The sequence below is a fragment of the Photobacterium leiognathi genome, assembly GCF_030685535.1.
Classification (GTDB): domain Bacteria; phylum Pseudomonadota; class Gammaproteobacteria; order Enterobacterales; family Vibrionaceae; genus Photobacterium; species Photobacterium leiognathi.
The window spans coordinates 922,744-980,414 of the sequence record NZ_CP131599.1; the positions used below are offsets into that span (position 1 = coordinate 922,744).

General features: G+C 39.1%; 55 protein-coding genes and 1 pseudogene (1 of these 56 running past the window's edge). 26 read left to right on the forward strand and 30 right to left on the reverse strand.

Going from position 1 to position 57,671, the window contains the following annotated elements:
• Nucleotides 1-375: 375 nt before the first annotated feature.
• Nucleotides 376-2,673, forward strand: coding sequence for a formate C-acetyltransferase (gene pflB, locus Q7674_RS04310; RefSeq protein ID WP_305421822.1), 2,298 nt, complete (start codon nucleotides 376-378; stop codon nucleotides 2,671-2,673).
• 123 nt (nucleotides 2,674-2,796) lie between these two features.
• Here pflB and Q7674_RS04315 read toward each other — a convergent pair whose 3' ends face one another.
• From Q7674_RS04315 to murQ, 4 genes are all read right to left on the reverse strand, one after another.
• Nucleotides 2,797-3,834, reverse strand: a complete 1,038-nt coding sequence (locus tag Q7674_RS04315) for a Kiwa anti-phage protein KwaB-like domain-containing protein (RefSeq protein ID WP_305421824.1) — start codon at nucleotides 3,832-3,834, stop codon at nucleotides 2,797-2,799.
• Nucleotides 3,835-3,838: 4 nt separating this feature from the next.
• Entirely contained in the window at nucleotides 3,839-4,456 is a 618-nt protein-coding gene (locus tag Q7674_RS04320; protein WP_045062350.1) for a KwaA family protein, read from the reverse strand.
• Between the two features lie 428 nt (nucleotides 4,457-4,884).
• Nucleotides 4,885-6,339 carry a PTS N-acetylmuramic acid transporter subunit IIBC gene (murP, locus tag Q7674_RS04325; RefSeq protein ID WP_305421826.1) on the reverse strand — a complete coding sequence of 485 codons (1,455 nt, stop codon included), beginning with the start codon at nucleotides 6,337-6,339 and terminating at the stop codon, nucleotides 4,885-4,887.
• A 30-nt stretch (nucleotides 6,340-6,369) separates the two neighbouring features.
• The gene (gene murQ / locus Q7674_RS04330; protein WP_305422612.1) at nucleotides 6,370-7,275 is read right to left on the reverse strand and encodes an N-acetylmuramic acid 6-phosphate etherase; all 906 of its coding nucleotides are present in this window, start codon (nucleotides 7,273-7,275) and stop codon (nucleotides 6,370-6,372) included.
• Between the two features lie 252 nt (nucleotides 7,276-7,527).
• Between murQ and Q7674_RS04335 the strand changes: the two genes are divergently transcribed.
• Nucleotides 7,528-8,379: an SIS domain-containing protein gene (locus Q7674_RS04335; RefSeq protein ID WP_045062343.1), complete on the forward strand. Its 852-nt coding sequence runs from the start codon at nucleotides 7,528-7,530 to the stop codon at nucleotides 8,377-8,379.
• Nucleotides 8,380-8,431: 52 nt separating this feature from the next.
• On the opposite strand, the gene Q7674_RS04340 is transcribed toward Q7674_RS04335, so the two are convergent.
• Entirely contained in the window at nucleotides 8,432-9,694 is a 1,263-nt protein-coding gene (locus tag Q7674_RS04340; protein ID WP_305421828.1) for a dicarboxylate/amino acid:cation symporter, read from the reverse strand.
• Nucleotides 9,695-10,107: 413 nt separating this feature from the next.
• The gene (locus tag Q7674_RS04345; RefSeq protein ID WP_305421830.1) at nucleotides 10,108-10,938 is read right to left on the reverse strand and encodes a hypothetical protein; all 831 of its coding nucleotides are present in this window, start codon (nucleotides 10,936-10,938) and stop codon (nucleotides 10,108-10,110) included.
• A 322-nt stretch (nucleotides 10,939-11,260) separates the two neighbouring features.
• On the opposite strand from Q7674_RS04345, the gene Q7674_RS04350 reads away from it, so the two are divergent.
• Nucleotides 11,261-11,554: a hypothetical protein gene (locus tag Q7674_RS04350; protein ID WP_045062338.1), complete on the forward strand. Its 294-nt coding sequence runs from the start codon at nucleotides 11,261-11,263 to the stop codon at nucleotides 11,552-11,554.
• A gap of 3 nt (nucleotides 11,555-11,557) precedes the next feature.
• Here Q7674_RS04350 and Q7674_RS04355 read toward each other — a convergent pair whose 3' ends face one another.
• Nucleotides 11,558-11,710 carry a hypothetical protein gene (locus tag Q7674_RS04355; protein ID WP_155395141.1) on the reverse strand — a complete coding sequence of 51 codons (153 nt, stop codon included), beginning with the start codon at nucleotides 11,708-11,710 and terminating at the stop codon, nucleotides 11,558-11,560.
• Between the two features lie 183 nt (nucleotides 11,711-11,893).
• Here Q7674_RS04355 and hemB point away from each other — a divergent pair, with 183 nt between their 5' ends.
• Entirely contained in the window at nucleotides 11,894-12,886 is a 993-nt protein-coding gene (gene hemB / locus Q7674_RS04360) for a porphobilinogen synthase (protein ID WP_305421832.1), read from the forward strand.
• Nucleotides 12,887-12,998: 112 nt separating this feature from the next.
• Here hemB and Q7674_RS04365 read toward each other — a convergent pair whose 3' ends face one another.
• Nucleotides 12,999-13,616 (reverse strand): HAD family hydrolase, encoded by a 618-nt coding sequence (locus Q7674_RS04365; protein WP_045062334.1) that lies wholly within the window; start codon nucleotides 13,614-13,616, stop codon nucleotides 12,999-13,001.
• 368 nt (nucleotides 13,617-13,984) lie between these two features.
• Between Q7674_RS04365 and Q7674_RS04370 the strand changes: the two genes are divergently transcribed.
• Nucleotides 13,985-14,341, forward strand: a complete 357-nt coding sequence (locus Q7674_RS04370; protein WP_008989219.1) for a YibL family ribosome-associated protein — start codon at nucleotides 13,985-13,987, stop codon at nucleotides 14,339-14,341.
• Nucleotides 14,342-14,416: 75 nt separating this feature from the next.
• On the opposite strand, the gene Q7674_RS04375 is transcribed toward Q7674_RS04370, so the two are convergent.
• The 5 genes and pseudogenes from Q7674_RS04375 to Q7674_RS04395 all read right to left on the reverse strand — a co-directional run bounded on the left by Q7674_RS04375 (nucleotide 14,417) and on the right by Q7674_RS04395 (nucleotide 18,485).
• On the reverse strand, nucleotides 14,417-15,082 hold the full coding sequence (locus Q7674_RS04375) for a YdcF family protein (RefSeq protein ID WP_107229547.1): 666 nt from the start codon (nucleotides 15,080-15,082) through the stop codon (nucleotides 14,417-14,419).
• A 421-nt stretch (nucleotides 15,083-15,503) separates the two neighbouring features.
• On the reverse strand, nucleotides 15,504-16,043 hold the full coding sequence (locus Q7674_RS04380; protein WP_045062333.1) for a YaeQ family protein: 540 nt from the start codon (nucleotides 16,041-16,043) through the stop codon (nucleotides 15,504-15,506).
• A 189-nt stretch (nucleotides 16,044-16,232) separates the two neighbouring features.
• Nucleotides 16,233-16,547, reverse strand: coding sequence for a GIY-YIG nuclease family protein (locus Q7674_RS04385; RefSeq protein ID WP_045062331.1), 315 nt, complete (start codon nucleotides 16,545-16,547; stop codon nucleotides 16,233-16,235).
• 126 nt (nucleotides 16,548-16,673) lie between these two features.
• Nucleotides 16,674-17,333 carry a YceH family protein gene (locus tag Q7674_RS04390; protein WP_045062329.1) on the reverse strand — a complete coding sequence of 220 codons (660 nt, stop codon included), beginning with the start codon at nucleotides 17,331-17,333 and terminating at the stop codon, nucleotides 16,674-16,676.
• Nucleotides 17,334-17,510: 177 nt separating this feature from the next.
• Nucleotides 17,511-18,485, reverse strand: a pseudogene (locus Q7674_RS04395) (GGDEF domain-containing response regulator).
• A 236-nt stretch (nucleotides 18,486-18,721) separates the two neighbouring features.
• On the opposite strand from Q7674_RS04395, the gene Q7674_RS04400 reads away from it, so the two are divergent.
• Both Q7674_RS04400 and Q7674_RS04405 read left to right on the forward strand, forming a co-directional pair.
• Complete coding sequence (locus Q7674_RS04400; RefSeq protein ID WP_008989213.1) at nucleotides 18,722-19,174, forward strand: DUF3069 domain-containing protein; 453 nt, start codon at nucleotides 18,722-18,724, stop codon at nucleotides 19,172-19,174.
• Nucleotides 19,175-19,511: 337 nt separating this feature from the next.
• Nucleotides 19,512-20,816 (forward strand): winged helix-turn-helix domain-containing protein, encoded by a 1,305-nt coding sequence (locus tag Q7674_RS04405; RefSeq protein ID WP_052679847.1) that lies wholly within the window; start codon nucleotides 19,512-19,514, stop codon nucleotides 20,814-20,816.
• A gap of 34 nt (nucleotides 20,817-20,850) precedes the next feature.
• Here the strand turns inward: Q7674_RS04405 and Q7674_RS04410 are convergent, their stop codons facing one another.
• The 6 genes from Q7674_RS04410 to Q7674_RS04435 all read right to left on the reverse strand — a co-directional run bounded on the left by Q7674_RS04410 (nucleotide 20,851) and on the right by Q7674_RS04435 (nucleotide 26,853).
• A complete protein-coding gene (locus tag Q7674_RS04410) occupies nucleotides 20,851-21,300 on the reverse strand; it encodes an NfeD family protein (RefSeq protein WP_045062324.1) in 450 nt (149 codons plus the stop codon).
• Complete coding sequence (locus Q7674_RS04415) at nucleotides 21,297-22,226, reverse strand: SPFH domain-containing protein (protein WP_023935138.1); 930 nt, start codon at nucleotides 22,224-22,226, stop codon at nucleotides 21,297-21,299. The genes Q7674_RS04410 and Q7674_RS04415 overlap by 4 nt, the downstream gene beginning before the upstream one ends.
• A 199-nt stretch (nucleotides 22,227-22,425) precedes the next feature.
• Nucleotides 22,426-22,701, reverse strand: coding sequence for a hypothetical protein (locus Q7674_RS04420; protein ID WP_008989209.1), 276 nt, complete (start codon nucleotides 22,699-22,701; stop codon nucleotides 22,426-22,428).
• 503 nt (nucleotides 22,702-23,204) lie between these two features.
• Nucleotides 23,205-23,813 (reverse strand): histidine phosphatase family protein, encoded by a 609-nt coding sequence (locus Q7674_RS04425; protein ID WP_045062322.1) that lies wholly within the window; start codon nucleotides 23,811-23,813, stop codon nucleotides 23,205-23,207.
• Nucleotides 23,814-24,045: 232 nt separating this feature from the next.
• Nucleotides 24,046-24,525 (reverse strand): hypothetical protein, encoded by a 480-nt coding sequence (locus Q7674_RS04430; RefSeq protein ID WP_023935140.1) that lies wholly within the window; start codon nucleotides 24,523-24,525, stop codon nucleotides 24,046-24,048.
• Nucleotides 24,526-25,359: 834 nt separating this feature from the next.
• The gene (locus Q7674_RS04435) at nucleotides 25,360-26,853 is read right to left on the reverse strand and encodes a cobyric acid synthase (protein WP_045062320.1); all 1,494 of its coding nucleotides are present in this window, start codon (nucleotides 26,851-26,853) and stop codon (nucleotides 25,360-25,362) included.
• A gap of 426 nt (nucleotides 26,854-27,279) precedes the next feature.
• Between Q7674_RS04435 and Q7674_RS04440 the strand changes: the two genes are divergently transcribed.
• Entirely contained in the window at nucleotides 27,280-28,578 is a 1,299-nt protein-coding gene (locus Q7674_RS04440) for a DEAD/DEAH box helicase (protein ID WP_023935143.1), read from the forward strand.
• 79 nt (nucleotides 28,579-28,657) lie between these two features.
• Here Q7674_RS04440 and Q7674_RS04445 read toward each other — a convergent pair whose 3' ends face one another.
• Complete coding sequence (locus tag Q7674_RS04445) at nucleotides 28,658-29,680, reverse strand: HAD family hydrolase (protein WP_237156703.1); 1,023 nt, start codon at nucleotides 29,678-29,680, stop codon at nucleotides 28,658-28,660.
• A gap of 75 nt (nucleotides 29,681-29,755) precedes the next feature.
• A complete protein-coding gene (locus tag Q7674_RS04450; protein WP_305421846.1) occupies nucleotides 29,756-31,606 on the reverse strand; it encodes a beta-ketoacyl synthase in 1,851 nt (616 codons plus the stop codon).
• A gap of 156 nt (nucleotides 31,607-31,762) precedes the next feature.
• Between Q7674_RS04450 and Q7674_RS04455 the strand changes: the two genes are divergently transcribed.
• Entirely contained in the window at nucleotides 31,763-32,740 is a 978-nt protein-coding gene (locus Q7674_RS04455) for a GlxA family transcriptional regulator (RefSeq protein WP_045062316.1), read from the forward strand.
• 86 nt (nucleotides 32,741-32,826) lie between these two features.
• Here the strand turns inward: Q7674_RS04455 and Q7674_RS04460 are convergent, their stop codons facing one another.
• Complete coding sequence (locus tag Q7674_RS04460) at nucleotides 32,827-34,536, reverse strand: L,D-transpeptidase family protein (RefSeq protein ID WP_045062314.1); 1,710 nt, start codon at nucleotides 34,534-34,536, stop codon at nucleotides 32,827-32,829.
• Between the two features lie 521 nt (nucleotides 34,537-35,057).
• Between Q7674_RS04460 and Q7674_RS04465 the strand changes: the two genes are divergently transcribed.
• Together Q7674_RS04465 and Q7674_RS04470 are read left to right on the forward strand one after the other, a co-directional pair.
• The gene (locus Q7674_RS04465) at nucleotides 35,058-36,263 is read left to right on the forward strand and encodes a serine/threonine-protein kinase (protein ID WP_237156702.1); all 1,206 of its coding nucleotides are present in this window, start codon (nucleotides 35,058-35,060) and stop codon (nucleotides 36,261-36,263) included.
• 54 nt (nucleotides 36,264-36,317) lie between these two features.
• The gene (locus tag Q7674_RS04470) at nucleotides 36,318-36,863 is read left to right on the forward strand and encodes a hypothetical protein (RefSeq protein WP_045062311.1); all 546 of its coding nucleotides are present in this window, start codon (nucleotides 36,318-36,320) and stop codon (nucleotides 36,861-36,863) included.
• Nucleotides 36,864-37,007: 144 nt separating this feature from the next.
• On the opposite strand, the gene Q7674_RS04475 is transcribed toward Q7674_RS04470, so the two are convergent.
• Both Q7674_RS04475 and Q7674_RS04480 read right to left on the reverse strand, forming a co-directional pair.
• On the reverse strand, nucleotides 37,008-38,036 hold the full coding sequence (locus tag Q7674_RS04475; RefSeq protein ID WP_045062309.1) for a methionine synthase: 1,029 nt from the start codon (nucleotides 38,034-38,036) through the stop codon (nucleotides 37,008-37,010).
• A 48-nt stretch (nucleotides 38,037-38,084) separates the two neighbouring features.
• On the reverse strand, nucleotides 38,085-39,065 hold the full coding sequence (locus Q7674_RS04480; protein WP_305421851.1) for a DUF1852 domain-containing protein: 981 nt from the start codon (nucleotides 39,063-39,065) through the stop codon (nucleotides 38,085-38,087).
• 235 nt (nucleotides 39,066-39,300) lie between these two features.
• Between Q7674_RS04480 and Q7674_RS04485 the strand changes: the two genes are divergently transcribed.
• Nucleotides 39,301-40,110 carry a sulfite exporter TauE/SafE family protein gene (locus tag Q7674_RS04485; RefSeq protein ID WP_045062306.1) on the forward strand — a complete coding sequence of 270 codons (810 nt, stop codon included), beginning with the start codon at nucleotides 39,301-39,303 and terminating at the stop codon, nucleotides 40,108-40,110.
• 82 nt (nucleotides 40,111-40,192) lie between these two features.
• Here the strand turns inward: Q7674_RS04485 and Q7674_RS04490 are convergent, their stop codons facing one another.
• Nucleotides 40,193-40,519 (reverse strand): peptidylprolyl isomerase, encoded by a 327-nt coding sequence (locus Q7674_RS04490; protein ID WP_305421854.1) that lies wholly within the window; start codon nucleotides 40,517-40,519, stop codon nucleotides 40,193-40,195.
• 248 nt (nucleotides 40,520-40,767) lie between these two features.
• Between Q7674_RS04490 and Q7674_RS04495 the strand changes: the two genes are divergently transcribed.
• Genes Q7674_RS04495 through Q7674_RS04505 form a run of 3 tightly spaced genes read left to right on the forward strand, consistent with a single transcriptional unit; the run spans nucleotide 40,768 to nucleotide 43,104 of the window.
• Nucleotides 40,768-41,118, forward strand: a complete 351-nt coding sequence (locus tag Q7674_RS04495) for a PepSY domain-containing protein (RefSeq protein ID WP_023935159.1) — start codon at nucleotides 40,768-40,770, stop codon at nucleotides 41,116-41,118.
• Nucleotides 41,115-41,774 carry a response regulator transcription factor gene (locus Q7674_RS04500; protein ID WP_045062304.1) on the forward strand — a complete coding sequence of 220 codons (660 nt, stop codon included), beginning with the start codon at nucleotides 41,115-41,117 and terminating at the stop codon, nucleotides 41,772-41,774. The genes Q7674_RS04495 and Q7674_RS04500 overlap by 4 nt, the downstream gene beginning before the upstream one ends.
• Nucleotides 41,764-43,104 (forward strand): sensor histidine kinase, encoded by a 1,341-nt coding sequence (locus Q7674_RS04505; protein WP_045062302.1) that lies wholly within the window; start codon nucleotides 41,764-41,766, stop codon nucleotides 43,102-43,104. The genes Q7674_RS04500 and Q7674_RS04505 overlap by 11 nt, the downstream gene beginning before the upstream one ends.
• Nucleotides 43,105-43,193: 89 nt before the next feature.
• Here Q7674_RS04505 and Q7674_RS04510 read toward each other — a convergent pair whose 3' ends face one another.
• On the reverse strand, nucleotides 43,194-43,487 hold the full coding sequence (locus Q7674_RS04510) for a hypothetical protein (protein WP_045062300.1): 294 nt from the start codon (nucleotides 43,485-43,487) through the stop codon (nucleotides 43,194-43,196).
• 247 nt (nucleotides 43,488-43,734) lie between these two features.
• Between Q7674_RS04510 and ltaE the strand changes: the two genes are divergently transcribed.
• The 6 genes from ltaE to Q7674_RS04540 all read left to right on the forward strand — a co-directional run bounded on the left by ltaE (nucleotide 43,735) and on the right by Q7674_RS04540 (nucleotide 48,290).
• Nucleotides 43,735-44,739 carry a low-specificity L-threonine aldolase gene (gene ltaE, locus Q7674_RS04515; RefSeq protein ID WP_201798082.1) on the forward strand — a complete coding sequence of 335 codons (1,005 nt, stop codon included), beginning with the start codon at nucleotides 43,735-43,737 and terminating at the stop codon, nucleotides 44,737-44,739.
• Between the two features lie 304 nt (nucleotides 44,740-45,043).
• A complete protein-coding gene (locus Q7674_RS04520) occupies nucleotides 45,044-45,886 on the forward strand; it encodes an ABC transporter ATP-binding protein (protein ID WP_045062297.1) in 843 nt (280 codons plus the stop codon).
• Nucleotides 45,886-46,848, forward strand: a complete 963-nt coding sequence (locus Q7674_RS04525; protein WP_045062296.1) for an ABC transporter ATP-binding protein — start codon at nucleotides 45,886-45,888, stop codon at nucleotides 46,846-46,848. The genes Q7674_RS04520 and Q7674_RS04525 overlap by 1 nt, the downstream gene beginning before the upstream one ends.
• A complete protein-coding gene (locus Q7674_RS04530) occupies nucleotides 46,845-47,306 on the forward strand; it encodes a DUF2753 family protein (protein ID WP_023935166.1) in 462 nt (153 codons plus the stop codon). The genes Q7674_RS04525 and Q7674_RS04530 overlap by 4 nt, the downstream gene beginning before the upstream one ends.
• A 207-nt stretch (nucleotides 47,307-47,513) precedes the next feature.
• Complete coding sequence (locus tag Q7674_RS04535; protein ID WP_023935167.1) at nucleotides 47,514-48,062, forward strand: DUF2975 domain-containing protein; 549 nt, start codon at nucleotides 47,514-47,516, stop codon at nucleotides 48,060-48,062.
• 9 nt (nucleotides 48,063-48,071) lie between these two features.
• Entirely contained in the window at nucleotides 48,072-48,290 is a 219-nt protein-coding gene (locus tag Q7674_RS04540; RefSeq protein ID WP_008989466.1) for a helix-turn-helix domain-containing protein, read from the forward strand.
• A 47-nt stretch (nucleotides 48,291-48,337) separates the two neighbouring features.
• Here Q7674_RS04540 and Q7674_RS04545 read toward each other — a convergent pair whose 3' ends face one another.
• Nucleotides 48,338-50,038, reverse strand: coding sequence for an SgrR family transcriptional regulator (locus tag Q7674_RS04545; protein WP_008989467.1), 1,701 nt, complete (start codon nucleotides 50,036-50,038; stop codon nucleotides 48,338-48,340).
• A gap of 370 nt (nucleotides 50,039-50,408) precedes the next feature.
• Here Q7674_RS04545 and Q7674_RS04550 point away from each other — a divergent pair, with 370 nt between their 5' ends.
• Nucleotides 50,409-51,275: a lipase family protein gene (locus Q7674_RS04550; protein WP_045062295.1), complete on the forward strand. Its 867-nt coding sequence runs from the start codon at nucleotides 50,409-50,411 to the stop codon at nucleotides 51,273-51,275.
• 11 nt (nucleotides 51,276-51,286) lie between these two features.
• On the opposite strand, the gene Q7674_RS04555 is transcribed toward Q7674_RS04550, so the two are convergent.
• Nucleotides 51,287-51,835 carry a flavodoxin family protein gene (locus tag Q7674_RS04555; RefSeq protein WP_008989469.1) on the reverse strand — a complete coding sequence of 183 codons (549 nt, stop codon included), beginning with the start codon at nucleotides 51,833-51,835 and terminating at the stop codon, nucleotides 51,287-51,289.
• A 169-nt stretch (nucleotides 51,836-52,004) separates the two neighbouring features.
• Between Q7674_RS04555 and Q7674_RS04560 the strand changes: the two genes are divergently transcribed.
• The 3 genes from Q7674_RS04560 to Q7674_RS04570 all read left to right on the forward strand — a co-directional run bounded on the left by Q7674_RS04560 (nucleotide 52,005) and on the right by Q7674_RS04570 (nucleotide 54,661).
• Nucleotides 52,005-52,502, forward strand: coding sequence for a cyclin-dependent kinase inhibitor 3 family protein (locus Q7674_RS04560; RefSeq protein ID WP_023935171.1), 498 nt, complete (start codon nucleotides 52,005-52,007; stop codon nucleotides 52,500-52,502).
• Nucleotides 52,503-52,736: 234 nt separating this feature from the next.
• Nucleotides 52,737-54,209, forward strand: coding sequence for a DASS family sodium-coupled anion symporter (locus Q7674_RS04565; protein WP_045062294.1), 1,473 nt, complete (start codon nucleotides 52,737-52,739; stop codon nucleotides 54,207-54,209).
• Between the two features lie 152 nt (nucleotides 54,210-54,361).
• The gene (locus tag Q7674_RS04570; RefSeq protein WP_305421861.1) at nucleotides 54,362-54,661 is read left to right on the forward strand and encodes a hypothetical protein; all 300 of its coding nucleotides are present in this window, start codon (nucleotides 54,362-54,364) and stop codon (nucleotides 54,659-54,661) included.
• Nucleotides 54,662-54,766: 105 nt separating this feature from the next.
• Here the strand turns inward: Q7674_RS04570 and Q7674_RS04575 are convergent, their stop codons facing one another.
• Together Q7674_RS04575 and cutA are read right to left on the reverse strand one after the other, a co-directional pair.
• Nucleotides 54,767-55,789 (reverse strand): methylenetetrahydrofolate reductase, encoded by a 1,023-nt coding sequence (locus Q7674_RS04575; protein WP_008989478.1) that lies wholly within the window; start codon nucleotides 55,787-55,789, stop codon nucleotides 54,767-54,769.
• 264 nt (nucleotides 55,790-56,053) lie between these two features.
• Complete coding sequence (gene cutA / locus Q7674_RS04580; RefSeq protein WP_060989142.1) at nucleotides 56,054-56,371, reverse strand: divalent-cation tolerance protein CutA; 318 nt, start codon at nucleotides 56,369-56,371, stop codon at nucleotides 56,054-56,056.
• A gap of 196 nt (nucleotides 56,372-56,567) precedes the next feature.
• On the opposite strand from cutA, the gene Q7674_RS04585 reads away from it, so the two are divergent.
• Nucleotides 56,568-57,671, forward strand: the 5' portion of a protein-coding gene (locus Q7674_RS04585) for a bifunctional metallophosphatase/5'-nucleotidase (RefSeq protein WP_045062290.1). It continues 1,020 nt past the right edge of the window; the window shows 1,104 of its 2,124 coding nt (coding positions 1-1,104); its start codon is at nucleotides 56,568-56,570; its stop codon lies beyond the right edge, outside the window.

The window sequence follows — 57,671 nt, forward strand, 5'->3', positions numbered from 1 at the left end:
AAACTTTTTTTGAATGTAAAATCCCTCAGACAACAAAATGCTTCTAATGCCACACTGACAAGTAAAAACAAATAACATACTGTTTTTAAAAAATAAAGTAATTATCCTTTCAGCTTAACCATAATCGACATGCACAAAATGCATTTAAAAAATGAAAAGCATTCATTTTACTCATACACTTATAAATCATAGTATTTGCCTCAAGCCAAGAAGCAGCAAAGACAGCGAAATAACGCCTGTTAATAATCAAAAAAAGCTTCAAAAGCAGTGAATTAAAATCAGCCGATCGTGCTCAACACACATCAGATTTTAAGTTTATGGTGAGTCCATCTCATCATGACGCATTCGCATATATCACCTATTGAGGTAAACATTATGACAATCCCTACTACTGAAATGCTAGAAGCATGGAAAGGTTTTAGTGCTGGTAACTGGCAGCAAGAAGTTAATACGCGTGACTTTATCCAAACTAACTACACGCCATATGAAGGGGATGAGTCTTTCCTAGCTGATGTAACGGAAACAACAACATCACTATGGAATACCGTTCTAGAAGGTATTAAAGAAGAAAGCCGCACTCACGCACAAGTTGATTTCGATACTGATTTACCATCAACAATCACATCTCACGATGCTGGCTACATCAACAAAGATCTAGAAAAAATCGTAGGTCTTCAAACTGACCAACCACTTAAGCGTGCAATCATCGCTAACGGTGGTATTCGCATGGTTAAGAACTCATGTGAAGTATACGGTCGTCAACTAGACGAAAACGTAGAGAAAATCTTTACTGACTACCGTAAAACACACAACAAAGCATGTTTCGATCTATACACTAAAGAAATCCTAGCATGTCGTAAATCAGGTATCATCACAGGTCTACCAGATGCTTACGGTCGTGGTCGTATTATTGGTGATTACCGTCGTCTTGCACTATACGGTATTGATTTCCTTAAAGCTGACAAGCAAGAACAATACAAATCAACCCAAGCATTCCTAGAGCAAGGTCAAGATCTAGAAAAAACACTTCGCCTACGTGAAGAGCTAGCAGATCAAGTACAAGCACTAGAAGACATCCGTCAAATGGGCTTGAAATACGGCATCGACATGTCAGCACCTGCTCGCACAGCACAAGAAGCGATTCAGTTCACTTACTTCGGCTACCTAGCAGCAGTTAAGTCTCAAAACGGCGCAGCAATGTCACTAGGTCGTACATCAACATTCCTTGATGTCTTCATCGAGCGTGATATTCAAAATGGCTTGATCAACGAGCAAGAAGCGCAAGAGATGATCGACCACTTCATCATGAAGCTACGTATGGTGCGTTTCCTACGTACACCTGAGTACGATTCACTGTTCTCTGGTGACCCTATCTGGGCAACAGAAGCAATGGCGGGTATGGGTGTTGATGGTCGTACACTAGTAACGAAAACAACATTCCGTTACCTACATACGCTACATACAATGGGCCCAGCTCCAGAGCCAAACATGACGATTCTTTGGTCTGAGCAGCTACCGATTGCATTCAAGCAATACGCAGCGAAAGTATCGATTGAAACATCATCTGTTCAATACGAAAACGACGACCTAATGCGTCCTGATTTCAACAACGATGACTACGCAATCGCATGTTGTGTAAGCCCACAGGTTGTTGGTAAGCATATGCAGTTCTTTGGCGCTCGCGCTAACCTTGCAAAAGCTTTACTTTACACAATCAACGGCGGTGTTGACGAAAAATCAAAAGCACAAGTTGGTCCACAACTAGCGAAAATTGACGACGAAGTATTAGACTTTGATTCACTAATGCCACGCTTCGATTCAATGCTAGATTGGTTAGCAACACAATACGTGACAGCACTGAACATCATCCACTACTCTCACGACCGTTACAGCTACGAAGCATCACTAATGGCATTAATGGATCGCGATGTACGCCGTACAATGGCATGTGGTATTGCAGGTCTATCTGTAGTTGCTGACTCACTAGCAGCGATTAAGTTTGCCAAAGTAACACCAGTACGTGACGAAGATGGCGTAGCAATCGACTTCAACATCGAAGGCGACTACCCTAAATTCGGTAACAACGACCCACGTGTAGATGACATTGCTTGCGATCTTGTTGAGCGCTTCATGAAGAAGATTCAGAAGATGAGCATGTACCGTGAAGCAATTCCAACACAATCAATCTTAACCATCACATCAAACGTTGTGTACGGTAAGAAGACAGGTAACACACCTTGTGGTCGTCGTGCTGGTATGCCATTTGGCCCAGGTGCAAACCCAATGCACGGTCGTGATGAAAACGGTGCAGTAGCATCACTAACATCAGTATCTAAACTACCATTTGCTTACGCGAAAGACGGTATCTCATACACCTTCTCTATCGTGCCAAATGCATTAGGTAAAGATGAAAATACACAGAAACAAAACCTTGCAGCTCTAATGGATGGTTACTTCCACCACGAAGCAGCAGGCGCAACAGATGGCATCGAAGGTGGTAAACACCTAAACGTGAACGTATTAAACCGTGACATGTTATTAGATGCTGTTGAGCACCCAGAGAAATACCCACAGCTAACAATTCGTGTTTCTGGTTACGCAGTGCGTTTCAACTCACTAACTCGTGAACAGCAACAAGATGTAATTAGCCGTACCTTTACTAATAAGATTTAATAATTTGCTACTACGTTGGTAATACCTGACTGCCTACCCTAAGGTATTACCAATTTGCCGCCATAGTTCCCTACCTAGCTATGGCGGCTTTTTTGGCTTTTCGTTATTAGTAACAAAAGAAATTTAGGGTTGTATCGGTTGAATAGTTACTAACTCACCTTCTACATCGAACATTAGACCGTCAACTACCGTTTTAACACGCTTATTCTGAAGAAGAACTAATAACTCTTTTACATATTCCTTCTTTTCTATAACTTTAATCTTACCATCATCATCAAACTTAATTTGCCAATTACCTGCTTCATCAGCCGCATCACGTAATTTACGTAACCAGAGCTCATTATTGAAATGTTGCTTTTCATAGACAGATGCTAATTGACGCATTAAACGCTTATCATCGCCAATAATAGATATAAGTTTGTTAGATTCATCAGCATTCATCGCAAAACTTTTACCCAATGCAGAAATTGTTTCTGCTTTTTTCTCTTTCAATCGCTCATGATAATTCATAGCAGTTTCAAACTGAGTTAAATCAGCAATAAAAACGCTAGATTCATATTGAATAAAATCAACATAAGGTGTTATTTGAAACTTATTACTTTGATCAATTTCAACTACAAGGCGATTATTTTGATAACTTGTACGCAATGTTTTATTTGCAGTATTATTCAAAGACCAAGCACCTTTGATATAACGAAAAGCATATATGTTTTTTTCTGGCTCATCAAAAGTAAGTTGAATCACATAAGCATTGTAATTATTTAGCTCTGTTTCTTGCGTAATAGTGGTCAACTCACCATTTTCAACTTGCTCGATAAGTTGTGTTAAATCTGTCGAACTTGATTCAACATAAAAGAACCTATTATCTTGAATAGTCGTTATCGGACGTAATTCTTCAATATGCTCGGTTCCTTTAATACAATGAATTACATACTGACGAAAGTGTTCTTGATATTCAGAATGTACTTTTAGATTTTTAATATCACCAAAACGTTTGGATTTATTACTAACTTTAACATTAGTAACCCATAAATTTACTGTAGCTTTAGAAAGATCAATAGCTCTTAAATCAGCTAGTTTTTTATCCAAACTAGCTTGATCAGGTTCATGCTGAACTTCTTCTTGTAATGCCTCGACGATATTCGACTTATTATTTGCCATGTTGCTACCTATCAACTAATGCTGAAATAAAATTTATTCCTGAATTTTCAAGAAACCTTACTTTTTGTTCTGATTTACTAGCTGTTCCCATACATAGTGCACTTGCTGAATGTTCTATATTAGGCTGACCAACTTTTTTATATTCAATATCATACAAACGTATTCCTAAGAGTAAGAACATTGGGTTAAGTAAAATGATTTTCTCATTTCGTGTAAATGCGAACATAAACACTAAAAAAACTATTAATGATAAAATTGACTGCCAAGATTTATAATCAAATGCAAATAAACCAATAAGAAAAGGAAGTGTATAATTAATCATATCACCACGAATGGCTCTAACTTTTGTAAGTCTAATTTCATCTACGCCTTCAGAACGTATAAATAAGGTTCTCATAATAAAACCTGTACATAAAGTGGCAACTGAAGATATTAACAAACCAATTAAAGACCAAATACTAATATTCAGTCCCCATTGAATAAGTCCGAAAGGAATACCATCTGTATTATTATTTATATCTTTTATAAATAATATTAGAAAAAGAGGATAATACGAGCATAGAAAAATAAGTATCTCGACCCACAATTTTACATTTGTCTCTTGAGATCTAGTCGTTATCATTGACACTACCTATTAAAAATAGCTTTTAACATAATAGTTATTATAAAATCGATGATGATTAACAATTAATAATAACTTTTTATTAAAATCATTATAAAAACTTAATGACATATATTTTTATTATCTATTTGCTATTTTCATATAATGTTTACCTCACAAATACCTACACGGTTTATTTGGCAATGAGAATGTTAAAAAAGAAGGCACTAAATACAGCTCAATAAAAACAAAAGCTCATTATATCAATAACGATAGCACCAAAACGCAAAGGCTCGAAATCATAATTTGTAAGAAAATATAGACACACAAGAATAATTATTTACACCAGTAAAATAGCTATAAACAAAAAGCGGAGCCTGAGCTCCGCCTTGTCATTGCATTATTTGCGTTTTAATTAGAATTTCTGGCTATTCAATTACCACTCAATCTTAACTTAAATCGACATTTTTCGTACCGAAGAACCATGTTGCTACAAAACCTACTATATAAGCGATCAGCAAACCAATGGTGAATATTGCCATGCCAGCAAAGATACCTGAACTAGAAGTCATTAACGGTAAAGCCACAATGCCAGACGGGCCAAATACAGTGTTCAAACCTACTGGTAATCCCATATACGCGACGAGTCCAATAAAGAAACCACCAGCAGAACCACCCACACAAGCAGTAACAAAAGGTTTAACCCGTGGTAATGTCACACCATAGATAAGCGGCTCACCAATACCTAATAACCCCGGAATGATCGCCCCTTTTACTTGCACACGTAACAAAGATTCTTTTTTCGCTTTAGCATATAAAGCCAATGCTGCACCCACTTGACCAGCCCCTGCCATAGCTAAAATCGGGAAAAGTGAGTTAAAGCCTTGAGCGTCCATCAGTGCAAAGTAAACAGGTACAAAACCTTGGTGGATACCAAACATTACTGAGATTAAGAATAAACCCGCTAAGATCGCGCTACCGAATGGATTACCATTTAAGTTGATAAATAACCATGACATTCCTTTAAACAGCTCACCACCAATTGGCATGATAACTACAAAGGTAACAGCACCCATGATCAATAAGGTGATCATAGAAGTTAAAATCATGTCTAAATTATCTGGAATAAATTGGCGGACTTTTTTCTCAACCCAAGCACCAATTATGGCGGCAATCAGTACCCCGATAATATTGCCTCGAGGATCGATACTATTGCCGAAAAAGTCGTTCATTCCTGAGAAAATCCCAGACGTTGCATCCGGGTTATAACCAAGTACAAACAATGAAGCTAAAATTGCACCGTTTACGCCAGAACCACCAAACGCTTGCTGCGCATTATAGCCAATAAGGATGCTTAAGAAGCTAAATAAACCTTTACTGAAAACTTTCATATACGCAATTAAATCAAGTAAATGCGCATTAGGCGAAGCCTGCCCTATAACAAAAAGTTGTTCCAGCAAGGTCGCTATACCTAGTAATAAACCTGCGGCAATGAAACCGGGGATTAAAGGCGTAAATATGGTTGCAAACTTGCTTAGAAAGCGTTGTGCTGCACTTGTTTGTTTTTTCTTTAATTGCTGTTTATGTGCAGAAGCAACATCTTTTAGGTCGGAATGTTTTTTGGGCGTTGATTCCTCCCCACCTTGCTCATTCTCAAGCATGCTATTCATCATTTCAGCTGCGGTTTGTGCTTTGCCCGGTCCTAACACGATCTGAAATTGATCGTCACTTTCAACTAACCCCATTACCCCTGCAATACGTTTGATTGAGTCACGATCAGCTAAGCTATCATCTCGTAACGTAAGACGTAATCGCGTCATGCAGTTTCCGCATTTAATAACGTTTTCGTTACCGCCTATTGCAGTGAGTATCTCTTGCATCATTGAAGCAGTTATTTTGGTCATCTTATGATCCTCGATATAACCGATTATTTATTATTCTTGGTCTAAAAGTGCATGACGAATAAAGCCATGATGCTTACTGAGTTTTGCTGCTGCTAGATCTGCATTAATGTTGAGTAAAATCATAAGAATTGCAGTCTTACAATGGTTATTACATTGGGTGAGTGCCTCTGCTGCTTGTGATTCACTACACCCTGTCGCTTCAACTACAATATTTTTTTGACGCTGGATAAGTTTGGCGTTGGTTGCTTCAACATCAACCATTAAGTTTCCGAAGACTTTTCCCGTACGAATCATTGCCCCTGTGGTTAACATATTAAGCACTAATTTTTGGGCTGTTCCTGCTTTCATTCTTGAAGAGCCAGTGACGACTTCAGCACCAACAATCGGTGTGATATTAATGTCTGCAATCTCTGCCATTGGGCTATTGGCATTACAGCTTAATGCCGCAACTTTAGCGCCCACGCTTTTTGCGTAATTCATCGAGCCGATTACGTAAGGTGTACGACCGCTTGCGGCAATACCGACGAGTACATCTTTATGATTAAAGCCGATTTGTTGTAGATCAGTTGCGCCAAGTTCTTCGTTATCTTCTGCATTTTCAACTGCTTTTAATATGGCTTTGTGACCACCAGCAATTAAGCCAATCACTAAATCAGGATCTGAACCGTATGTTGGAGGGCATTCACTAGCATCTAAAATTCCTAGTCGGCCTGATGTGCCAGCACTAGTATAAATCAACCTACCACCTGATTGAAAAGCCTCTGCAATAAGATCTACAACCTTGGCAATCTCAGGAATAATCGCTTCTACCGCTAACGCGACTTTCTGATCTTCTTGATTAATCACTTTCAACATATCGATTGTTGAAAGCATATCGATATTCTCGCTTGCTACATTTCGACTTTCAGTCACTAAGGTTGTTAGATCAATTTTCATCATCAGCTCTCATCACTTGAAGGTTTCGTTGAGAGGCATCATAACGAATAAAAAATTCATTTAAGTGATAGTTATCACAACTAAAATTATTCATTTTGTGCCAAAATTAAAGAATAAACACGAGTCATAACTCTTTAAATCATTCTAAAAAATAGAAAAGTAACTTATTTATTCAAACAGTTAGCAACAATTAAGTCGAATGAATAATGTTTAAGTCTCATTGAATAATTAATTCATTAAAATTGGGTAAAAATGAGTATTTTAGAGCGAATGCAAAACCAAAGAAGTAGCTTATCGAGTAATGGAGTGAAAATATTAGACTTTATTCTTGAAGATCCCGCTTCTCTAAGTAGCTACGTAAGCCAAGATGTCGCGTTAAAGGTAGGTGTTTCACAATCAGGGGTGATCAAATTTGCACAGCGACTTGGTTTTAAAGGGTTTACAGCACTAAAACTTGCCATTATTGAAGATCTTGCTCAACAAAATGCGATTCTTGAGCCAAAAAGACCTATTCATAACAAAATTCATAGTGGTGACTCTTCACTAACTATTGCACAAAAATTACTTCAAGAAAAAACACATGCAATGGTCGCAACAACTAATGCACTTAATTATGCGGAATTTGAAACAGTCGTAAAACTCATTAATCAAGCGCAACGTATTCAAATTGTTGGTATTGGTGGCTCAGCATTAACAGCTAAAGATCTTACTTTTAAGTTGTTAAAAATAGGTATTACAGCACTCACAGAGCAAGATCCACATGTCCAAATAGCAACAGCTAATACATTAACAAAGAATGACATTCTCATCGCGATCTCCTTTTCAGGGAAACGAAAGGAAGTGCTGATGGCTGCACAATATGCTTATGAAAAAGGCGCAACAGTCATTGCTTTGACCAACGTAAAGAACAATCCATTGCGAAAATTAGCTCACTACACTATTGATACGATTGCAGATGAAATACAATTTCGCAGTTCTTCTATCTCTTCTCGTACAGCCCAGAACGTTATTACTGATCTTCTTTTCATGGCTTTACTACAAATACGAAGTGATGATGCAAAACTACTGCTCAATGATATCTCTTCCGCAATTGAGAAGATTTAATATAAGTAAAAGCGGAGCCTGAGCTCCGCTTTGTCATTGAATGAATTTACTTTTAAGCAGGGTTTACTTCTGCATTGACTGGCTCTTCAATAGCACCTTCGGTTTTAGCAACAATGGTGTTTACTGCTGTATCACCTACCACGTTTGATGAAGTACAGAACATATCGTTAATACGATCGACTGCCGCAACAATGGCTAAGCCTTCTGCTGGTAATCCTAATTGGTTCAGCAATACGCCTACCATCACGATACCACCGCCCGGTACACCACCAGCACCTACAGACAATAGCAAGATAGTTAACCCTAATGTCACGATATCTGACGAGTTAATTGGCTGACCAAATGCGTTCGCAACAAAGATGGTTGCCAATGCAATGTAAATAGAAACACCTGACATGTTCATGGTTGCACCCAGTGGTACACCAAAACCTGCGACTGATTTTGATACGTTCAATTTTTCCGTAAGGGTACGCATAGTTACAGGGATAGTTGCGTTTGAACTTGCTGTTGATAGAGAGAATAAGATCTGCTCACGAGTCGCACGTAAGAAGATTTTCGGAGATGTTCCTGTCGCAATACTTACAGCCATTGGATAGAAGAAGAAGATCCAGAACACCAGCATACTAACAACTAACGCGACGTAACCTGCAACAGATAACAGCGTATTTGAATCCAGTGTTGCCCCTAATTGGATCATTAGAGCGAATACGCCGTATGGTGCTAGGCTCATCACTAAACCAACCAGCTTCATCATGATCTCATTGGCTACCTTAAAGGTACGAATAGCAGGACCACCACGAGAATCAAGTGCTTGAATTGCAAGACAAGTTAAAATCGCCATAAAAATGATTTGTAACATGTCGCCATTAGCAAAAGCTTGTACTGGGTTGCTTGGTACAATGTTCACCACTAAATCAAAGATATTAGGCGTTTCTGTTGTTGTCAGTTTAACGGTTTCAGATACGCTACCTGCTAAGTTAGCCCCTTTACCCGGCTGGAAAATCATACCTACCGCTAACGCAGCGCTGATCGCGATGATGGTATTGATAATGTAAAGCGCAAAAGTTTTACCACCAAGACGACCAAACGCTTTGACGTCTTTTAATTCTACGATACCGCAAACAATAGATACAAAGACAAGTGGCACAACGAGCAGTTTGATCAGTGATACAAACATACCACCTGCCCCTTCTGCTGCACCTAATAGATAGGTATCAAAGAGTGCTATATCGTTAAAAACATATTGGATTGCTGTTCCTATTATTAGACCTGCAAAAAGACCGACAAAGATCTTGGTTGAGAGCGATTTATCCATTGCTCATCTCCGACTGTTATGTTGAATTTTTATAATTTAATAGTGGCTAATAACACTATTTTGCTGCTGAGCCAGTGCATAGTACACAACAACGCAACAATTCAAAGATTTTATTTACAAAAATGCAACATTGATCATTTGGAGTATTTCACCAAAAACATATCCATTTTTCACATAACATATTGAGTGACAATGCATTAAGGGTCATTTTCGATTGCAGGATAAAATTTTATTTTGCAATCGGAAAATACATAAAATTGACTAATTTTTATTCAGAAACAGCTATTGCTAGACGATAAAAGAGATAGGTCAGTAGAGAGATTCTACATGGCAGGATTTAGCTTAGAAGTATTACTATGAGTTGGGAAAAGACGACATTACATTTCCCAACATAAAAAGCAAATTTACCAACATTAGAACAGAGATCTGATATGCTCTTGCTCACGCTTTAAGTGTATCAACATCGCTTCATTAGTGTAGTTAACTGGCGTTATTGCATTGTCACTAGTGAAAGTCGTTATATTGATATCACAGGTTTTATATTGTGTTTTTAACTCCGTCAATGACGAGCCAAATAACTCTTTTATTGTTAATGGTGCAGTATATGGTGAGGTGAGGTTTTCTTGATAAGTCACCACCGTTGTTGAGACTAAATCACTCATATTGTTATTGTCAGTGCACGTAAGATAGCGAATATCACCAGCATTGCTTGGGTTACTTGGTATATTTTGCCAGCTAAACGTCAATGTATCCGTTTGCTGGTTAGCTTCAACCTCAAACAATGCGACTCCGCTAGGCAAATCATCAATATAAGCATGAGAAATGATGTCATCGTTACGATACCAGTAGATCTCGTAGGTTTTATCCATTGGTAAGTTATTAAAATCAAGGCGTTTTCCACCAACAGCAACGGTATCTGCTTGATATCTTTTACCATCAGACACCACTTCAATTCTGTCCGGCTCAACAATAGATACGGCTTCTGGGGTGGAATTAACCATGACTGCAGCACCATACAGTTCATAAGGAGCCTCTGCATCTTCTACTGCATCTTTTACGCTTAACCAATAGTTAAAAGTCAGATCATTTAAGTTATAGGTGCAAGACATTTCAGGCATATTGCCACAATGCGGAGAATCTGGAGATATCTCTTCATTATTTTTATCAACACTATTATCACCGCCTCCCCCTCCCCCACAACCAGCTAATAAGGCAAGTGATAACAATCCAATGTGCTTTTTCATAACCATTCCTTTTGTTTTATAAAATACGCTAATTATGTTTATAGGCCTGGAAAGCAAAAAACAACTTATACATTTTAGTTAGTGACAACACCCACAATAACATTTGAGTAACAAATAGCTTTTCACTCAATAATTGATTTGCGCTATGTTTCACACACTATTGAGCCTTCATTGATGCACTGTTTTAGTTCAATAGCTCACCGCTTTTGGGCATTTTTTGGAAACAATCTCACGCATTACTATTAATCATATGATTTTGTTACTTATATTTTTGGTACGAGTCTTGAATATATTATGGTGCAACTCAAACCAAGGAGTGATTATGTATATTGAACATAAGCATTTTAAACTTCCCAACAACAGTTCTGAAGTAGATGTCTATATTAGCCCTACAGGCTCGATTCAATTTATGATCGAAGGGAAAAAGAAAGTATTAGAAGGCGATTTCCACAAGCTAGCTTTTAAGAAAATCGAATCAGGTGTTGATCTGGTATACAAAACTCGTTCAGTGAAAAGTTCATGGGACATTATTCTATCAAACAAGGACGCTGAGCTCTTATCACGCATGATTGACGAAGCCGATGAAAACTTTGAAATTATTATGCGAGATCTGTAAGCATTACTCGACATCTAACCAGCGTTCTCGCTTTGCTTGTTCTAAAGCAAGCTTTTCTTGCTGGTGGTAATATTTTCCAACCCCAAAACCACCAGCAAAACAAATGAGTATGCCAACTAAAATGAAGATCAATCTTCCCTGAGTAGTTTTATTCATCGTCCTTCTTATATCGCTGCAAATAAGCCCTTTAATAAATGATAGCTGTTTGTTTTGCGTAGCACGATTTCTCGTTAAAAACCATCTATTGATGTAATAGGTTTTTTGTTTCATTAAAATTTGATATGAATGTTATTTTTTGTATGATGTATGCGTATTTATTATTAAAAATGACAATATCCAATGACTAACTCTACTTCTACCCCCCTTAAACGCATCCGTCGTATGCGTCGCAGCGCAAATATGCGTGATCTTGTTCGTGAAAATGAATTCAAACTTGCTGATTTAATCCACCCTATTTTCATCGAAGAAACCCTAACGGAAGAAGTGCCAATCAGCACCATGCCGGGCATTTCACGCATTCCTGAAACCATGTTAGCAGATGAAGTAAAAGCGCTTTATCAGCTAGGTGTTCGCTATGTTATGCCGTTCGGTATTTCACACACTAAAGATGAAATCGGCAGTGATACATGGAATGATGATGGTTTATTGGCACGTATGGTGAAAACCATTAAAGCAGCATGTCCTGATATGATGGTGATTCCTGATATTTGTTTCTGTGAATACACTACCCACGGTCACTGTGGCGTTTACCACGATGAGCATGTACTAAACGATGAAACACTTGAGCTATTAGTTAAGCAAAGTGTTACAGCGGCTCGTGCCAATGCCGATATGTTAGCACCATCGGCTATGATGGATGGTCAAGTGAAAGCGATCCGTGAAGGTTTGGATGCCGCAGGTTTTGAGCATGTGGCTATTCTTGCTCATGCGGTGAAGTTTGCTTCTTCTTTCTATGGTCCGTTCCGTACTGCAGTTGATTGTGAATTAACAGGCGATCGCAAAGAGTACCAAATGGATTGTGCCAATGGCCGTCAAGCACTACAAGAAGCGCTACTTGATGAAGAAGAAGGCGCAGATATTCTGATGGTGAAACCGGGTACACCATATCTTGATGTGGTAGCAAATCTTCGCCGTGAAACCCACTTACCTTTAGCGGTTTACCAAGTGGGCGGTGAATACGCTGGAATTAAATTTGCAGCACTTGCTGGTGCATTAGATGAAAAACGTGTGGTTTACGAAACATTGACTGGCTTTAAACGTGCTGGTGCGGATTTGATTGTAAGTTACTACACTAAGCAAGTTGCACAGTGGATGGCTGAAGATAAGGCTTAAACCATAGCTGCTATCTAATCATTAACGTCTTAAGTCTATTCAATACACAAATAAGACTTAAGACGTTTATTTTTAATATGTTAAACGAAGTTACTTTACTTAATTACGCAAGCTAAAACGCTACACCCATTGCGTGTAACTCTCGCTCACATTGCTCTGCATGTTGAAATTGAATAGCAGATAACCCTACTGATTTTGCTCCGCTCACGTTATGTGGCATATCGTCTAAAAATACCGACTCTTGGGCTTCTAAATCATATTTCGATAGCAAAGACTGATAAATCTCAGGCTGTGGCTTTAATAAACACACGTCCGCCGAAACAATCTCACCATCAAACTGCTGCCAAAAATCGTATTTATTCTGCAGAAATGAAACAATTTCATTCACATTATCAGTAAGCGCAAACACTTTGTACCCTGCCGCTTTTATACGTTGTAATAGTTTCACTGAATCATAAATAAGGATTTGAGTTTGCTTGATGTAGTAAAAGAGACGTTCACATTCTGGCTTAGTTAAACCGTGAAAATCTTGATACTGAAGTTTTGTTTCTTCTTCCGTTAATAGGCCTTTGTTTAAATCTCGCCATGTTTTGCTATTAAATACAGCTTGTGCAAGTGGCTCAGGCTTTACGTCATCACCAAATGTCAGTTTTACTATTTCGGTAGGAGACCAACGAACCAGTACGTTACCCACATCGAAAACGACATTATTAATGTTACTGTGTTCCATATTCTCTCCTCTCGCAGTAAAGCTAAGTATTGGTAATAATAAAGAATTTTACTTGTATAGAAATAACCTACGCCCTTTAATTAGAACTGAAACTGAACAGGTTGTTCAAAAAGGTAACATTATTGGTTTGTTGTGATTCTTAACAATGTAAGCATAGTTCTCATCACACTGATTGGATGTTTAGCTTTATAGATGCTTTGATAATATGGATACTCGTTACAAGCTTGGAGTAGGTGCTAATAAAAAATACTTTCATGATATTGCTCACGATTTGGCAGATATAAGGTATAATATTGGTCAACTCAATACCCTACTCGCCACAATGCTGCGATTTGGTGTATTGCGAGCGTAAACACGAAGGTAATGAAATGAATTTAAACCAAGAGCTTCAAAATCTTAATAACCGCATGGACAAGTGCCAGCGTAAACTTGCTGCTGCTATTCAACGTGATGACAAAGTGATCATGAAGCAGTTTAAAGATGAGCTTCAAAAACTGAAGAAGAAAGTTCAAAACGTTAAACACCGTCAATCAGCGGAAGTTAGCAGCAAAAGTAAAGATGTTAAGTCTCTTGCTTTCAACCGTGTACTGACTAAAGCAGAACAAGCTGACATGGGCAAACTGAAGAAATCAGTGAAAGGTCTTGTTGTTGTTCACCCTATGACGGCTGTTGGTCGTGGTATGGGCTTAAAAGAAGTAACAGGTTTTGCTCCTAAACCATTCTAATTGGTTGTTAGTTGCAAATGAAAAAGGCGAACTCTCTAGTTCGCCTTTTTGCTTTTTAAGCTTCATAACATATAGTTATGACACTTTTTCTGAAAGCTGTATCGATAAATGCTGATCAAAACCATGATTGACTAAACACTCAAACGCATCCCACACATCTTCTGGAATTGGTTGTTTAGTTGAGAAGCCAAGCTCAGGATAAAAACGAATACGTTGTAGATCCCCCACCATGACATTGATCAAATCACCAAAACTAATAATATCATTGGCATAATCATCAAAACTCAGCTGAGGTGAGGTGACAATCGCAGGCATATTCGGCCACTGTTGTTCGAAAGTTGCGAGTGCTCGACGTTCCATAAAAGGCTTTTGTACCAGAATAAAACTACTTGGATGTAAGCCTTCTTGCTCCAGTAAACGACGGGTAAAAACCACGTTTTCGCCAGTATTAGTAGATTCAGGCTCAATCACGATATCTTGTTGTGGTACACCCATATCCATAGCCATTTTGGCAAAATGCTCGGCTTCAGATGTGCTATATAAGCCTTCGGTTAATTCACCGACACCGCCCGAAAATACAATGTACGGGGCTAATCCTTTTTTGTAGAGTTCAACTGCACGCTCGGCAACACGATCATCGTTGCTTCCCAGTACGAAAATACAATCACTCTTCACCATGGTGTGATTCAGTTGGTGATAGTCCCAAATTCGCTTTGCTAGATCATAAATTCGTTTTGGCATATATCGTCCTTATACGCAGCATTAAGAATGTAATAACTGATGATTAGCTTGGTAAAAAATAGCATTATGCGTCTTAGTTATGATTGCATAATGACAAAGATAAGAAATTCACTTAAAGCCAAGAATGCTGTTTCAATATTGATAATTGTATCGTGAATAGCAATAACTTATCTGATCTAATCAACGGTGGCATGCTACTTCTGCATCAATATTATATTCAAGCCTATATAACAAATACTGAATCACATCATAAAATCAGCAAAAAAAAGACGGTGTAGATCAAATCTACCCCGTCCAGTTTGTTTGGTCTTAATGTTGTAACTTCGGTAATACAATCACTATTGCCACTAACTCACTTCGGCGTTATATCGCAAAAATGGGTTATATCACCAACACTAAGCGAAACATTATTAATAGAAAATTAGCGCTTCCACCATTCAGGCAGGATTGTTACGTTCGCATTTGACGCACTCAACCAAGCCTGTTCTCCTTCGATAGTTAGTTGAAGTTGCATACTGCGTTCAACTACCTTCTCTAGCTCTTGTAGTTCTTCATCACGAATGAAAACCACTGAAACATTATCTAATGCATTGATTTTATTTTTGTTTGCTTGCCACCAAATTGGCGCAGCATTGTCGCCGTAAGCATAGATAATGACTTTATCTGCTTTGTGTGATGCTTTACGGATACGTTTTTCATCCGGTAGACCCAACTCAACCCATAATTCAATATCATCAATGATACTTTTCGTCCAAAGATCAGGCTCTTCCGTCGTGCTTACACCTTTGGTGAATTGTAAGTTTGGATCGGCGTTTAAGCCCCAAGCTAATACACGTAACATGAAACGTTGTAGGGTTTCAGATGGATGACAAGCAATGGTATGTTGCTGATCTAAATAGACATGGCGATCCATGTCGGCAACGTTCATGTTTACTTTGTAGATTGTGGCGTTAGTAGCTATGTAATTAACCTTACTTATTTGCTGTTGCATGTTATACGCCCTCCGTTGAGGATACGTCTTACACTTTTAGTGCCAGATCTGAGGCATATAACTTGAAATCTTTCTCATACCTGCACTAGTTGTTAAAAAACAGAGAATTACAGTGGGATATGAGAAATATGAATTTTAATCGAGATAATGCGCTTTACTTTACTCAGGATCTTGTTGGAATAGCTGATAAAGGCAGGTATTTTTTGTAATCAATTGTTCTTTTCGCTGCTTAGTCAGGGTTTTCTTGATCTTGTATTCAAACACCATCGCATCACGCTTATTACGTACTTGCTGTGACCACGCTAACGTCAACGGTCCTTTCCCTTTAAGGTACTTAGCCCCTTTTTTACTGTGTTGATGTTCATCAAAGCGACGTTCAACATCCGTTGTGACACCACAGTACAAGCTATTTGATGATGTTCGGATCAAATAAACATACCAAGGTGTTATCGTTTTTGTCTCTTCACTGCCCATCAAATACTCATCTCGCTTAAAACAAAAACAGGCCCAGCAATGCTGAACCTGTTCGTGTTGAGTATTTTAATCGTGTATGGCGACTAGGTGCAATAAATCATTGCTTAAATCACCTCAAAGCCAGATTTACTCCGTCAATGATGTTAGTACCGCTTGTAACTCAGCCACTTGCTGTTTTAATTCTGCGACATCATTTTCTAATTGAGCGATACGTTCGTTATTACCGCCAGCAGATGTAACCGCTTGTGCTGCGCTCTCATAGGCTGATAAATCAACTTCGCCACTAAATAGGTGCATGTAGCGACAATCACGCTTACCTGGCTCTCGTGGCAACTTAACAACGTATGGACCTTTCTCTTCACTTGCAAGTTTTGCTAGTACTGATTCCGCTTCACGTACGTCTGTAAACTCACAAAGACGATTTGTTCGAGTACGAATTTCACCTGCAGTTTGTGGACCACGAAGCAATAATACAATCAATGCGCCTAATTCTTGTTTTGTGAACTGTAGGCTACCAAACTCGGTATTACAAAAACGATGCTGAAACTTTGCTACACGGCTACCAAAGCTACTTACATCCGCCATCATGCGCTTGGCTTTTAACTCTTCTACGGTATCAAGCACAGTGGCTTCATCAAGTGACATTACAGGCTCACGGCTACTTTTTTGGTTACATGCCGTTGTTAATGCATTTAATGTCAACGGGTATTGATCTGGAGTCGTGATTTCTTTTTCAAGCATACAGCCAATCACGCGCGCTTGATTTTGTGTCAAATTAATTTCCATGACCGTCCTTCACCCTTTCTAACTCACCAAATAAAATAATAAATAGCGTACGCACGCTATGTATCAATGTTAGTCATTGTTCTTGCTAAGAAGATAGCACGTTCCAGTTACACGGCAAGCGCTTAAAATGCAGTTTGATTGCTTTTTAAACAACAACTTACTCTCTGGTGATCAAAGTTAGTTTTCACTTTGATCTGCGGGAATATTCATGTAATCAGCAGTAATATATTGGTCTCTACCATTAGCTTTGGCTTGATACAGCAATTTATCTACTTCTTGATATAAGTTTTCGATACTTTCTAATCCCGTTGGTATCCATGTAATTGCGCCTTGGCTAACAGTGACACTTGATGATGTTTGAGAAAAACCATGTTCGATGTTCAATGCCGCGATCGCTTGCTTTAAACGTTCACACTCTTTCTTTGCTTGTATGCTATTGCAGCAACTTAGCAAAATAACAAACTCCTCACCACCATAACGTGCACAGATCTCACCAGCACGACTGAATTTATGCTTCAGCGTATCAGCGAGTAACTTTAAGCAGTTATCCCCTTCTATATGCCCATAGTGATCGTTAAAGAGCTTAAAGTGATCAACATCAAGCATAATCATCGTCAAAGGCTGTCCATTTCTTCCATGTAATGAAACAAACTCAGTCAGCTTCTGATCTAAATAGCGTCGATTTGCCAGCGCTGTTAAGCCATCTTCATTAACTTGCTGATAAAGTAATTCATTAGCTTTTTGTAACTGTAACGAGGTTTGTTGCAGCTTACGTCTCATTGCAGATATACGCTGCATCGCTTTCAATTTTGCTGAAAGCACCATGCCATTCACAGGTTTCGTTAAATAATCATCTCCACCTTTGTCGATAGCTTCTGCAATCAACTCTGGCTCAGAATGACCACTTAAAAAGATAATCGGTACCCACTCGGTAAAACGCTCTCGAATACTTTGCGCAAGTTCTGTACCTTGCATATCAGGCATACAGATATCTAACAAGACAAGATCCGGATCAAATGTCGCATAACAATTGAGTGCATCCTGACCAGATGACACAGCTTTAACCACATACTAAAGTTTTTTTAATCTTAGTTCCAAATGTAGTCTTTCAGAGAAAACATCATCCACTAACAAAATGTGCATCGGGTCCATTCAGATACCTTTTTGGTATTTCTAAGTAAGTTATATTAAGCATTTTACATGCCTAATATATTTTTGACTTTAAGTTGGTCAATCTTTTATATAAAAGCTAGCTTAATAAGCATGATGCGACAATCATCACATTGAAATTAAACACACATTTATTACTGATTTCTACATGATATATTGACATTTGATGTTAGAAATATAGGATTCCTCTCCTTAAACTTATGCTGTAGGAAAAAACCATGTCTGAGATGAACAATAAAGACGAGCAAATCGTTGAAGAAGTAACCTTTACACTAGAAGACTGTTCTCCAGAACTTCGCCAAGTTGTTAAATTCGAGCAAGTACCAGCTGAACTCATCGATATGCTGGTTAACGTGTACAAGGTTTCTGAGCCAAGTACTCGCGAAGCATGGAATTCACTACCTGCGAGTGCACAAAATGTACTTGATAACTTCGAGCAATTTCATGCTTTAGTTGCACTAAGCCAAAGCTACTCTGGTGTTGATTTCTTAAGTGAAATGCAAGGCACAACTTTCCCTGAAGATATGGACGCTGAAGCACAAGCTGAATACAAAGCAGCGGCATTAGACAAAGTACTTCACAACTGTGTGAAAGATATGTGTAAGCAACTTAAAAAAGCGCGTCAGAACCCACCAATGAAACGTGAGTTCACAACTATCTTTCAAAAATAATTGTTAAGATATTTATATATTATGAAGGAGCAGCATTAACTGCTCCTTTTTTATTTGTTAACCAAATGAAAGCAAAAAACGACCTAGCCGTAACAGTAATAAACAGATTTGAAATCAAGATCCGACCTATTCAGGGCGTCAATTTTACGGACGCTTAAAACTGTATAACTTTTAATCCACTCATTAGATATGGTTAATGAAAAAACAATTTAAATTAACAAGTTAGAACAAATTAAAACTATTACAGTAAAGATACGTCTATTTATTTTCATAACTTTTTATAGATTTTCGTGATATTATACAAAGTCTAACGATTTCAATAGCTAGAGGTGTATGGATGCCAAATACTGAGCAGATAAGATTCCAAACGGATGTGTGTTACATAGAAAGCCAAGGCATTCTTAAAACACCTGAATCTACGCTCAAGTTGAATTTATCTGAGCAATATATTTTATCGTATCTCATAGATAATTATGGTAACCCTGTAACTAAAGATGAACTCTTAAAAGTAGGCTGGCCTGATCGTATTGTTACAGAAGCCTCTCTTTTCCAAGTTATTCGTGCACTTCGTGTAAAGCTCAACGAAAAGAAAAAAGGTGATGTTATTGAAACATTGCCACGCGTTGGCTATCAAATTCGTGAATTCACACGCGAGACTATCAATTTCCAAGAAGAAGCGAATCTATCCCCTTTTAAAAAAATAGGAAAGAAGACAGCTATCGTCAGTGCTATAGGTTTGGCTGCTGTCGGTGCTGGCATCGGTTGGATGAAATATGTACCTTCACATACGCCGACCAATTACATTATTGAAAAAGATCGCATTGGTAGTAATGACATCACAATTGTTACTGCTAATGCAGATGATTTAGCTGATTTACGAAGTAAAGTAAAAGAGCTAATCAAAGGCCAAACCAAAAAATATGGCAAACTAGTCACACAAAATGAAAGGGTTTACCTTTTAAAAACGGATGAGTTTTATTCTGCTGCATGGTGTGCAGTAGACGCAAATGATCAATGTATTAAAAACACTGATTTTAGCTATAAAATTGCGACTGATGAGTGGGATAAATTTGCAAAGCTCGTGATAGATAACCAAAAAGTTTATCACGAAACACCTGTGATTCAGACAGAATACGCACGCGAGCCAACGGCTGTTATATACGCTTCTTATATCGATAAATCGGGTATTCAATCCAAAGTCATGCACTACTTCATGACACCCACAGATAATAAAGGCATTTTTGATTTTTCTATGATGTCATTTATTAAAGATCCTGATTCTGGAAAATTTCGTTCATTGGCTATCAGTGCGTCGAAAGCCTATATTGAAAATCGCGAAAGCCAATTTTTACAAACAATAAAAATCGAACCTGAGATGTATCACTGGGCATATCAGCCTAGTCCAGATTACGATGAAAAAGAATCACTGGCGCTAAAGCATAGCTGCCATTTTGAATGCCAGTCATCGGACAAACGTCCTTATTACAACTATGTCGTCTATAAACAGCCGAACTTACTGTTAATGCTAAATGAGTTCACAGGTTTCTTTTGGAATAATACGAGTCAGGGCGACCCTTCCATTTCTTATTCTGACCATTTTTCAGATTTATCTCCTGATAACAATAAGAAAACTGACAAGTAACTAAAAAGCGCAGTATTAACTGCGCTTTTCTTTTTTAACAAGGCTTTATTACTAAGGTTATCCCTTCTACTGCTACTACTTCCACTTTTTGACCCGCTTCTAGATCAACTTCAGTGACTACGCTCCAAGTCGTATCGCCAAATTGTAATCGCCCTGCACCTGCAACAATCGCCTTAGTAACAACACTACGTTGTCCTATCATTTGTGCGCCACGTTGATTAAGTTTCGTAACAGATGCATCGGATTTATCTTTCTTATGCTGGTATCGCCACCACAACCAAGTTGTGAATAAAGCAAAAACAGCAAAAGAGATCCATTGCAAAGGCCAAGAGATCGGTAGCATCAATACTAAAATACTCACTAGAACAGCAGAAATACCTAGCCATAGCAGATACCCTGCCGTTCCAAGTAACTCAAGCAGCAATAACACTAAACCTATTGCTAACCAATGCCAGAAGTTCATTTGTTCTAGTAGGTAGATCATGCATTATTACCTTTGTCTGATTTATTACCCCATAACTCTGCGATACCTGCAACAGAGCCCATTAAGCCCGTTGTTTCTAATGGCATCATGATCACTTTACCATTTTCAGACTGACCAATCGATTTTAATGCTTCGGTATAGCCCTGAGCAACAAAGTAATTTACCGCTTTAATATCACCTTGAGCAATAGCATCTGACACCATCTTGGTCGCTTTGGCTTCTGCTTCTGCTGCACGTTCACGGGCTTCAGCTTGCAAAATTGCCGCTTGTTTCTCACCTTCCGCTTTTAAAATTTCAGATTGTTTTTGACCTTCCGCTCGTAAGATTTCCGCTTGGCGTACACCCTCTGCTTCTAGAATTTCAGCACGCTTATTACGCTCCGCTTTCATTTGTGCGTTCATCGCAGCAGTCAAATCTTGTGGTGGCTGAACATCTCGAATTTCAATACGGGTAATTTTAATGCCCCAAGGGTTCGTTGCTTGATCCACAATAGATAGCAGTCGGCTATTAATTGTGTCACGCTGAGAGAGCATCTCATCAAGTTCCATTGAACCTAATACAGTACGCATATTTGTTAGCGTTAAGTTACGGATAGCATGTTCTAAATCAGACACTTCATAAGCTGCTTTTGCTGCATCAAACACTTGAATAAAACACACAGCATCGATCGTTACTGAGGCGTTATCGCGAGAAATCACTTCCTGAGCTGGAATGTCTAATACACGTTCCATCATATTGACTTTATTACCAATCTTGTCGATAAAAGGAATAATGAGATTTAACCCAGGACGCAATGTTTTTGTGTAGCGACCAAAGCGCTCAACAGTCCACTCAGAACCCTGACTAACGGTTTTAACGCACGATGCAATAATAACAATTGCGACTGCGATAAATATAACAATGGTGATCAATGAATCGTACGGCATGACTTCTCTCCAACTAATAGGCTTAGAAAGTATTGTACCGTTCAAACTGTTTAAATATGCATCAAGACACTAGAAATGAGATCAAGTTAAAACCGAAAATTTTATAACAAGATGATTTATGTGGGGAATTGGATTTAGACAATAAAAAACGCCAAATGCGTTAACATTTGGCGTTACTCTTATTACAGCTAATCAATGATTAGCATTTACGCATGGTAATGTCTTCAAACTCACCATCAATAGTATTATGAGATGATTGTTCGCGGTAATTAGTGTTTACTTTGCGATCTCGACCCGCAAATCCTTCACTAAATGTGCGTTGTTCGAACTCTACACCTTCAGATGCAAGTTTACGCTTAATGAATGGTTTAGCGATTAATGCCGCGATACCCATGAACAAAGCCATAATCGCAGCAAATGAAACAGTAAATAATCCAATAACTACAGCAACAAAACCAGTAAGTAAATTTTTCATGGCTAAGCCTCTCTCTATAATTCTTAGTAAGAACTACAGTGCTAATACACTGTTTTCTTATCTAACTGTTCTGCACTTCACGTAGCAGTTATTTTTAGCTTACAACCAAACTAACTGAACTAAGATGAACCGATGATGAACACATAACTAATTGTTATCAAGCAACATCTTATCTAACGGAAAACTGATAAATTAAAAGGCCGTTAGCATACACAACATTATAAAGCACTTAGAGCATGATTAAGTGGGAGGTAGGATTTTGGAATACCTACAACGATGAGTCAGCTCCACAATCTCATCGAACCTCAACCCCGCCATGTCGGCGATTTCCTAACTTAACGTCACCGCAAGCTAGGTTGGCACAACCCGTGACGAGTCAGATTATAGTCGCTGATTACTATTATTCTCTGCACTCCCCGCTTTAAGCCGTCGCCTAAAGCCCAGAAACTATAACACTTAAAAATTCGATAACGCAATAATAAACATTATGCATTTATCTATTTTCAAACAGTTTCTACTGTTGTTACTTCACATTGGATGCGACTAATTTTATCGTCTGCTAACAAAAAGTAAGCATTTTGCGGTAAATCTTGTTCAAAGGTTTCACTATAACTCATTGCAGCATAGACCCCTCTGAATACAGCACCGGTTAGCCCGTGAGAAATAACGATCACATTATCAGGTACCGCATTATCAGCAAGAAAATCTTTAACTCGATTCACTACCGACTCATACGACTCGCAATGTGGTGCTGAGAGATACCAATCACGGTGATTAAGTAATTTGGGATTCTGTTTAACTAAATCAGGAATAAAACATGTTTCCCAATCGCCTAAATTAAATTCTTTTAAGCGCTCGTCAGTGACGATGTTATCGCTATCAATACCAAGCTGCTCACAAACAATCTGCGCTGTTTCTAACGCTCGACCAAGTGGACTGCTATAGACCGCCCATTGATTTATATTGCCTATCTTTTTACTTAATGATGCACCAATAGTTGAAGCTTGGTTTTGTCCTAATGCAGTCAATTCAGAGTTACAATGTCCTTGTAAACGTTGTTGTGCGTTAAACGTTGTTTGACCATGACGTAATAAAAAAATGCTTTTTGACATTGTGTTCCCCTTGCGAAGTGAGGAAATTACAACACTTATAGGCTTGCGACAAGTTGAACAGATCTAATTCGCGTTTCATTAAGCGAATAATAAGATTACGTTAGGAAATACGTTATAAAAATGACGACAAATCGAGCGATTTAAAAGAAATATATTGCATAGAAAATTAGATATAACGTTTAATTAGGTAATGGGAGCAAAGTCTATCGACTTCTCCCTCTACCTATTAAATTTAAAGACGCATCCAAACATCACTGAAGCGTTGAGTAGAGATATGAAAGAAAAGATCATCTCTCTGCTTGTATACATTTACAAAAGTTTTTTCGATATCGACAAATTCTGTATTTTTAAACTGTGAAACAACAAATGTTAAATCAGTATTTGATTTAGGCGTATATGCCCAATAATTCAAATTATCTTCGTTTCTCTTACAATACTTTTCCATTTCAATCTTTTTGCCATTAACAACCATTGAAACTGTACTATGGAGACCTTGAATATTGCACTGACTTAAAAAACGTTCGAAACCGTTATTATTATACTTAGCTTTATAAAGTTTAAAGAAAAGCTTTTTACCACCAGAATCAGGCGAGTTGATCAAAGCTGATAAGACATAATGACCGTCAATACTTGATGAGTTCCAATCCTCTGCCTTCACATTTAATGAACACATCATCATTAAAAGAGATGCAATACATAACAGCTTACTCATATTATTCCTTTAACATCAATAACAGCTACAATACAAAGGGGAAACGTCCTTTTGTTTTAGTTTAACAGCAATGTTTTGCGTCATCAAAAGATTAAGATAGCGTGACACCGCTGTATTTGTAACTTTTATACATAGTTTGAGTATTTTTTTACCAGCCTCTTTAATAAATAATGTTAGAAATAAGGTGGAATTGGTAAGTATCTGCGACAGACATCACTTTAATTAATTCATTGCTCGTTAATTACATTTTCAACCTTGCTTTTTATCGCAAAACAACCAAAATAAATTTCATTTTATATATGAGATATTAACCGCACAATTACGCGTATAGATCATCAATTTGCTCATTAAATGTGAATACTTCTCAAGGTTTTCAATAATATAGATGAAGTAAAACTGGCTAAATTATTGCTATGAAAAATCTTTAATTCTTTGTTTAATGAGATAAAAACACCAGATTCATCGCCAATCTGATACAGCTATCTTTCGATTAATTGTTTCGTAAGTTAACAACAACCACTATTTGAGATAGAAATGACTTGATATTCTCTCTTTTTTTATCAAGGTAGTTAATCAACTAAATTCAACATTAGAAATAGATATTATTCTTTTATTAATTAAAGCCCTCTCTACTTATTCATAAATAAAGTAGATATTACATACAATATCGCAATAGCGAATTTTATCAGTATTAATCTTTCCTAATACTAAGTCAATCATCAGTAAATATTCTACATTTGCGATAAGTCATGTTAATTGAAATAAAAAAGACCGACTAATACGCAATACTGGTAACGTCGATCTCTTCTTGTTATTACTTATCAGATTCTGACTTTATTCAGTAATAAGTCCTAAGCTTTTCAAATCCAAATATTGTTCAACAGCATCAGCAACACGATTAATCCCTTCTTCACGTATTGCGGCAAAATCAGGTGTTTCTATATCTGATAATCCAGCCCAAGCTAAGATTGCATCACAAGCTTGTTGTTGTTCAAAAATGCCATGCAAATAAGTACCAAAAACATGATTATCAATGCCTATTTTACCATCCATCTCTTTGTTACCATCAACCGCACTGGTTAATTCAATAGGTGCATCGTTCTTATTTATACCTGATGTAATACCCGCATGGATCTCATAACCACTTACAGGAACAGTTAATTGTTGTGGTAAGCTCATCCAGCCAGATACTTGTTTTAAATGTTTATGCTTGGTGATCTCAGTGCTAATTGGTAGATAGCCTAAACCTTCTGACTCTCCTACCTCACCTTCAATCCCATATGGATCAGACACAACTTCACCTAACATCTGATATCCACCACAAATACCCATAACTTTGCCACCGAAACGAAGGTGACGCTGTATTTGTTTATCCCAACCTTGTGATCGAAGATAAGCTAAATCACTACGGACACTTTTAGAGCCCGGAATAATGATCAAATCAGCAGGGGGAATTGCTTGTCCTTTACCAACAAACTGCAAATTCACTTGTGGGTGCATACGCAGTGGATCAAAATCCGTATGGTTGCTAATGCGGGTTAATACCGGAACAACAACGGTAATAGTGTTCTCTACTTTTTCAACTTGCTGAATATCAATGGCATCTTCTGCCTCTAGCATTAAACCGTGCAAGTATGGCAATACTCCAATCACAGGTTTACCTGTTTTCTGCTCTAACCAATCAAGCCCTGATTCCAGCAGTTTGATATCACCACGAAAACGGTTGATCACAAAGCCTTTTACCCTTGCTTGCTCTGATTCAGAAAGCAACGCTAAAGTGCCATACAAATGAGCAAATACGCCACCGCGATCAATATCAGCCACAATGATCACAGGAATATCAGCTTCTTCAGCAAACCCCATATTCGCAACATCGTTTTCACGTAAGTTTATTTCAGCAGGGCTGCCAGCACCTTCAACGATCACTGTCTCGTATTCACGGGTCAGTAAATCGAACGATTCCATAATGGGTGCCATTACCACTTTTTTATAGCTGTTGTAGCCAATCGCATCCATGTCTTCGAGCGCTTTACCCTGCACAATCACCTGTGCACCAACATCGGTATTTGGTTTTAATAACACTGGATTCATGTGCACAGTTGGTTCGATACCACAGGCATAGGCTTGTACTGCCTGAGCACGACCAATTTCGCCACCGTCTTTGGTTACAGCACTATTTAATGCCATGTTTTGTGATTTAAAAGGTGCAACACGGATCCCTTTTCTGGCTAGAACGCGGCAAATACCAGCAACAAGTACACTTTTCCCTGCATCTGAGGTAGTTCCTTGTACCATTAATGCACGTAAATTTGTTTTATATTTATCCATTATTTTTGTGTCTCGTTTACTGGTAAAAATTAATCACTATAAGGCGGCCACTGCAATTGTGGTCAATCTTGGTTTCCATCATGATAAACCGTAATACGTACCCTTGCGGCGCATGACCAATTAATACAATGACATTTATACAGTATTTTGTGGGATTTCAAACACCATGCACAATAATTAACGCATTAGCTTGAATACGTACTAGCAAGCAATTTTTCTTTTATACTTTTTAAACCATGCTTTGGAAAGTTAGTAGTCAAAATGTTCTAATTTCTCACCTTCACGACAACTGTATTATGTTGATATAGCGAATTAACCTACAATCGACTATAATATGCGACCATTTTTAACGGCAAGGTGATTACATTCATAAGCAACGACGTTTATGAATGTAATCGGCTTTAGCCGACAGTTTAGGAACAAAGCATGTCATTCTTATCACAGGGTTTTTCTCAAGATTTAGTTAAAGCATTAACTGAAATCGGTTACGAAAAACTGACTCCAGTGCAAGCAAAAGCAATCCCTCAAGCACGTCGTGGTGCAGATATCCTTGCACTTGCACAAACAGGTACAGGCAAAACTGCCGCTTTTTCACTACCTATTATTCAAAAACTAATTGATACTCCAAAATCAAAAAGCCGTTTCAATGTGCGCGCATTAATTCTTGCGCCAACACGTGAACTGGCAGAGCAAATTGCAAACAACATCAGCGATTACACTAAATACACTAGCATCACTTGTACTGCTGTTTTTGGTGGTAAAAAAATGTCGTCTCAAGAAAAACGCCTAGAGCAAGGCGTTGATATTCTGGTTGCTACACCAGGTCGTCTGATCGAGCACATGGAACTAAACAATGTTTCACTAGCAAACCTTGAGTTCCTTGTATTTGATGAAGCAGACCGTATGTTAGATATGGGCTTTATCGGTGCTATTCGCGTGATCCTTGACGATATCCGCACTAAACCACAGACCATGCTGTTCTCTGCAACGTCTTCTGCGCAAATGAACGCACTAGCTGCTGATATTCTTCACAAACCACAACGTATTACGGTAACCCCTGAAAACAGTACAGCTGATACCGTATCTCACGTGGTTTACCCTGTTGATGAAGAACGTAAAACGGAATTACTGTCTGAATTAATCGGTAAGAAGAACTGGAGACAAGTTCTTGTTTTCGTTAACTACAAAGAAACAGCTAACCAACTGGTTAAAGAGCTTAAACTAGACGGTATCAAAGCGGTACTTTGTCACGGTGATAAAGCACAGAGTGCGCGTCGTCGTGCTCTAGAAGAGTTCAAAGAAGGTAAAGCACGTGTAATGGTAGCAACAGAAGTCGCTGCTCGTGGTCTTGATATCCAAAACCTGCCGTATGTTGTTAACTACGACATGCCTTTCCTTGCTGAAGACTACGTTCACCGTATTGGTCGTACAGGTCGTGCGGGACAAAAAGGTAATGCGATTTCTTTTGTTAGCCGTGAAGAAGAGTTAACACTAGTGCAAATTGAACGCTTGATCGGTCAACGTATCCACCGTGTTCAATTAATCGGTTATGAGCCAAAGAGCCGTGATGCATTACTAGAGCGTATGCATTCAAAGCCAGCATTTAGTCAACGTGAAGGCCGTAAGAATAACCCGACACAAGACCAATCTGCTGCTGAGCGTCGTGCACGTCTTCGTCGAGCTATCAATAACAAAGCAACTAAGATCACTTCTCTAAAGAAATAATCTTTAAAGCTAATCCAATAAATCAAAGCCGAGCAATTTGCTCGGCTTTGTTGTTTTAGTCAAATAAAATCACCAATAACTATGGCAATGTGCGTCGTTGCGCTGGTGTTGGGTAAATCTGACACCAATCATTCTTCATATCAACAACCTGCCATTTATTCGCTTTGGCAGCATCCATTAACGCAGGCGTAAACTTACCTTCAAATGAGTTCGCATCGTATGCCCATTCACGTTTGGCATCTGTATGGTGAATTAACATCCCAAGACTTGCTCCTTTCTGCGATGTCGTCCATTTCAACATGGCTTTATCACCTGTTGAATTACCAATAGCAAGGATCGGACGTTTACCGATAATAGTTTCAATATTAATGGCTTTTTGTGGCCCATCATTGATGTAAACCAGCTTGCTATTCTTCTCTAGTTCACCATCTTTATAAGTATAACCAAACGTTGTACCAATCACGTTTTGTGCTGGAATATGATAAATCGCTTCACTCCAAGGCTTTACAAACGCACTACCAGCACCAGTAACAATAAACACATCAAATTGATGAGCATGTAGGTAATCAATCAATTCAATCATCGGCTGGAACACCAACGCAGTATATGGACGTTTAAAGCGTGGTGACTGATGTTCTTTCAGCCAATTGATCACATCTTGATTATACTGCTCAGGCGTCATATTAGATTGTGATGTTTCTAAAATTGGCAGTAATGCTGCCCACCCTTTTTTAAAGATCGCATTAGTATTATTGTCTAATACCCAACTATAAGGTGTTTGTGTTTTCCACTCTGGATGTTTGACACTTTTCTTTTTGATCTGATCAAAAGCAAATAAGAACTGGGTATAAGTCGGCTTTTCAGACCATAACGTGCCATCATTATCGATAACAGCAATACGATCACTTGGCTTCACATAATCTTTGCTGCCTTTGTTTGTCACATTATCGACAAAATTTAATAATGCTGTTCTAGGCTGACTCTTCGCCCATAATGGTAGAGCTTGTGTGTCACTATTACATTCCATACTCACGGCTGAAAATGAAAATAGCGATAAACACACGCCCATTAAACCCGCGATAATTACTTTGTTACTTTTCACGTTAAAATCCAAAATACAAAAAGGGGTAAGTCAAATAATAACTTACCCCTCTATAATTGCTATAAAATATACCTATTAACGATACTCTGAGTATGGATTTTCTGCACTAAGTTCAATTGCTTGCTCAAACTCAGATAACTGAAGAGACTCTTGAGTCATAGTTACAGAGTTTTCATCCATTACCGCTTCACCAAAGTAATAACGAATTTTCTCATCACCATGACACGCTGCTTTATCATTAGCAGCTGTAATCTCTGATATAGCTTGGTTACGTTGATGGTAACTTGCCATCACATCATCACCGTATTTCGCACCAAGCATCTCAATCGTTTGAGCAGGTGACAACACTAAGCCTGTGGCGTTATTTCCGCCAAAACCTTTAGCATTTAAGATCACAGCTCTGTAATCTAGCCCTTTATCACCAGCAAATTGGTGATCCATCAAGATATTTAAGTTTGAACGATGAACATCATCAGCAATGTGATCGATGGTTTTAATGCCCGGGATCCAGCCATGCTGCCATACACCTAACGATGCCACTAACTGATCACCTGCAGCAGCACTCATTGAGTGACCGACATACGATTTAATTGCCGTAACAGGCCAGTTATCAATCTTAAAGGTTTTTGCTACTTCATTAAGAATGTGGCTTTCAGTAACACGGTTTTGTGGCGTACCAGTACCATGTGCTTGAACGAATGTTTGCTTAACGCCCTCTTCACCCAAAATCGCTTTCGCCAGTGCTGTCGCTTTTGCCACAGTGACATAGTTGCCTACACCCGGTGCTGAGATCGATTTCTTGTTTGCATCTGCATTTACAAATACATCTGCAACCGATCCATAAATGTTTGCGCCAAGTTTTAACGCTAATTCATCATCCATTAGCACAACAAACTGTGCTGACTCAGCCATGGTAAAACCAGCATTTGCGGAGAATGGACGGCAAGCACGGCGATTATCAACTACATCGCTATTATCAAGTGCTTTAAGCTGAGCATCTTCTGCTAGTGCACCCATAACACGGAAACCTTCCATGATCTCAGGGATCACTGGTGCTTCCGCATTGCCCACAATCACCACTTTTGATTTGCCGTGTTGAATGTCGTACATACCTTGACGAAGGTTATATAAGAATGTGGCACATGCGCCCATGTTGGTACCGGTTGTACCGACACTGTTAATGACATAGCCATTGATAAAATCAGCAGGCATTTCAGCAAGCGATAACGCCATCATTTTAGAGCTAACTCGTCCACCAGTAAGGTGCGCAGCTAACATGCCACCTAGCGAGTTATCATCAATCTGGGCTAAACCACTACCAGCATAAACAGAGACTTCATCAGGCTTGATATGGCGTAAGATTTCATCCCACTCAACACCTAAAGAGTTAAGCGCGTCAGATGCACCGTAAATCGTTAAACTTAAACCACGAGGATGGAAACGAGAGTTATATAAAGAAGCAGGATTAAAGCCAGCAGGAATATTACCACCACTGGTCACAGGAAAAGCGACACGATCTTCAATCAGAGCATCAAGATTACCATTAACGGTGATGTGAACCTTGCTGCCCTCTTCTACAACTTCCCAGTTATCTGGAATTTTTGTTGGCAGTTTAGACTTACGTAAAGTAAAACAAATCTTATCGTTGTCAGTATTTAAATTAGCTTTGTATTGGTACAGCAGGTTATCAGGATCAAATGAATCAATGCGGCGCACAAAAGTGCTTGCTTTAATTGCTTCAATGATCTCTTCGGTGATCGACTCTTGCGTATTTAGTCCCATACGAGCAGCAAGATCTTGCCATGTTGATTGCATAACTTGCTCTGAAAGCACATCAGCAACCATTAGTTTATAACTATGAAAACCTGAGCTACGGCCCGCGGCATTAATGCCACCTAAACCAACAATCAGCGGTAACTTTGCCATTTAAAATCCCTGACTCTTATTTAAACACTGTTTTAAAACAGAATAACAGCATTACAGTGTTTATCACCTTTAATTTATGCCAAAATAACTGCCATATATGCCAATTTGATAATCAACTATCTGCATTACTAATATATTGCTCACAAAGAGAAAGGTATGAAAATAGGATTCGTGCTCTATCATCGTGCTTTGATCACAGGAATTTCGCTTAGTGCGGAAATGCTGACCAGTGCCGCCAGTTTACGTGATCGAAAAAGTCAAAAAGCAGACCCTTTTGAGATAAAAGTCGTTGCTCCTAGCCTTACTTCCCCCAAACTAACAGCAGGTATTCGTATTCAGCCTGATATTACTTTTGCTAATGCTGATACCTTTGATGTCATCATCTTACCGCCTATGTGGGGCAACCCTTTAGCCTCATTAACCAAACATCCTGAGATACCAAAATGGCTAATTAATCAATACCACAATGGCGCAAAGATCATTGCAACAGGAACTGGGGTTCTATGGCTGGCAGAAACAGGGCTGCTTGATGATCAAACCGCAACAACCCATTGGTATTTCTATGAAAAATTCTCGCAGCTATACCCCAAAGTCAGGCTTAATAAACAAGCTTCGATAACCTCTGCAAACGGGCTTTATTGCACTGAGAGTATCAACTCACAAACGGAAATGGTGCTGTATTTTATTACCAATAATTTTGGTCAGAAAATCGCTAAGATCATTGAAACCCATTACGGACATGAGATCAGTAAATCCGATCATCAGCCTTTTTATGAGATTGGTGGACAAGTACAGTTCGATGAATCCATTGCCGTTGCGCAAGACTGGATCAGATTAAATATCAGTAATCCTATTACGGCAAAAAGTATGGCTGAACATTGCCAATTACCACTGAGAACATTCAATCGTAAATTTAAAGATCAAGTCGGCCTTGCACCGCATCAATACCTGCAAAAAATACGTATGAAAACAGCCAAAGAGCTATTACGTGATTTTGGTATGTCTATAAACGAGGTATCCGAACAAGTAGGCTATAAAGATGCATATCACTTCTCTACTCGCTTTAAAAATGAGTTTGACGTTACACCCAGTGAATATCGAAAAATGGTAAAAGCTAAAACATATAATGCTTAATGAAATAAAACAAAGGCCAAGTGCATAACACTTAGCCTTTTCGTGTGCTTAATTCGCTGTTTGTCTTGTTAAACTAAACGTACCACTTAGCTACTTTGACCGTTCAGAGCCAACTTAATACGCTCATGAGTACGGTAGTTTGGAATCGAAATAAACTGATTATTAATTGGTTTAGTTCGAGGGTTATCGTAACCGTAAATATCAGGACGCATCGCTAGCTGACCATCCGGTGTTACCCAAGACGTTAAGTAAGCCACATCCAGATCCACATGCTTCTTCAAACCAATCTCACGGTGCTTATTGGAATTAATCATATCGTCGACAGAAGGCAAATTCGGCATATTTTGATAAGACAAAATAAGTTTTGCCATCTCACGAGGCTTTTGTACACGCATACAGCCAGAGCTTAAATCACGCTGACGACGTTTAAACAACGGATACTCTGATTGCTCTTCATCGTGCATATACACAGAGAACGAATCAGGCATCAAGAACGCCACACGACCGAGTGCGTTTTCAGGGCCGGGATCTTGACGGAACTCATGCGGGAATGTCTTCGGATTCACCGTTGCCCAATTAATCGAACTTGGTGGCACAACAGAGCGATCACTCCAACTGTTAATCACATCCATATGGTTACGCTGTAAGAAATTAGGATTCGCCTTAGCCGATGGAATTGTGTTCTGCACTTTAATAGTTTCAGGCACATACCAGTAAGGGTTAATCACAACCGTATTAATGTATGACTGGAACAAGTTCGTTGGGCGTTTTGGCATCCCGTCAATAATGTCCGACTCGAACACAGGTTTTTGATTCTCGTATAGCGTCATTGTGTAATCAGGAATGTTCACAATAATTTGTGGATCATCCCCTTCCAACTGAGCAAAACGCTCACGCTGTAAGTTCAATGCCGCAATACGTGCCAAGCTCGAATATGGGCGAGTTAATTGCCCCACCACTTCATGCCCGATAATACCATCAGCCTTTAAGCCATAATTCGTTTCAAAGGCTTTGATCGCTTGGTTCATAACACCAGTATTGATGATTTTCTTCTGTGCAATCACTTGTTGATACTGCGGCTGAGTTAAATACCCCAAATTCCACAGCACTGTTGCCACATCACTACCATAAGGAATGGTTTCACCCGGTAAAACCGCCTTAGCGAAGTGAACGTTATCGGCATCAAGCGGGTTAGCTGGCAAGCTTAACAGGTGGTTAATTACCCCCATTGTTGGAACAAATTGCGAAGAAGGCAGAAGAGAATTGATCTTTTGTACCGTTAATGGGAAATAACTCTGTGCCATTTGCAGCGTTAACGGCGCTAATGTCACGCGTTTTGAATTGTACAATGGACGCGGATCTTGCATTAACTGATGCACATAATCGATATAAACCAAGTAAGTATCGGTTAATAACAGATCAAAGCCACGTTCATCACGCTGTGTTTTTAAATTCTTTAATTCATCTAAACGCTGCTGCATTCCCGGCAGTGTTTTAGAATCAGCCACCGCTTGTAATTGCGGCATAATCGCATTCACTAACGCAGGATCTAACCAATATGGCATAAAGTTATTATCAGCATACAGCGCATCTAAAATCTTGTCGTTGCACACTTTAGTCATCGCATTCGGAGACAAAGACGCCGTGCTCTTAACCGTAACACCATCTAATACATGCCAATCCAGATCCGTCTTTGCCCCACTCTCAGCAGCCAAAGCCGAACCACAGGTCAATAATGCCGAAATGGTCATTACCGAGCGAATTACTGTATTTATCTTTTTACGACTAAATTTCATCTAACGTTCCTTATCTAAAAAAGCATGCTTTTCTAGAATCAAGATCATCCACTATTAATAGTGATAATGATCTCAAAAATAACTAATGGACGTAATCTATGCTAAAAAACGATACGTGAAAATATCAGTTTCGGAATATTAAATTTTATATGAACTTTGTTCGATTGAGATTTGTAAATGAATTGCTGCAATAATACTGATGAGTTGTTTATTTTATTTAAAATAATGTTTTATTTGAATAAGCATGGGGTAGAGGATAAAAAATTAAAATCCGTATTTAAGGATATTGCTATATAACGAGCCACGGTGAGTTTATCGTTTTAACTCATTTCTGATTAAAGATCATTTCTTACTTTCTACATTTCAAATAAACACTTTGAAACAAAATAATACAATCAAGCTTATGATATTTATGAATTAAATTGATTATCATTATCTAGTTTTATGGGCATTCTTTTATGTAAGAGTAAGAATGTTTGTTAATAAGCTATTAGTATTATTTTTAAGCTAAGAGGTAAATATTGGACGAGTATTCAATTCATCTAAAACGACAAGGTTTTGAGCTTCTTGAGGATATTGGAAGTGGACTTTCTGGTAAAACCAAAAAAGCTAAGCAAAACTCCTTAGAAAGATTTGTTGCCGTAAAGTTTTTCGATAGCGTATTTAATCGAAATAACAAAGAACTAAAGAAAAAGTTTAAGAGAGAAGCATTCATACTCGCAGAGGTACAGCATCCAGCGATTCCGTATGTGATTACTCACGGTGAAGTTAAATGTGAATACGATTCTGTTCCATATATTGTTATGGAGTATATCGATGGTACAAACTTAGAAGATTATGTGCAAAAGAATGGTGTCATCGATCAACGACAGGTCATCACAATTGCAACTCAAATCCTCGATGCATTATCACTTGTGCATGCAAAAGGAATTATTCATCGAGACATAAAGCCCTCAAATATTATGCTGTCTTCATCTGGTCACGCTTACCTGATTGATTTCTCAATTGGATGTGCCCCTTCAGGGAACCCTAAATTTACTAGAGCAACAAGAACTGGGGACCACTTAGGTTCTGTGGAATACATGTCTCCAGAACAAAGCGTCGATATGAAAAACATCGATAACCGTACAGACATCTACTCTTTGGGACTGACGTTATGTAAATTGTTAACAGGCACACCAACGCCCAAGGCTCTGGACAAGCCTGAACTCTCAGTTCCTTATGCTTTAAGAAATGTAATAAATAAGGCTTTAGAGTATGAAGTAAGTAATCGGTATCAAAATGTCAATGACATTTTGAGAGAGTTAAAAAGCATTTCTGGTGCCGGGCATTTTGCAATTAACACACCAAGTAAAGCACTTTGCTCTAATTTAAAATGTCCAGATGCACAATGGTCACCAAATGGTTTCTATAAAGGGGCTAACTTTATCGATAACTGCATTGATATTCACTGTACTTCCTGTGGGGACAAATTAATTTATCAATGTAAATGTGGGTACCCAATAGCCGAAACCCGTTTTTGTGGTGGTTGTGGTAGTGAGCTATTCAAAGTTCCTGAATGCAGTAGTTGTGGATCCTATCTAAATAAACAATATATGGGTAAAGATACGTCAAAAGGTTGTAGCAAATGTTTGTCAAAACGAGTCCAACCTCAGCCTCAACAGGCTAATTGGGGACAGCTACAACAACAACCTGCGCCAATGGACTTTGATGATATTCCATTCTAGAAAACAGAATACTAATTTAGCGTTATGTTAATTTGTCAATTTCGGAGAAATAGGTTGTTAAAGCTTAGTGAAGAAGTCCAGAAGTTAAAAACTCAAACATTAACCCTTTCTGGTATTGCATTGTTCATTTCCATTACAGCGGCATTACCAGAAAAAATTGCAATTATTGGTTTAGATCTTTCCGGAAGCAAAGAAACTGCAGGCTGGTTTCTATTAATCATTCTTGGCTATTTCCTTCTCAAGTTCACTGTATTTTCCACTTTTGAAGTGGTTAAAAAAGAGCTACCTAGTTGGATCAACTATAAAAGTAAAGCTCTTCGTGGAGATGTCATCGGACTTTCTGAACAAGAAATCTTCGATGAATATGAAAGACAGGACCAACATCATGTGAATGAAGACCTCGGTACACTTTCAGGTGAAGCAGCGGATATTAAGCGTAAAAGAAGCAAATTGGAGTATGATTGTAAATCAAAGTTTGTTTTAGCGTACAATTTATGGCTATATTTCAGTGACATAATTTTCCCAATTGTTTTTGCTTGTTACTGCTTTTGGGCTCTCTATTGTTTCTTAAAGCATGGTGTAGTATTCAAATTTACGTGACAAGGTAAGCAAGGTTATAACGTTACACTTTTACCTTTTCCTAATACTTCCCCCAATAAAAAACTGCCTAACAAGCTTTGCCCTCAAATGAGTTAGCCATTCAGCTAACTCATTTGTGATCACCAAGCAGAGCTTCTAACTACCCTACCCCAACAACTCTTTCCTGATAATCTCAGCGCCTGCACTTAAGGCTTCTAATTTACCTTGTGCGATATCTTGTGCCAGTGGTGCCATGCCGCAGTTGGTACATGGGTAGAGTTTATCTGCATCAACGAATTTCAATGCTTTACGTAAAGTGTTAGCCACTTCTTCGGGTGTTTCAATCTTATTACTGGCAACATCAATCGCCCCTACCATAACTTTTTTACCACGGATCAGTTCGAGTAAATCCATCGGTACATGGGAGTTATGACATTCAAGCGAGATAATATCGATGTTCGATTGTTGTAGTTTCGGGAACGCTTCTTCGTATTGTCGCCATTCAGAGCCAAGGGTTTTCTTCCAATCGGTATTGGCTTTAATGCCATAGCCATAACAAATGTGAACAGCGGTTTCGCATTTCAGCCCTTCAATGGCTCTTTCTAAACAAGCGATACCCCATGCATTCACTTCATCAAAGAACACATTAAAGGCTGGCTCATCAAATTGAATAATGTCGACACCTGCCGCTTCTAGCTCTTTAGCTTCTTCATTAAGGATTTTGGCAAATTCCCATGCTAGTTTTTCACGACTTTGGTAATGCGCATCATAAAGGGTATCAACCATGGTCATCGGCCCCGGCAATGCCCATTTGATAGGTTGTTTGGTTTGCTGGCGTAGGTATTTTGCATCTTCAACAAACACCGATTTTTGACGAGAAACAGGACCAACAACAGTAGGTACACTGGCATCGTAACGATCACGGATTTTAACGGTTTTTCGGGTTTCAAAATCGACGCCATTAAGGTGTTCAATAAAGGTGGTTACAAAATGTTGGCGAGTTTGTTCTCCGTCACTGACAATATCAATCCCTGCTTGTTGTTGATTTTGCAGTGATAAACGTAGCGCATCTTGTTTACCTGCCGCTAGTGCATCCCCTTCTAGTTTCCACTCTGACCAAAGTTTTTCAGGCTCGGCAAGCCAATCTGGTTTCGGTAAACTTCCTGCTGTTGATGTCGGTAATAATGTTTTCATGATAGTTAACGTCCTATGTTGATATAAATGATGAAAGCAATGTTGATGTTAGCTAGTCACGAAATTCGCTGACCATTGCTCAAGCACGGTTTGGTATGGTTTGATGAAGTGCTGCTCGGCAAATTTGCCTTGTTCACCCGCCAACCTGCTGCGCTCTTCTCGGTCATACACGATTTTGGTCAGTGAATGATCCGGGCTCTTTAAGTTGGGTTTATAGGACTTTCCAGCCACTGCGTTTGCATTATAGATTTCTGGTCGATAGATCTTTTGGAATGTTTCCATGGTGCTGATGGTACTGATCAGCTCAAGATTGGTGTAATCATTGAGTAAGTCACCAAAGAAGTAGAACGCCAAAGGAGCAACGCTGTTTGCAAGCATGAAGTAACGCACCTGCAAGCCCATTTTTTGGAAATACTGCTCGGTTAATGACGACTCATTGGGTTTATATTCCACGCCCAATACTGGGTGCTGATTTTCGGTGCGGAAATAGGTTTTGTTGTCTGACACGCTTAAACAAATCAAGGGTGTCTTTTTAAAATTCTCTTTATAAACAGCTGAATTAACAAAGCTCTGGAAGATTTTGCCATGCAGCTCACCAAAGTTATCTGGAATACTAAACTGTGGCTTACCTTTATTATGGTTTTGCAGTAGTACGCTGAAATCGTAATCACGCACATAAGAAGAAAAGTTGTTACCGACAATCCCTTCAATACGCTGGTTGGTTTGATTATCAACAATGTGGGTTTTTAATACTTCGATGGATGGGAATGTTTGCCCCTGCCCTTCAATGTCGATATCTACCGAGACAATTTCAAGCTCAACGGAATAGCGATCACCTTTAGGGTTATCCCAGTTCGCCAAGGCATTAAAGCTGTTATTGATCATGTTTAATGCGTTACGTAGATTCTGTTGGCGGCTTTCCCCTCGCGCTAAGTTAGCGAAATTGGTAGTAATACGTGTGTTGCTGGCGGGATGATAATTTTCATCAAGGCCCGTCTTATTAATAGTAAATGTGAAATCCTTTGTCATAGCGGCCTCTACCTTTTAGCTGAAATGAGTTGAATGCTGATGTACTGTCTGTATTCAGTTATACGTAGGGTGCTTGATCAATAAAAGCGTATTTCCTTCACACTCAACATGAGAAAAATTCAAGTTAATAGGTTTGAGTTGTTATAAATTTGTAAGCTATAGTGCTCAACCAATTTTGAATGGATGTATTTTTATTCAATACCTTAACTAACATTACGATGAAGAAGTGAATGGAATGACTGAATTATTGTTAATAATATATTGCGCATTACTTGGTAGTGGCGTGGGTTTTTTAGCGGGATTATTAGGCATTGGTGGCGGCTTAGTCATTGTGCCTATCTTGAGTATTATTTTACTCCACTTTGCGATTTTACCGCCTGATCAGGTGGTGATTGTTGCCATTGCCACTTCGTTAGCGTCTATCCTGTTTACTTCGACTTCTTCAGCGATTGCTCACCATAAGAACGGCAATGTGCCTTGGGATTTAGCACCTTGGATCATGACGGGCGTTGCCCTTGGCGCTCTGATCAGTGGCTTTCTTGCCGCCTTATTACCAGCCAATGTGGTACGCATAGTATTTGCTGTAAGTGTGGCATTGATTGCACTAAAGATGTTCTACAGCAGCACCCAAAAGGACAACGCCAAAACACGTAATATGCCAAACAATGTGGTGCTTACCTTTTTAACTACGATAACGGGCGGTTTGTCTGCGATGATTGGTATTGGTGGCGGTGCACTGTTAGTGCCTTTATTGACATTCTTCTCGCTTGATATGAAAAAGGCCATTGGCTGTGCGTCGGCGTGTGGCATTGTGATCGCGCTGTTTGGCTCTATTGGTTATATCACCTCTGGTAGCAGCTATTTATCTATCAGTGATGGTTTCGCTGGCTTTGTGTATTTACCAGCGTTATTCGGTATTGTGTGTACCTCTTGGTTCACTGCTCCATTAGGTGCAAAAGCCACTCACCACTTACCTGTGCCAACGATCAAAAAAATCTTCTCAGTGTTATTGCTAGCAATGGCAACCAATATGGCGATGAGTTAACCAAGCACCAAGGCGGGATCGCACTTTATAAACAACAAAGAGAGCTAAAATAGCTCTCTTTGTATTTTTAATTTTTCAATAATTACAATACATATAGCACTTTAATCACATGCCAACCAAACTTGGTTTTTACCAGCTCTGGGATCAAACCACGTAGGTTGTTGTTCTTCATTTTTAACGCTTGGCTAGTGCTGATTGCTTTGCCAGAAAATACCGCTTTATCAAATTGCGGTACCATAGCACCTTTACGAAATTCGCCTAAATCACCGCCTTTCTTTCCTGATGGACACGTTGAGTGTTTCTTAGCGAGATCTTGAAATTTTGCACCTTTTTTTAGCTGCTCTAGAATGTCGTCAGCCAATTCTTTGTGTTTAACCAAAATATGAAGTGCGTGTGCGCTAGAAGCCATGGTGCGTTACCTGTTTCGATTACTCTTTATGGCGCGAGATTTTGCGACAAATACGCCCAACTAGCAAGCCATTCACTGAAATTGAATAAAACATCAACACTTCTAGTGCTGGATAATTAGACAGCTATAACTGGATCATAGTTTTACAATAAAAGCTTAAATATTTAACGACTTACACCTATTTACAAGGCTATCATAGTAACCTCCATTCACTTTCCATTCATGCTTGCTACGTTACAGTTATAGATATGAAAATACGTCATAGATATTTATATATAATCGGACTTCTCGGTTCGTTAACCTTTGCAGCTATTGCTGCACCTAGTGTTAGCGACGATGAACACCACGATGATGTAATGACAGCCGTAGAAAAAGGGCTTATAAAGCCTTATTCAGCGCTTCAACATAAAGTTTCACAACAGTTATCTGCACGCATAATTAAAGTAGAGCTCAACGAAGATAATGGTGAGTGGATCTATGAACTAAAACTGATTGATAATGAAAACAATATAATAAAAGTTGAATATCAAGCTCAATCCTTGCAAATGTTACAGATAAAAGGACGACATTTAGAAAATGTCATCAAGGCTCCAAAATGAAAATTCTTGTTATAGAAGATGAAGTAACCCTTGGCGAACAAATTATTGCTGGGTTAGAACAAAGTGGTTGGGTAGCTGAGCTATCTAGTGATGGTATTGATGCGCTATACCGCGCGACTTCTGAACCTTGGGATGCGATTGTTCTCGATTTAGGTTTACCAAAATTAGACGGTATTACAGTTTTAAAAGGCATCAGGGAAGAAAACGTTAACTGCCCTGTGGTTATTTTAAGTGCCCGTAATGAGTTAACTCAGCGTGTTGATGGCTTAAACGCTGGTGCTGATGATTACCTTACCAAACCTTTTCAAATGGTTGAATTAGTTGCACGTGTACGTGCCCAACTTCGTCGTTCTACTGGTAACGCTTCCCCTGTTATTCAAGCTGGCGATTTAAGCCTTGATACCCGTACCTCTAAGGTGACGTGGCAAGGACAGTTAGTCGATCTTACTGCGCTTGAATTTAAAGTATTGTCTTATTTAATGCACAACACTGACAAAGTGATTTCTCGTACTGAGTTGGTTGAGCATATCTATAAACAAGATTTTGATCGCGACTCAAATACCATTGAAGTCTTTATTGGCCGTATTCGTCGTAAGATCGGTAACGATGTCATTAAGACTGTTCGTGGTCTTGGATACCGGATTAATGCTAGCTAATAAACGAAAGAAAGGTCAGCCGAGTATTCGTAATCGCCTGCTAAGTGCTGCTGCAATTTGGTTGATGGCGATTATTTTAACGGCTGGCTATCTTGTTCCGAGCTTTATAAAAAACTACCTCATCGAACAAGAAAAAACGCAGCTATACATCTATTTGGATCAAATCACAGCGTTAGTGGATATTGACTCACACGGGCGAGTTTATCTTGATGGTCGACTCTCTAATCCACGCTTTAACTCCCCTTATAGCGGTTTATATTGGTCGTTAAAGCTGAATAACCAACACCTTCGTTCTCGCTCTCTTTGGGATACGACGATTTCAGGTAACACTGAAGATGGTTATCAAGGTCCAAATAAACAGTCGTTGATTGTTGTTAAGCGTAAGTTTTTATTACCTGACAGTGATTATCCGGTTGAGCTTTCTGTTGCCGTTAACCAAGATCGTTTACTAAAAACACTGCAACAGTTAACCCGTGGCTTATGGTTGATCTTAACCATTATGGCGATAGGTATTTTAGCGTTAACGACACTGCAAGTAAGTTGGTCGCTATGGCCGCTGCGTAAACTACGTCGTAACTTAAAGCTAGTGCGAGAAGGTAAATCCACTGAATTAACTGGGCTGTATCCTGTTGAAATCCAACCTGTAATTGATGATTTGAATGCACTACTGTTTCACTATCAGGAGCTGTTGTTAAGAGCACGTAACCACTCAGGTAATCTATCACACGCACTTAAAACACCGATTGCAATTTTAAACAATGAAGTAGCACTACTTGATACGCCAACTCAAACAAAATTAGTACCTGCACTTGAGCAGTTGCAGCAACATATTGATTACCATTTAGGTCGTGCTCGCATGGCTGGTGCGGTCAATATTTTGGCAACTAAAACCGCCGTATCCAACCGTGTAGATGCTATTTCATTGGCAATGGATAAAGTGTATGCCGATCGTGACATCATTTTAGTAAATGAGCTTGAGAGCGATATAATGGTTGCGGTTGAAAGTAGCGATCTTGATGAGATGATCGGTAACTTAATTGAGAACAGCTACAAATGGGCGAATTCTTTAATTCGTGTTTACCAAGAACCGAATAACAACAAACAAGAAGTAACTCTTGTCATTGAAGATGATGGTATAGGCATTGCCGAAGAGAAATGCAAACAAGTACTAAAACGTGGAGTGCGTTTAGATGAAAGCATTCCTGGTACAGGGCTTGGACTTAACATTGTTAATGAATTGGCTCACAGTTACCGTGGTGATTTAATCTTAAGCCGAAGCCAGCGTGGTGGTTTAAAGGCAAGTCTAATTTTACCTTCGCCTCGCAATTAAAAAAACCCTGCTAGTTACTGGCAGGGTTAACACACTCATTTCGCAAAATCAAATTTATCCACCAAACTATTCATCAAGATTTGAGATAGTTATAAATCACGCATTAAAATTTCATAATCTTCCTGCGCAGATTCAATAAGGTGTTCAAGCTCTTTCGCGTCTTTGTTGCTAAGATCTATCTGCCAATTGACTTTTGATTCATCTCTGCAGACTAATAATGTTTTAGTTCCGGTTTTACTAAACCATAATTGTGAGAACTCAGCTTCTTGCTCTGCGTTATCCTCCAGAATGTTAACGCGTAACTTTCCCGTTGGGATCACACTAATATGAGCATGCCGCTTCTTTTTACCTAACAAGGTAAAATCTCGTTGTTCCACTAACATCACATCGTCCTCCTAGTGTGGCCTACTCTGAGTCACTTCAACAACAGTACAATCAAAAACCGACCTTTTAAGTGTAGATGGTTTACACAATATGTTTGATGAGAATTTAATATTAATAAAATAGTAATGAAAAGCGTTTTAAACATAATGCTATCAAGTGCTTAATAACAGGATATAACCACTATAGAACTCAAATACTACACGGTGATATATTAGAGAAAACGCAACTGGAAGCTAATAATAAATGATAGATTTTCGCTCAGATACTGTAACCCAACCTTCTACCATTATGCGTCAAGCAATGGCAAATGCTCCCGTCGGTGACGATGTTTATGGTGACGATCCAACTGTTAACGATTTAGAACAATATGCTGCAAAGCGCCATGGCTTTGAAGCGGCTCTGTTTTGTAGTTCAGGCACTCAAGCTAACCTGCTTGCATTAATGGCTCACTGCGAACGTGGTGATGAATATTTATGCGGACAACAAGCACACAACTATAAGTTTGAAGGCGGTGGCGCTGCCGTTTTAGGCTCTATACAACCCCAGCCGATTGAAAATGAACCAGATGGTACCTTACCGTTTGCCAAACTTAGCGCAGCAATTAAACCTATCGATCCTCACTTTGCCCGTACCAAACTACTTAGCCTTGAAAACACCATTAACGGCAAAGTCCTACCACTAGAATACATTCAGCAAGCACGTGAATTTGTTGACCAACACGGCTTAAAACTTCATCTTGATGGCGCTCGTATTTATAACGCAGCAACGGCACTGAATATAGATATTTGTGAAATCGTTAAATACTTCGATTCATTTACTATCTGTTTATCAAAAGGACTGGGTGCGCCAGTGGGATCTTTACTACTTGGTGATAAAGCACTAATCGCCCGTGCACGTCGCTGGCGTAAAGTGTTAGGTGGTGGCATGCGTCAGGCAGGCATTTTAGCTGCCGCTGGTAAAATCGCCCTAACTGAAAATACAACACGTTTAATTGCTGATCATACTAATGCGAAATACCTTGCAGAGCAGTTCAATAATGTTGAAGGTTTTTCGGTAAACCTTGCTCATGTACAAACCAATATTTTGTTTGCAAAAGTTGATGAATCTATCGATCAAACAGCATTGGTTGAACAATTAAAACAGCAAGACATTTTGATCTCAGCTGGCAACCCAATGCGTTTTGTCACCCACTTAAATATCACTAAAGAAGACATTGATCGCTTTATTACGGTATTGAAAGCGACACTGTAACTAAATACCGTCGGCTTTTCTTATAATAGACAGAGACAAGCCGACGTTATCTTCCACAATGACGCAGAATGATAACGTTCCTCTTCCCCTAACGTCACACAGGCATTCCCCCAACAGATTGAAATCAGTTTAAAACGTATAAGTTAGTAACCTATTTACGTGATTACATGTTTTTTTGATACCTAACTCACCTTCTTCGATCTGATCCTTTGCAAGCTAACCTGCACTCATTTAGCTTACACTAAATATTAATGATAATTAATTTCATTATCATGTAGATTTATTATCTTGCAGGGAGAGCACCATGGAACAAGCGTTTCATTCCGATCCAATACTCAAAGTCCGTGATCTTGAGGTCACTTATATTACCGATAATGGTGATTTCAAAGCCGTGAAATCAGTGAGTTTTGATATTGGTAAAAGTGAAATTTTCGGACTGGCAGGCGAATCAGGTTGTGGTAAAAGCACCATCGCTTTCGCCATTAACCGTTTACATAAGCCGCCCGCATTAATCACTAACGGCAGCATAAAATACAATGGCAAAGAGCTTGTCTCATTAACTGAACAGCAAATGGGTGTGATCCGCTGGAAAGACATTGCCATGGTATTCCAAAGTGCCATGAACTCACTCAACCCTGTTCTTCCTATTCAAGAGCAGTTTGCTGATGTTATGCGTCATCACCTTGGCTACACTAATGAACAAGCCAAAGAACGTGCAGAAAAATTGCTTGATTTAGTCAACATTCCCCGCGAACGTTTATCAGAGTACCCACACCAGTTTAGTGGTGGCATGCGACAACGTTTAGTGATTGCCATTGCCTTATGTTTAAATCCAAAACTTATCATCATGGATGAACCGACCACGGCATTAGATGTGGTTGTTCAACGTGAAATCCTGCAGCAAATCTATCAGTTACGTAAAGAGTTTGATTTCTCTGTACTGTTTATTACCCACGATCTTGCGCTAATGAGCCAACTTTGTGATCGCATTGCGGTCATGCGTCACGGCAAGATTGTAGAAGTAAACCAAGCCCGTGAAATTCGTAACAATCCACAGCACCCATACACTCAAAAGCTATGGGCATCATTCCCGAATATTCATGAAGAAGCACCACAGGTACACATCACAGCAGAGGAATTATCATAATGGAACAACCAGTTATTGAATTAAATAATGTGGTGAAAGAGTTCACTGCCAGTGGTGGTTTTGGTTCAACCGAGATATTCCGCGCCCTTGATAGCATCAGTTTTAAACTTTACAAAGGACGTACCCTTGCCCTTGTCGGTGAATCAGGCTGTGGTAAAAGTACCTGTGCTAAACTGATCACTAAAGTCCATGGCGTCACTGAAGGTGAAATTTTATTTAAAGGCGAGAACGTTGATACCATCAATAAGCGTCGTGATATTTTAAATTATCGTGGTAAGGTACAAATGGTATTCCAAGACCCATTTGGATCGTTAAACCCTACTCATACTATTCGCCATCACCTCACTCGCCCACTATTAATTCATAAGCAAGTAAAGGGTAAAGACGCAATAGAAAAGCGTTTGAATGAGCTAATGGAATTGGTTGAGTTACCCATTGAAGATCTTGATAAATACCCCCACCAACTCAGTGGTGGTCAGCGCCAACGTGTGAATCTCGCTCGTGCCATTGGTGTTGGCGCTGAAATAATACTAGCCGATGAGCCAACCTCAATGCTAGATGTCTCGATTCGTTTAGGTGTGCTTAATCTAATGAAAGAGATGAAAGAGAAAATCGGCATTGGTTTTCTCTATATCACCCACGACTTAGCTACCGCACATTATATCGCTGAAGAAACTGCAGTCATGTACCGTGGTCGTATTGTGGAATGGGGAGACACTCGCTCTATTTTGCGTAACCCACAACACCCTTATACCAAGTTATTGATTTCCGCTGTGCCCGATCCTGATCTACCCTTTAATAAATTAGTTGATTCAGAGCCTGACTATTCACAAAGTGCCGATAAGATCCGCGCCATCAGTCTTAAATCGGTCGCAGGACATCGCCAAGTGGCTGACAATCACTTTGTTGCAAACTGGGATGAAGCTGAAATAGCCGCACTGCAAAAGGATAAAATCGCATGACAGAACTTCACTGCTGGTTAGAATCCATAAAAAGCTGGTACCAACCCAATCACAGCCATGACTTTTCAGATTTAATCTCGGTAATCCAACAAACACCGCAAAGCATGATGGATGAACTTGATACAGAAACTGGCAGTGAAGCCCTTGCCTATTGGCTTGATGCTTGTTTTCGTTTAACCAAATACTATCAACATCAAGGCTATAACGAACAAGCCTTTGGCTATATTCAACTATCATATGCCAAGCTACAAGCCATTGTTTGTGAGCAAAGTTACAGCGCAGAGCTAAAACGTTGGAGCTTAAAGAAGCTCGATCGCATCATTGTCGCTATGGTGGAATTTTGCCAACATCAGTCCGATCCACAATGGCAGCAAGAAAGCATACAGCTGATAAACTTGCATGTGGCATTTATGGAGTCACAGCAGCATTTGAACTTAAGTTATGCTGCAAGTAACTAAAATATCTCTCATATCTTCAGCGAGTAGATCAAGCATTGGCTGCATTTGCTCGCTGTTCCTTTTATTTATCAATACCTTAGTATAACTAGTCCAATCCCTGCGTTATACCAACGCAATCAACAATAAAAAATTATCGAAAAACAATAATTTTTTATTGCTCAAATTTAAGTTTAAACATATTATCTCATCATCAACAAAGGAGGTAATATGTCTAACATTGAAAAACACAGCCGCAAAGTACGAAAACTCTTCCAAACTTTCTTAGTACTTACACCGTTAATGGTTATTTATTTCTGGTTAACCACCAACACGCCATACAATTTTATTAGCCATACGGGAATCTTTAATCTTTCATTCGACATTAATGAATTAACAGAAGTCCCTTTAACCTTAACCACACGATTACTCGCAATGGTTGCATCATTACTTTATTGCACAATAATCATGTATGCATTAGCTGTACTTATTAAACTGTTTAAAAACTACGAGCAGAATAATATTTTTACACTAGAGAATGCACAAAGTTACCAGAAGTTAGGTTATTGCATTTTTTACTGGGTAGGTGGTGGTCTTTTGTACGAACCAATCATGTCATTGATTTTGACATTTAATAATCCACCGGGACATCGTATGATAACGCTCACCTTTGTGGGCTTAGATTTCCTCACTATCGTATTAGGATTCATTGTTTTAATTATCTCTTGGGTAATGAAAGAAGGTTATCAATTAGCTGATGAGCAAAACTACACAATTTAAGAGCCAACTATGACAATACGCATTAACTTAGATGTCATGATGGCAAAGCGGAAAATGCGACTCAAAGCATTAGCTCAAGCTATGGAAATGACAGAAGCTAACTTATCAATTCTGAAAAATGGCAAAGCAAAAGCAGTACGCTTTTCAACGTTAGATAAACTCTGTGAGTTATTAGATTGCCAACCGGGTGATATTCTTGAATTTGAAGAAAATCCCAAAGATGAATAACAAAAAAGGAAGTAAAGTAAATACTATACTTCCTTTTTGTTTTTTAATTAGTGCGTTCTTGGTTTTACCCATACCGATTTGAAATCAAACCACCCTAATTTATTCGACTCCATCCCTTCCAGCTGACCACTATCATCAACCCCTAACCAAGCATGAAACAAGGGTAATACCTGGCCTGAATTCACCAATAAATGTTGAATACTTTCTAATGGAAATGTCTGGGTAATATTCATCCGCCAATTATCAACCTGCACATCTAACTGTGCAAACTCAGCTTCAGGCATAGCACGTTCTATATGCTCAAAATTATATAACCAAGGTAAGATGGCATCGCTTCGATTGCTGCCTAAACTCATACCATTGAGCCACATATCAATCTTGTCTGCTTGCTTACCCATCATGATCTCGCAAGATGCCATTTCTATTACTTTTAGCTTGATCCCATCTTTAGCCAAAATACCTTCAATTAATTCTGCCAAGTAAGGATAAATAGGATGCTCTTGCTGATAAGCCAGCGTCACTACACGTTTGGTTGTTGGTATTTGTACATCATCAGTGTAATGACAATCACAGATCCAGCCAGGCAACAATCCATAGGCATTAATAAGTTTGAAATCGACGACCTTATTAAGATCTAACGCTCGCATCAGGTTTAAGCTATTTAAACGAGATTTAAAATAATCGAGCCAAACTTGTTGCTGAGCTAAACCTTTATTACGGTTTAATAACAAATAATTACAACCTTGATCTAAGCTCAACCGTTCAGAGACAGAAACACTTTGCTTTTGTTCTAACTCTAATGCTGGCTTTAAATAAAAAGCTGAGAACCCCGATAAAATCCAAATTTCAACCACATCAGTCAAAGCACGAAAACCAAAGTACATATCAAAGGCTTCAAGTTTTAAGCGTTGCTTATCATTAACGGTCACTTTATAAGGACCAGTGCCTATCGGAAAAACATCAGCATCAGGGCGCTTTTGATCATCAGCTGGTTGGATCACCGCATTAATATTAGTGAGTAATTCAGGAAGATGGTGATCATCACGTTTCAAGTAAAAATCAATCGTGTTAGCAAACGGAGAAATGACCGAATCAATATGTTTAAACAAGGATTGTTGTTTTACTTGCTGAAAAGTTTTAATGATATCTTCACTTTCTAACATTCGACCATCGTGAAAACGAATAGCAGGACGAATATGAAAACGCCAATGACGACTAGAGATCATCTCCCACGCATGAGCAATATCAGCTTCTACTTCCCCTTTTTCCTCATTAAATTGGGTTAATCCACTGAATATTTGGCGGATCAAATGCTGTTCAGAGCGACGTAGTGGTTTAAGTGGGTTCAAATTCCCAAAGCTACGGTAATAAGGTAAACGCACAATTTGGCGACCATGAACATGGCTAATCCCCATTTGTTCTTGGATCAACTGTACTAATTTTTCAGCGTTATGATTGAGTACAGATAAGGCATTTTCTAGCTTACCATCAGCTACCAGTTTGCGCGCTTGCATAAACTGTAACTCACTGTCAGTGCTATTAAATACTAAGCGAGATTGCTTACCACGCCCTACTGATGGTTGCCAATCTATCCACCCTTTCTCAACCATTTTATTGATCACCATACGCACATTACGTCGGGTACAAAATAAAACTTCAGAGATATCTTGCAGGTTCGTTTCTGTCGTCTTGCCTGAGAAATGGTTATAAAGCCGCTGGAACTGTAATTTTAAACGCTGACCACTCATAAAGAGGAAACCTTATTTCTTATACTGTTCTCTTTTAATTTCCTCATTTTAGCGTAAAAATAATTCTGTCGATATGAATACAGCGCATGCGCTATTAAGAGTGTGAGTTGTGCTAAACATTCGACAAAGTCTACAAATCTCTTTGTAGCATTAATGAACATTGATTGGCTGTTTCCCCCAAATCATGCCTGTCTCCTGAGTGCTCATTAATTTCAGTCCGGCCTAGGCAGCTTTGTTTAGGCTGGACGATTTCCTTTCAGCGCTTCTATTCTTACAACTATTTATTTAATTTTAGTTATCACAATGACTGTCATTAGATTGATAAATACCATGTTTATCCTGACCTTAACTTCCCCAATCAAAGCGCATTATGAAAAAGCTAAAGCGTTATCAATACGAGCAATATGCGATTTTGTGCCACCTTGCCTATCCTGACGACTTTGATCATACCCAATACGGTTTTTTACCCGAAGGCAGAGAAGAAATCATCGATCGCTGGGGACGACCTATTATTCGTATCTTATGGGGAGAAAGTAATGAAGTGGTTTTGGTATTTAAAGGCTCACAAAATATCTGGGACTGGTTGCTAAACCTTGCCTGTTTTCCCAAAAAAGTCATCACTGCAAACAAACCGTATTATGTTCATTGGGGTTATCATTATTTGATCAATCAAAAGAGCATCCATCGAAATTACGCTTTTCACCAATACCACCCTGATCTTAGCGACAGTCAAAAAGCTGATATATTTCAAGCCACTCAGCTACCTCACTATCGCCAACATGCCGCCAATAGCAATATTATTAAGCAAATCCAGCACATTGTTGCGCCTTTAATCGCATCCGGCAAACATATTAGTTTAACCGGACACTCCTCTGGTGGTGCTATGGCAGTGCTCAGTGCAAATTATCTTTATCAACACTTCCCCCAAGCCATAAAACGTGTGGTTACTTTTGGACAACCTGCCACTGGCTTTTGGAGCTTTAAAAAACACTACCCGCTTAACCACCAGACCTACCGAATTTGCTGTGATTTAGATATCGTGACCTTTTTGCCTGCCATTCCATTTATGCACTGGCATGTTGGTCAAATGCTCTGGTTACACAACGGTAAAATTTATCAAAACATCCCTACAATTATCAGGCTATCACGCTCAATTATTAGCTGGATAATGCGCCCTTTCAGCTATCACTTCATGCAAAAATACATACGTAACAAAGACTTTTTTGATAAGCACTGAGATAAACCAACTTACTTAATGAACTGATAAATACGGCGAGCTAAATATTTCGCTGTATTAATATCTTCATCAAAAGGCTTCCCCTCTTTTGAGGTAGCAATCACACCCGCCTGACAACCTAATCGATTTACCTTTAGCTCATTATAATTCGATGGCATGTCCAACCCCATCCATATCATGCCATGCTGTGATGCCAATATTTGGAAGTACCTTAGAGTTTCAGATTGATCGCCATTTTCAGAACCGCCAGACGTCATTCCTGCTGCAATTTTTCCCGCTAGTTTCTGTTCAGACCATATATCACTAGTAGCATCAGCAAAGGCTTTGAACTGTGCCGCGACAGATCCCATATAAGTTGGAGAGGCAAAAATAATCGCTTGGCAGTCCTGTAGTTTTTTCATCAAATCATTATTAACAAATCGCCCTCCGATAATTTCTGTTCCCATTATCTTATGCGTAATCATCTCTACAGGCTCTGATGCTAACTCATTACAAAAAGCATCGACTAAAACTTCCGTGATACCTGTGTTCGAGAAATAAACAATACCTATCGCTTTCATTAAAAGATCCTTATTAAGTGTGTAAATCTCAACACAAGATAAAACCTCAAGTTAACCTGAGGTCAAACATTAATGACAATTTTTAAATCAATACATATGAATAATCATATATGTAATAATTGCAGTGTATAACTGTTTAGAAATAGAAAAGACAATAAGGAAATACCGCATGACACATCCAACATGGGAATTACCAATAAGCAATAATTCAGCAGGATTGGTACTCACTCCTTGTCCAGGAACAAAGGGCACGCCATTAATTGAAAGCATTGATCAACTGAAAGCACAAGGTGTCACAATTGTTGTCACTGCATTAAGCATGAAGGAAATGGAAGCAAAGAACGTTGGTCTTTTACCACTAGTTGTTCAGCAAGTCGGACTTAAATGGTTCAATACCCCAATTGAAGATGATTGCGCACCAGATGAAAGTTTTCAGCCACATTGGGATGCAATCTCCCCTGCACTTCACCAAGCATTGGATAATGGTGAAAAGGTCGCACTACATTGTATGGGCGGCTCAGGTCGAACAGGATTACTTGCCGCTCACCTGTTATTAGAGAAACAGTGGCAACTTGACGATGTCATTACTCAAGTTCAAGCACTTAGACCAAACGCTTTTACTAAAGAAGTACAGGCAGAATATATTCGTAACCTTACTCACCAATAAGTGACAACTTCCTTTATTCTTTATATGTTCTGTGAAATAGACATTGTTAGTTAATTATGAGAGTCAGTATCTAATGCTGGCTCGACTTCGAAACAATATTTGTCTGAATATCTAACACATTGAGTATTACTTTATTCAATATAGACAGAAGAAATAACCAGTGATCCAGATCATAGGCATACAATTGTTTTTAAAATACTATTTAAGCATAATACAATTACTGTTGAGCTTAGTATGGAACACGCGAAACAATCTTCAGCTATAGCCAGTCCTAAAGAACCGCTATTAGCGATAAAACTAATACCCTCTCTTGCTATCATTCTTTTAAGTATTATCGCTTGGCAATTTGCTCCACCCTCGGGACTATCACTCGCTGCTTACCACACCGCAATCATCTTCATTGCTACCATTGCTGCCATTGTCGCAAACGTACTCCCTACTGGTGCTGTTGCCGTTATTTCAGTTTCTGTTTATGCCGTGCTACATGCAGGCGGTGAAACCTCTGCTAAAGCTGCGATTATGGCAGCCACCAGCAACTTTAATAATGTCCTGATTTGGTTAATCGTCATTGCCTTTATGATCGCCCGAGCCTTTGCTAAAACTGGCTTAGGTCGTCGTATTGCATTGGTGTTGTTAAGCTTATTTGGTCAATCATCACTGCGTATTGCTTACTGTTTAGGGGTTGCCGATTTCTTAATTGCCCCTGCGACACCAAGTAATACTGCACGCTCTGCCATTGTTTCTCCGATTGCCGACTCATTAGCAAAAACCATCAACAAAGACGATACCAAATTAGGTAAATACTTAATCTCGTCTGTTAGTGCTATGAACGATGCGTCAGCTGTGGGTTTTCAAACCGGCTTTGCAGGTAACTTAGCATTGGTTGGTATTGCCAGCTCAGTTGCTGGGATCACAATGACATTCACCCACTGGGCAATGTACTTATTAATTCCTGCACTTACGCTACTGCTAACCATCCCATTCATTCTGTACAAATTTATTAACCCAGAAACAAAACAAACCCCAGAAGCACCAAAATTTGCCCGTGCTGAATTAAAGAAAATGGGCAAAGTGACTCAAGCTGAGTGGAAACTAATTGCGGTATTCATTGCTTTGATTGTGATGTGGGTTGGCGGTAAAGCTTTAAGTCTTCACTCAACCACGGCTGCGTTTATTGGTTTATCTGCCCTACTCGTACTTGGCGTTTTAAATTGGAACGACGTTAAAGCAGAGAAAGGCGCTTGGGATACCTTAATTTGGTTCGCTGTATTAATGGGCATGGCAAGCCAGCTAAAAACCTTAGGCTTTACTGGCTGGGTCGGTCATGGCGTATCAGATATGATCAGTAGCGGCATGGGTAATGCAGGCCCTACATTAATTCTGATCGTGATGATGAGTTTCTACCTGTTAACCGCTTACTTCTTTGCCTCAGGTACAGCAAAAGTCGTGGCATTAGGTCCTGTTATCATCGGTTCATTAATGGCATTAGGTGTGAACCCATTAATTGCGATTCTCGCCGTTGCGGGTATTACCAATATCGGTTGTAACCTAACCACTTACAGCCATGCACGTAACCCGTTGTTAATGGGCTATCAATACCACAACGATAAAGAATGGATGAAGATCGGTTTGGTGATTTCCATCGGTGGCGCAATCATCTTTATGACTTCAGGTCTAGTTTGGTGGTCGATACTGGGTTTAATGTAATTGAACTATTACCGCTCACTGAGCACTAATAAATAACAATAATGGCTACCTAGATGGTAGCCATTTTGCCATTATAATTTGAACAATTGTCTGAGGCTATCAAACGCAACAGCACGTCACAGCGTTCAAATCAGCAGAAAAAGGAATGGATTGTGAGAACTCTACTATTATCGGTATTACTGCTATTCTCTGCCTCCTCATGGAGTGCCAGCTACTGCCTAAAAACAACCTTAGGTGACTATGTTTGCCCACCGCCTTTTGACCATATTTATGCAGATAAACTTAGCAATCCACTGTGTGGTAAAGGGCAATGCATCGAAGATCAACAAGGTAACTACCAATGTTCTAAGCAAGATGGTGGCTTTGCGATCAAAAACCAAATGGGTGATATTTTATGTACTGGTGGTTGTGAGCCTGCCAGCGAGAAGAATTGTCAAATCCCTAAACCTTAATCCCATAGATTATAGATTAGATACAAAAATGGCTACCGCTCTTTCAAGTCGGTAGCCATTATATAACGTTGTATTTAGCTAATTACGCTTTCTCACTAAAACAAGTTAAACCGATGCTTGTTTATTTGCGCGAGCTTTACGTTTTAACACACGGAATTCATGTTTTGCTAAGTGACTATCCATTGATGAACGTAGCAACTTGTACAGCAGAATCGAACCATCAATTTCTTCTTTACGGTTAGTTAAGCTTTCAATGTTCAAGCCCAGCGGTAAGTCATACTCCACAACTGCATCTAAGATCTGATTTAAGCTGTTACAACACATCTTAATCGACTCATGCAGTGGGTTTTCTGCATTTAGAATACGTAAACTGGTTGCTTCAGGAACGCTCACCCCTAGCCACTCAATAAACTCCAGTGTTTTCGCACTGCCACAAGGTGAGAAAGTTAAGATAATACGCTGTGGTTTTAAGCCTTGCTCTTTACACTCGATCGCATAGCGAGTCAGGATATCAATGGTCGCTTGGGTGTCGTAAATCGCTTGAGAAATAAAGAAATTACAACCTTGCTTATACTTTTCAATTAAACGCTCATGCTCATTACCTTTCTTAGCATGACGTTCAGCAATCATAATGCCGCCAGTAAAGAAGTTATTACGGTTATCCGCCAAGGTTTGGTAAGCCGCTGATAATGGTAACGACACCTCATTTTTCGCTGACGGGCTACCCACTAGCACCATGTCACGAACACGGTATTCATCCCACGCTTCATTTAGCCACGCATCAAACTCTTCAGTTTCCGACTGCACCACACTCTTATAAGTGATCACAGGCTTATCTGTTTTCTTATTTAACAGCGATGAGTAATGACGCGGATCATGGGTAGACTTAAATGGGAACGGGCGTGGCTTATTAGTACGTGAAGCTTCATCTTGAATATCGTAAACAATCAAACCATCAATGGCTAAATCACAAATACGATCCACAAGGCGATCAGCAATGCCTTCCACATCTTCAAGTGGTGTGCTGGTTTTAGGTGGCGTTGTGCCAATGAAATAAACGCCGCGTGTAATGTCGTTATAACGTACACGTAGTTCAGATTCTTGTGATGATAGGTATTGATCCGACATAAATTACCACTTCCCTGTTATCGCAGTAAGCTAATCTGGCTCTACTGCTTAATTTGTCTCAAACCTCAGCCAATCTCTGCTGAGGTTTATCTCATCCTTGTGCGTTGCAGCTTACCTTTATGATTTATCTCGCCAATTTTTCGAGCTACATAAAGCCTAAGCCATTAGTTTTTATCAAATCTGCAACACAATATATGCTTTAGTTTTACCTAAACCCTTTAGATAAATCAAAGAAAAGTCACTGATTTTATATAAGTGATTAAATTAACGACATTCTTTATCGATCCAAGCAAGGTAGTCACCTAATCCATTGGTGATCGGTAATTGGATAATTTCAGGGGTTTCGTAATCGTGAAATTGTAAAATTGTCGCTTTTACTTGCTCAAATAATGCCGCTTTGGTTTTGATCATCACTTGATGTTCTTGATCGCAATTGACCTCACCTTGCCAGTGATAATAAGACTGGATCGGCATAACCTGCACACAAGCCGCTAAACGCTGGTTGATCAACTCATCGATAATGGTTTTACCCACAGACGGATTGGCAAATGTGGTCATCACCACACAATATTGTTCAGTCATTCTTTTTACTCTTCTAAATATTTATTTTTTGCTGTCAAATCATTCACCCCAAAAATATTGAAGCAAGATTAAATTATCAGCACGAATGACACAGCCATTATATTGCTCTGACATTGCGCTTACATTCGCTCTCTATTATCGCGCGGTTTCTTCCCTACAAAGAAACTATCTTTTTATTCGCTAAGGAACTCGAATAGTGAGCAAATTTAAAATTCTATCATTAAGCCTCGCGGTATCTATTGCTCTGTTTGGCTGTAATGACGACGAACACCACCACCATGACGACAACAAAGTTATCGATGGACAAACGCTAACTAACACGCCAGAAGTCGTGACCAAAAGCGATAAGAAAGTTAGCAAGCAAACCATTACTTTAGCCGCAACTTCCGACCTACACGGACGCCTACGTGGTTATGACTATGCCATTGATGCAGAAGACAAACATGCTGGTTTAACTCGTATTGCCACTATCTTAGAGCAACAACGCACTTTAGATCCTAATCTTATTCTTTTTGATATTGGTGATACGGTTCAAGGTAACTCAGCACAGCTTTTCAATGATATGGAAACGCACCCAATGATTGAAGCTCTGCAATACCTTGATTACGACCTATGGGTACCGGGTAACCACGAATTTAACTTCGATCGTTCATTCGTTGATCGTAACTTAGAAAACTTTGATGGCGCAGTAATTTCTAGCAACATCAAATGGGAATCTAACAACGAAAACTACCTACGTGGTTTCCAAATCTTCAACGTGAACGGCTGTAAAGTTGCTGTAATTGGCCTCACACCGTCATACGTACCTAACTGGGAAGCCTCTGCACCGGAACACTTCAAAGGCTTAAAATTTGAAGATGAGCTAGTCGCAACAAGTGCTGTGGTTGATGATGTGATTGCACGCCATCAACCTGACATTATTGTAGGCGCTCTTCACCTAGGTCGTACTGATCAAGGTGTAGGTGTTTACAATATTGCTGCAGAGCTTGCAGATAAATTCGATGTCATCATGGCAGGTCATGAGCACGCAACCTACATTGAAACCGTGAAAAAAGGCGATCCTAACGGTACAGATATCAGTGTGAAAAGTGGTTTAGTTGAAGACAAAGCTAAATCAGGCACTTACAACGAAAGTAACCGTCATGAATCAGTGAAAATCATTGAACCGGGTAAATGGGGTTCAGATTTAGCGATGGCGAAAATTAACGTTGAAAAAGATGCGTCTGGTAAATGGAAAATTATTGATACCACCCTATCTAATCTTGATACCAAAGAGATCGCAGAAGATCAGAACATGGTT

Bases quoted from the DNA above. Each gene is read 5' to 3' on its own strand.
- Q7674_RS04475 (WP_045062309.1), bottom strand. From the start codon at position 38,036: ATGAAAACATTATTACCGACATCAACAGCAGGAAGTTTACCGAAACCA.
- Q7674_RS04335 (WP_045062343.1), top strand. From the start codon at position 7,528: ATGAGTATTTTAGAGCGAATGCAAAACCAAAGAAGTAGCTTATCGAGT.
- Q7674_RS04340 (WP_305421828.1), bottom strand. From the start codon at position 9,694: ATGGATAAATCGCTCTCAACCAAGATCTTTGTCGGTCTTTTTGCAGGT.
- Q7674_RS04350 (WP_045062338.1), top strand. From the start codon at position 11,261: ATGTATATTGAACATAAGCATTTTAAACTTCCCAACAACAGTTCTGAA.
- Q7674_RS04415 (WP_023935138.1), bottom strand. From the start codon at position 22,226: ATGCCGTACGATTCATTGATCACCATTGTTATATTTATCGCAGTCGCA.
- Q7674_RS04480 (WP_305421851.1), bottom strand. From the start codon at position 39,065: ATGACAAAGGATTTCACATTTACTATTAATAAGACGGGCCTTGATGAA.
- Q7674_RS04385 (WP_045062331.1), bottom strand. From the start codon at position 16,547: ATGGGCAGTGAAGAGACAAAAACGATAACACCTTGGTATGTTTATTTG.
- Q7674_RS04390 (WP_045062329.1), bottom strand. From the start codon at position 17,333: ATGGAAATTAATTTGACACAAAATCAAGCGCGCGTGATTGGCTGTATG.
- Q7674_RS04500 (WP_045062304.1), top strand. From the start codon at position 41,115: ATGAAAATTCTTGTTATAGAAGATGAAGTAACCCTTGGCGAACAAATT.
- Q7674_RS04535 (WP_023935167.1), top strand. From the start codon at position 47,514: ATGTCTAACATTGAAAAACACAGCCGCAAAGTACGAAAACTCTTCCAA.
- Q7674_RS04530 (WP_023935166.1), top strand. From the start codon at position 46,845: ATGACAGAACTTCACTGCTGGTTAGAATCCATAAAAAGCTGGTACCAA.
- Q7674_RS04425 (WP_045062322.1), bottom strand. From the start codon at position 23,813: ATGTCAAAAAGCATTTTTTTATTACGTCATGGTCAAACAACGTTTAAC.
- cutA (WP_060989142.1), bottom strand. From the start codon at position 56,371: ATGACTGAACAATATTGTGTGGTGATGACCACATTTGCCAATCCGTCT.
- murQ (WP_305422612.1), bottom strand. From the start codon at position 7,275: ATGAAAATTGATCTAACAACCTTAGTGACTGAAAGTCGAAATGTAGCA.
- Q7674_RS04450 (WP_305421846.1), bottom strand. From the start codon at position 31,606: ATGGCAAAGTTACCGCTGATTGTTGGTTTAGGTGGCATTAATGCCGCG.
- Q7674_RS04520 (WP_045062297.1), top strand. From the start codon at position 45,044: ATGGAACAAGCGTTTCATTCCGATCCAATACTCAAAGTCCGTGATCTT.
- Q7674_RS04365 (WP_045062334.1), bottom strand. From the start codon at position 13,616: ATGGAACACAGTAACATTAATAATGTCGTTTTCGATGTGGGTAACGTA.
- Q7674_RS04575 (WP_008989478.1), bottom strand. From the start codon at position 55,789: ATGTCGGATCAATACCTATCATCACAAGAATCTGAACTACGTGTACGT.
- Q7674_RS04545 (WP_008989467.1), bottom strand. From the start codon at position 50,038: ATGAGTGGTCAGCGTTTAAAATTACAGTTCCAGCGGCTTTATAACCAT.
- Q7674_RS04525 (WP_045062296.1), top strand. From the start codon at position 45,886: ATGGAACAACCAGTTATTGAATTAAATAATGTGGTGAAAGAGTTCACT.
- Q7674_RS04430 (WP_023935140.1), bottom strand. From the start codon at position 24,525: ATGAGTAAGCTGTTATGTATTGCATCTCTTTTAATGATGATGTGTTCA.
- Q7674_RS04370 (WP_008989219.1), top strand. From the start codon at position 13,985: ATGAATTTAAACCAAGAGCTTCAAAATCTTAATAACCGCATGGACAAG.
- Q7674_RS04490 (WP_305421854.1), bottom strand. From the start codon at position 40,519: ATGGCTTCTAGCGCACACGCACTTCATATTTTGGTTAAACACAAAGAA.
- Q7674_RS04565 (WP_045062294.1), top strand. From the start codon at position 52,737: ATGGAACACGCGAAACAATCTTCAGCTATAGCCAGTCCTAAAGAACCG.
- Q7674_RS04510 (WP_045062300.1), bottom strand. From the start codon at position 43,487: ATGTTAGTGGAACAACGAGATTTTACCTTGTTAGGTAAAAAGAAGCGG.
- Q7674_RS04320 (WP_045062350.1), bottom strand. From the start codon at position 4,456: ATGATAACGACTAGATCTCAAGAGACAAATGTAAAATTGTGGGTCGAG.
- Q7674_RS04410 (WP_045062324.1), bottom strand. From the start codon at position 21,300: ATGATCTACCTACTAGAACAAATGAACTTCTGGCATTGGTTAGCAATA.
- Q7674_RS04345 (WP_305421830.1), bottom strand. From the start codon at position 10,938: ATGAAAAAGCACATTGGATTGTTATCACTTGCCTTATTAGCTGGTTGT.
- Q7674_RS04315 (WP_305421824.1), bottom strand. From the start codon at position 3,834: ATGGCAAATAATAAGTCGAATATCGTCGAGGCATTACAAGAAGAAGTT.
- Q7674_RS04400 (WP_008989213.1), top strand. From the start codon at position 18,722: ATGTCTGAGATGAACAATAAAGACGAGCAAATCGTTGAAGAAGTAACC.
- Q7674_RS04550 (WP_045062295.1), top strand. From the start codon at position 50,409: ATGAAAAAGCTAAAGCGTTATCAATACGAGCAATATGCGATTTTGTGC.
- Q7674_RS04375 (WP_107229547.1), bottom strand. From the start codon at position 15,082: ATGCCAAAACGAATTTATGATCTAGCAAAGCGAATTTGGGACTATCAC.
- Q7674_RS04460 (WP_045062314.1), bottom strand. From the start codon at position 34,536: ATGAAATTTAGTCGTAAAAAGATAAATACAGTAATTCGCTCGGTAATG.
- Q7674_RS04555 (WP_008989469.1), bottom strand. From the start codon at position 51,835: ATGAAAGCGATAGGTATTGTTTATTTCTCGAACACAGGTATCACGGAA.
- Q7674_RS04420 (WP_008989209.1), bottom strand. From the start codon at position 22,701: ATGAAAAATTTACTTACTGGTTTTGTTGCTGTAGTTATTGGATTATTT.
- Q7674_RS04505 (WP_045062302.1), top strand. From the start codon at position 41,764: ATGCTAGCTAATAAACGAAAGAAAGGTCAGCCGAGTATTCGTAATCGC.
- murP (WP_305421826.1), bottom strand. From the start codon at position 6,339: ATGACCAAAATAACTGCTTCAATGATGCAAGAGATACTCACTGCAATA.
- Q7674_RS04495 (WP_023935159.1), top strand. From the start codon at position 40,768: ATGAAAATACGTCATAGATATTTATATATAATCGGACTTCTCGGTTCG.
- pflB (WP_305421822.1), top strand. From the start codon at position 376: ATGACAATCCCTACTACTGAAATGCTAGAAGCATGGAAAGGTTTTAGT.
- Q7674_RS04405 (WP_052679847.1), top strand. From the start codon at position 19,512: ATGCCAAATACTGAGCAGATAAGATTCCAAACGGATGTGTGTTACATA.
- Q7674_RS04440 (WP_023935143.1), top strand. From the start codon at position 27,280: ATGTCATTCTTATCACAGGGTTTTTCTCAAGATTTAGTTAAAGCATTA.
- Q7674_RS04435 (WP_045062320.1), bottom strand. From the start codon at position 26,853: ATGGATAAATATAAAACAAATTTACGTGCATTAATGGTACAAGGAACT.
- Q7674_RS04540 (WP_008989466.1), top strand. From the start codon at position 48,072: ATGACAATACGCATTAACTTAGATGTCATGATGGCAAAGCGGAAAATG.
- hemB (WP_305421832.1), top strand. From the start codon at position 11,894: ATGACTAACTCTACTTCTACCCCCCTTAAACGCATCCGTCGTATGCGT.
- Q7674_RS04560 (WP_023935171.1), top strand. From the start codon at position 52,005: ATGACACATCCAACATGGGAATTACCAATAAGCAATAATTCAGCAGGA.
- Q7674_RS04355 (WP_155395141.1), bottom strand. From the start codon at position 11,710: ATGAATAAAACTACTCAGGGAAGATTGATCTTCATTTTAGTTGGCATA.
- Q7674_RS04455 (WP_045062316.1), top strand. From the start codon at position 31,763: ATGAAAATAGGATTCGTGCTCTATCATCGTGCTTTGATCACAGGAATT.
- Q7674_RS04485 (WP_045062306.1), top strand. From the start codon at position 39,301: ATGACTGAATTATTGTTAATAATATATTGCGCATTACTTGGTAGTGGC.